Genomic DNA, 55,120 nt, shown 5'->3' with positions numbered 1-55,120 from the left:
AACAGAGGCGAAGGCCGGAAGCTTCGTGTGCCCGCAGGCGCGGCACGTATCGGAAGCGGGCCGCGACCACGTCCCCGGTACGGCAGTGCCGGGGACGCTGCGACTGCTGCAGGGGCGGTACGGTGGACTCAGTACCGGTTGTAGGCGCCGTGGTCGACGATCGGTGTCGAGGTGCCGAGGAAGTCATTGCCCCTGGCGTCGTTGCCATGCGCGTCTTCCTGGAAGTACAGGCCGGTGCCGTCGTCATGGATATCGTTGAAGCGGATCTGGTTCTTGAACACCAGCGGCTTGTCCATCATGCCCATGCCCAGGGTGACGCCGCCCTCGAGCTTGAGGATGTGGTTGGACTCGATCCGGTTGTCGCGGATCCAGGGTGACGTCAGCGGGCCGGTCTTGCATTCACCAGTGAACTGCGGGGTCATGGCGATGCCGAGTCGCCCCTCCTGCAGGACGTTGTCGGTGATGACGTTGGCCCGGCTTCCGCGCAGCACGATGCCGGTGTTCTCGATGCCGCGGATCAGGTTGCCCTTGACCTGGTGGCTGCCGCTGCCGTCGCTTGCGTGGATGCCGTAGGCGGCAATCTTGAGCAACTGGTTGCCGGTGATGACGGCGTTCCCGTTGTCGTAGCCGCAGAGCTTGATGCCCGTGCCCGCGCCGGTGATCCGGTTGTAGGCGATGTAATGGGACCCGGCCGCGCCGTAGCCCGCGCCGAGCGGCACACCGAAGCTGATTGCAGGGCCGGAAATCCCGTGGAAATTATTGTCGATGACCTGCGCACCGTAGCTGTAGTTGAGCGAAATGCCCGTGCCCAGGTCCTCGAGCTTCACGTTCTGCATCTTCAGCTTGTGCGAACGCAGCCCGACCACGCCACCCCAGAAGCCGCGGATGCTGCCGTTGATGATGCGTACCGAACTTGCCTCCTGGAGGTCGATGCCGACCAGGCCCCGGTTTCCGCTGAGGGTGTATCCGTTGAGGTCGATGGTGATGCCGCTGACCGGTACGTACAGCGCGACCCACCCGGCGGTGCAATGCAGGTTGGCGGTCAGGGTGATGTCGTGGGTGATCGTGTCACCGCAGCTCTGGGCCCGTGCAGGGGCAGCGTGGGCGAGGGCGATCGCGGACAGGAGCAGCGTTGCAAGGATGCGAAGCATGGGGCCTCCGTAGGTGGCCGGCGGGGGATGTGGTGACAGTTACGCGACCGGCGGTCGTGAGGGGACAGGCCGGTGGAAGGAAGCGGAGAGGATCGATCGAGTCGGCGATCGCCGGAGCGAAGGTCGGGTTGTCCGATTGCCGCGCACATGCGCGTTGGCTGGGGGACAGGGGCTTGCCGCCGCGCATTCCGACATGTGCGGCGGCCGCGGTGCCGGACCGGTCGTTCGTCCGTGCCGCTTTCAAACCATGGAACAGGAGACCCCCATGCGCATGCTGTTGCCCGTCCTGCTCTCAGCCCTCGCGGCAAATCCGTTGAACGTGGTCGCGGAGGCCGGTCCGCCGCAGTCAACGCCGTCGCAGGAAACCCAGCCGATCGACAGGGTCAAGCTGCGTTGCCACCTGCACCCGCAACTGTGCAAGCAGTACGCCAATCAGGTTTCGTTCCCGGCGCACGCCCTGTCGTGGTCGACCTTCGGCAGCTTTGCGCTGCAGACGCGTGGCGTGGACTGGACGGGGACGTCCGGCGCGATGTCCTTCACCATGCATCGGCCCAAGGGATATGCCACCGGTGACCGGGTCCGCTTGCGCCTGGTCTACGAGATTCCCGGCGATGGCGATGGCGACAGCATCGGGTTCCTGGTGATCCCCACCTCGTTCAACCATGGCAGCGGTTTCGAAACCTATGGCGATGAAGGCACTGGCCTGATTCCGGCCGGCTCCGGCACGATCCACGAGCAGTCGGTGACCTTCACCTTCCCGGGTGCGTACACCCTCGCCGGTGACTGGTGGTATTTCGAGATCAACCGCCTCGGTGAGTACGCGGGCAAGCTGCGCCTGATGTCGGTGGCAGTGGAGTACTGACTGCCCAGACGTGCGGCGGGGTCACCGCTGGTCGAGCGCGTGGTGGATCAGCACCACGCACTGCGACGCGAACAGCATCCTCGATCCCAGCGTGAGCTTCTTCGCGCCCAGCCGTTCGAGGCCGTGGAACGTCTTCTTCGGCATCGGGATGTGGTCGGTCAGCAGGAAGCACGGATTGCCGTCGAACACCTGCTCACGGATCGGCGTGCCTTTCGGATCCATCACGAACAGCTGGTGGTCCCCGGCCAGTTCCTGCACGAGCCGCTCGAAAGCCACCGTGCGCACGGTGACGCCTGGTTCCACGGGCCGCGTTTCGTCCTTGCCCATTCCGGTGGACGCGTCCAGCGCCCTGGCGATCTTGTCCAGCAGCGCGCGTTCGTCGAAACCGCCGATATCGTGCATGGCGTTGGCCTCGAACCGGATCGTGCGCGAAAAGTCGCGGGTGCTTTCCAGTACCAGGTAGACGGTGACGTCGGGGCGATGCGATTGGGCCACGAAGATCGCGTTCATCAGCGTGTGCGCGAGGATCTCCGGATGCGCCTCCTGGCCGATGGATGCCAGCAGCTTCCGGCTTTCGGTGGGGGCTGCCCGTGCCCGGAGTACGAAGGTTCTCATGTGTCCGGACTGTACAGTCAGGGCTCGCCGGCGCCGATGTTCCGCGCAAGGAATGCTTCCAGGCGCCTGTAGAACGCGACGTTGTTCCCATCCTTGTAGAACCCGTGCGCCTCGCCCGGCACCGGCATCCACTCCGGCGCGTTCCCGGCGGCTTCGAGTGCCTTCTTCATCGCCACCGCCTGCCTGTAGGGCGTGCGTTCGTCGATCTCGCCGTGGGCGAGGAACACGGGCGCCTTGATCCTGGCGGCCAGGTGGATGGGCGAGTTCGCAAGCCACTGCGCCTTGTCGTCGCCGAGGACGCGGCTGATGTAGCTGCGGCCGTAGGACGTCGAGGCGGCGTCGCTGTCGGTGGCGAATGCTTCCAGGTCGTAGAGGCCCGACAGGCCGGCGGCACAGTGGATCAGGTCGGGTGCGCGGGCGGCGACCATCATCGCCGAGTAGGCGCCGAAGCTGGCACCGTAGCTGCAGATGCGCGCCGGGTCCGCGTAGCCCTGCGCGACCGCCCAGCGCACGCCGTCGATGAGGTCGTCCTGCACGCGGGTGCCCCATTGGCGGTAGCCGGCGCGTTCGAAGGCATAACCGCGGCCTTCGCTGCCGCGGAAGTTAACCTGCAACACCAGGTAGCCGCGGCTGGCGAGGAACTGCGCGTCGTTGTCGAACGCCCAGCGATCGCCTTCCACGTGCGGCCCGCCGTGCGGCAGCAGCACCATCGGCAGCTTGGCCGGCGCCTGCACGCCGGCGGGCAGGGTGAGGTAGCCGTCCAGCTCCATGCCGTCGCTGGCCTTGAAACGGACGTAGCGGCGTTCGCCCATGCGTGCCGGGTCGATGCCGGCGCGCGCGGCGAGCAGGAGCTTGATCGTCGCCTGCGTGCGGTCGAACAGGTACCACGCGCCGGGGTCGCGGTCGCTGTGGACGTACAGCAGCGTCACGTTGCCGTCGGCGGTGTGGTTGACGTAGGTGACGTACTGGCCCGGGAACTTGGCGCTGAGCTGGCGATGCTCCTGCGCGGCGACCGAGGACTCGTCGAAATAGACCATGCGCGGCCGGCCGTTCTCGATCGTGGCCGCGAACGGCTGCCGTGCGGCGTTCCACTCCACATCGCCGATGCTGCCGAAGTCGTCGCTGGCCAGCGTGGTGCGCGAGGTGCCCGCGGGGTCGGACCGGACCAGCGAGACGGGGCCGTCGTTGACGCTGTAGGCGGCGAAGACCTCGCTGCCGTCGGCGCTGAACGCGAACGGCACGAACCTGCCTTCGACGGCGTTCGCGGCGGCCGGCTGCCAATCCTTGCCCTCGGCGTTGGCCTGGTACAGGACGTAGGTGTCGTAGTCGGTGGATCCCAGGGCGAAGCGCGGGATTCCGCTTGGATCGAGCACGAACGCCATGTCCTCCACGCCGATGTCGGCGACCAGGCGATGCGTGCCGCGCTGGGCATCCATGTCGTAGAGCATCGAGCGGCGGCTGTTCGCCGTCCGGTGGCGCATGTAGAAGTGGCCGTTGCGCACGGGCGGCAGGCCCTCGATGACGCCGAATCCCCGGTCGATGCCGGTCTTGCGGACCTGGTAGCCGAAGACGTACAGCTGGTTGCGGCCGTCGAAGTCGGTGGCGATGATCTCGCCGGTCGCCAGCGGCTTTTCGCGCGAGCCGACCAGGCGGCCCTTGGCGACCAGCAGGCGCGTATCGCTGGCCCAGTACATGCTCACCGGCTGTTCGTAGCGCGGCAGCTTCAGCAGCGCGGTCTGCTGCATGTCGTCGACCTGGTACACCACGATCGCATGGTTGCCCTCGCCGAGGTTGGCCGAGACGGCGACGTGCTTGCCATCGGGCGAAAGGCGCGGCGAAGTGATCCGGTCCGCCTCGGCGAAGGCCTCGACCGGCACGGGTTCGGCGGCCTGGGCCCAGGCGCAGGCCAGCCCGAATGCCGCGGCGGCCACGGCGATGCTCCACTGCTTCATGTGATTCCCCAAGCCTGCTCCCCGGCAGTCAGCCAAGCATACGGCCGGCGGCCGCCCGTTGGCGAGGTGGGCGATGCCACCGACAGCTGCAGGTGGCGCAGTCGATCGCCGTGTCATGTTCCCGGCCACTTTCTGGATAATCGACGCGCACCCGTCTCCGGAGGACCGCCATGGATCGTCGCAGTTTCCTGCAGGGCTCACTCGGCGCCGCCGCCGCTTCCATCGCGTTGCAGGGCGTCGCCCAGGCGCAGGCTTCGCCGTCGCCGCAGGAACCGCTCGCCGATGCCGATGGCGTCTGGTTCACGGGCGACACCGCTCCGGCCGACAGCGCGGCGATGGCCGCGCGGCTGGCTGCACTGGCGCAGCACAGTGACCCGAACGCCATCGACCGCTACCTCGTCGCGGGTGAAGTCAAGGCGCTGGAGCGTGCGTTCGCCGGGCTGCTGGGCAAGGAAGACTGCGCATTCATCGCCACCGGCACGCTGGCCAACAACATCGCGGTGCGCGTGCTGTGCGGCAAGCACCCGCGTGCGCTGGTGCAGCGCGAGAGCCACCTGTACCGCGACGAGGTCGATTCGGCGCAGCGGCTGTCGGGCATCAACCTGTTGACGCTGGCGCCCGACCGCGCGGTTCCGACGCTGGAGGAGGTGCGGGCGGCGATCGAGGCTTCGGAGGGCGCGCGGTACCCGATGCAGATCGGCGCGGTATCGCTGGAATCCCCGGTGCGGCGCGCCAACGGCGAGATGGTGCCGCTGGACCGGGTGCGCGAGATCGCCGGCCTGGCCCGTGCGCACGGGGCGCGCCTGCACCTGGATGGCGCGCGGCTGCTGCTGGCGCCACCGGCGCTCGACGTGCGCGCGTATGCGGCCGAGTTCGACACGGTGTATGTCTCGCTCTACAAGTACCTGGGGGCCCCTTTCGGCGCGGTGCTGGCCGGTTCGGAGGCCGACATCGCCGAGGCGCGCGAACTGCGGCGGCTGTACGGCGGCACGCTCTGGCAGGGCTGGATGCCGGCCATGCTGGCGCGCGACTCGCTGCCGGATTTCCGCGGGCGCATCGTGCAGGCGCACGGACATGCGGCGCGGCTGATCGCGGCGCTGGTCGCCAGCGGCAAGGTGGTCGACCGGACCTCGCCACATGCCTCCAACATCCACCTGCTGGAGATGCCGGAAGCGATGGCGAAGGCCGCCCATGAACGCGGCCGCCAGGCCGGCGTGCGCATCCGGCACTGGCAGCAGGGCGTGCTGCCGCTGTTCGTCAACACCACGATCTTGCGCCGGCCGGTGGACGAATACGTTGCGCTCTTCCTGGGGTGACCCGGTGGCGTCCACATGCCCCGAATGTGGTCACCCGTGACTGTCTGCAGGCCGCGCACGCCCCGGGAGCGCTCACCCGCCGGCAGGTAGCGCCAAGTTCCGGCCGACATGTCGATGCGGATGCGCCGGATCGCCACCACATGTGCGTGGCATGGCCAGGACCGGAACGGTCTGCACCACGGACTCGTCTCCTTTCACAGGCACATCACCGTCTGCTAGCGTGACGACGACTGGTTGGGATTGCCTCGCCGTAGTTCAGGAGAATCATGGATGTCCAGAGTGCCAAGAGAAGCGACCGCATCGCGAAACCTCGATATGCCCCGGGGCATACCCGGCAGCCCTTCCTGGCGATGCCTGGGCTTCTTGCTGGCATGCACCCTGGGCATGGCCGCGTGCCAACGGGATGAGCCCGCGGACCCGGTCGCTCAAACACCGGTTGCCGTCAGTCCGGCAGTGGAGGAGGCGCCCGCCGCTCCGGTGGCTGCGGCTGAAGATATCGAAGACGGCGACGAGGGGGAGTTCGATCCTGAAAGCATCCCCGTTTCCACGGCCCCGCTCGGTGATTTTCCCTATCTGAAGCTGCCGACCGGCTACAGCATGCTGGACAGGAAGACGAAGTCCTTCGACTTCGCCGAGTTCCCGTTCTGGACGGACGATGGTTATCAATGGGTCGAGGGAAAGCTGCAAACCGGCACGTTCCGGGCCGACAAGGGCAAGCAGTTCAGCGAACTGGAGGTCGTCCGGAACATCGAGGCACTTGTCACCTCCATCGGCGGGGTGAAAGTCGGCGGAGGCAAGGTCTCCGGCGTCGGTGATGAAGAGGAAAAACGGGTCAGCAAGCTCATGTCGATGTACCAGGGCGCCCTGTGCTATCCGTCCATCGACCAGTTCCAGTCGTTCGTGATCCGCCGCAGCGACCGCCTGGTCTGGGTGCACCTGTGCGTGAGGAACAACCGGGGCGGCCTGGCGATCGCCGAAACCACGCCGCTGGAAATCACCGCATCGCTGCTGCCTGCCGCCGAGATGAAGCAGCAACTCGATGACGAGGGCAAGGTCTCCGTGCAGGTGAACTTCGCCGTCGACAAGGCGGAGATCCTTCCCGGTTCCGAGCCGCAGATCGCACAGATCGTGGCCTTGTTGAAGCAGGACCCGGCACTGGAACTGTCGGTCAATGGCCACACCGACAACACCGGCGATGCCGGTCACAACCTTGCCCTGTCGAAAGCCCGCGCCAGGGCGGTGGTCGACGCGATCGTCGGGCAGGGCATCGATGGCAGCCGCCTGCTGTCGGAGGGATTCGGCCAGGCCCGGCCGATAGCGGACAACGACACCGAAGCCGGACGGGCGAGCAATCGTCGCGTCGAACTGGTGAAGCGCAACTGATTGGAGATTGCCGGACGTGCTCAAGGAAGTCGGTGGAGTCGCCATACAGCCCAGGCATCGAGCTTCGTGCCATTGCGGCGCGGTGGAGCTTGAGCTTGACCTGCCGGACGGGATCGTCGATCCACGGCGCTGCGACTGTTCAATCTGCCGTCGCAAGGGTGCAGTGGTCGCTTCCGTGCCACTGGGTGGCCTTCGCATCGTCAAGGGAGCCGATTGCCTCAAGCTCTACCAGTTCAACACGAACACGGCCAAGCACTATTTCTGCTCCAACTGCGGCATTTACACCCATCACCAGCGGCGTTCGGATCCCGGGCAGTACGGCTACAACGTCGGGTGCCTCGAGGGAGTCAACCCGTTCGATATCCGTGGGGTGCCTACCGAGGACGGCGTCAACCATCCCTCGGATCGGTGAGGCTCGACGGTTCATTGAAGCCGAAGCCGCTTTGCGGATCGATCTGATCCATTCGCCCGACCATTGGATGTGCACATGTCGCAAGCATTGATCCTTCCCATGGCCGCGCACGTCGCGCTTGCGGCGCTTCTGTATGTGCTGCTTACGGTTGCGCGCGCCCCGGCCGTGTGGGGCATTGGCCGTCGTCCGGACGGGAGCAATCCGTGGGCGTCCGTCGAGCCCCGCATCAGCGCCAACCTGTCGAACCAGTTCGAGTGGCCGCTGTTCTTCCATGCCGCGTGCTTCATTCTCCTGCAGCTCCAGCCTGGCCCCGTAGCGGTCGCGCTGGCCTGGGTATTCGTAGCGGGCAGGGTGGTACACAGTGCTGTCCAGATCCTCGCCCGCAATGTCCGGCTCAGGGGCATCGTGTTCACGATCAATTTCCTGGCGGTGCTCGGCCTCTGGGCGCTGGTCGTCATGGCCGTCGGCAAGTTGCCATCGGCCTGATTCCGGGCCAGCGCGGTGCCGGGCTCCATCCCCTGAACCCCATGCGGCATGCCGGGTCAGGATGCAAATCCCATGGCCGAGGAGGCTCCCATGGCACAGTTGTCCCCGGCCTCCGCCCACGACGTGGCGACCGCTTCCCGGGTACGGACGGCGCGCATCACCGGCCTCTGGTACCTCGGACTGGCGGTCTGCGGACTGTGCGGCTTTCTGCTGATCCGGTCGCAGCTCTACGCGCCCGGTGACCCGCAGCAAACCCTGGCCCGGCTGGGCGCCCAGGCGTGGCTCGCCCGTGCCGGGATTGCGTTCGAACTGGGCATAGTGATCACGCAGGCGCTGACGGCGGTGTGGTTCTTCCGGCTGTTCCGGAGCGTGGACGCGGTTGCCGCGGGAGCGCTTGCGGCGTTCGGACTCATCAATGCGACGGCGATCCTCATGAGTGCCGTCATGATCGGCGCTGCCTTCGAAGTGGCCACCGATACGGGGCTTGTTGCCGGCGTGGACCCGGCCGGCGCCGTGCAGTTGCTCTATCTCGTCAGCGGCCAGCTGTGGACCATCGGCGCGGTGTTCTTCGGGCTCTGGCTGATCCCGATGGGCTCGCTGGTGCTGCGTTCGGGCTGGATGCCGAGGCCGCTCGGCTGGACCCTGGTCGTCGGCGGCGTCGGCTACGTGGTCAGCGCGTTCGCCGGGCTGGTCCCCGGGCTGTCGACAGTCGCCATGGCGGCTACCTTGCCTGCGTCCATCGGCGAGTTCTGGATGATCGGCTACCTGCTGGTGCGGGGGGCGAGAACGGAGCGGGTGTCGTCCGGACAGGAAAAGCCGTCGGGGGCGTAACCCCGACCTACGGGCCTCGTCGCGCCGCCTCGATCGTGGCGATGTCGATCTTGCGCATGTCCATCATCGCGTCGAACACGCGCTTGGCCGCGGCACGATCGGGGCCGGTGAAGGCCTCGGTCAGGACGCGTGGCGTGATCTGCCACGACAGGCCCCACTTGTCCTTGCACCAGCCGCAGGCGCTTTCCTGGCCGCCGTTGCCGACGATGGCGTTCCACAGGCGATCGGTTTCGGCCTGGTCCTCGGTGGCGATCTGGAACGAGAACGCCTCGCTGTGCTTGAACGCGGGGCCCCCGTTCAGGCCGATGCAGGGGATGCCCGCGACGGTGAACTCGACGGTCAGCACGTCGCCCTGTTTGCCGGAAGGAAAATCCCCCGGCGCGCGATGCACTGCCCCCACGGTGCTGTCCGGGAAGGATTCGGCATAGAAGGTCGCGGCTTCGAGTGCGGTGCCGTCGAACCAGAGGCAGATCGTGTTCCTGGGGATCATCTTCATTCTCCGAAGTGGGGCGATCGCAATGGGGCGGGGCGGCCCCGGGGGCGCGGGGAAGCAGGTGGGGGAGGAGTGCCTACTGTCATTTCGACGAAAGGCGGACTGGGAAATCGACACGCGGCTGCCTCACTGCAGCGACGGCTTGGTATTGCGATGCAATATCGTGGTGGCTGCGCGTCTCTGCGATGAAAGAACCGTGAATCGTCCAGTAATTCCCGCGATCAGGACGTCATTTCACCGGGCCGGGGTTGGGTTGGGTGGGGCATTCTGTTAATCTGAACAGGTTCGGTTTGGTCTGCCCCCCACGTTTCCGTTCGCCGCGGCAGCCACCGACCCACAAATCAGGCGCGCGATCGAGCTCGCTCTCGCGCCGCGCTGCGCTTCTGATCCTCCCCGGTCGTTCGCGTATTCAGGATCGTCCCCGGTCCGCATCCGCGCGCTTTCGCACGCCCGGTTGCTGGGATGGTGCGCAGCACAAATCACCTTCGCATCCGAGGATGGAGCATCGATGTCCGAGTCCGCAAATTCACCACATCCGTTTCCCGAGCAGCCGCTGCCGGCCTGGCGGCGCGCCGTGATCAAGGTGGGTAGCAGTCTGCTCACCGATGGTCGCGGCAATCTGGGCATGCGCAACGCTTCGGCGCTGGCGTCGCTGATCGAAGGTTTTCGCAGCCAGGGCCGCGAGGTGTTGCTGGTGTCTTCGGGCGCGGTCGCGGCCGGGCGTGGATTGATGGCGCGCCGGCGCGGCAGCCTGGTGCAGCGCCAGGCGCTTGCCTCGCTGGGGCAGACGCCGATGCTGGCGTTGTGGCAGGGGCTGATCGAACATCCGGTGGCGCAGGTGCTGCTCAGCCATGACGACCTGCGCAACCGGCGCCGCTACCTCAACGCGCAGGCCACGCTGCAGGAGCTGTTGCGCATCGGCGCGGTGCCGATCGTCAACGAGAACGACACAGTGTCGGTCGATGAGCTCAAGCTCGGCGACAACGACAACCTGGCCGCCGCGGTGGCGGCCCTGGTCGATGCCGACATGCTGTTCATCGCCACCGACACTGACGGGCTGTATACCGGCCATCCGACGCGCGACCCCGCCGCGCGGCCGCTACCGCGGGTCGAGGCGATCACGCCGGAAGTGATGGCCATGGCCGCCGGCGGCGCCGGCGCGCTGGGCACCGGCGGCATGGCGACCAAGCTGGAGGCAGCAAGCAAGGCTGCCGCGGCCGGGATCGATACCGCGCTGCTGTGCGGCCATGACGAGCGATCGCTCGCGGCGCTGGCCAATGATCGCCTGCACGGCACTTTGATCCCTGCACACGGCCCGCGCCTGATGGCGCGCAAGCTGTGGCTGCGACACCAGCCGGCGTGCAGCGGCCGGGTACGGATCGACGACGGAGCCTGCCGGGCCCTGGCCGAGCGCGGCGCTTCGCTGCTGCCGGGCGGCGTGCTCGGCGTCGAAGGCGATTTCAGCAACCAGGCGCTGGTGGACCTGGTCAGCAGGCAGGGCCGCCGCATCGGCCGCGGGCTGGTGGAGTACCACGCCAGCGACCTGCAGCGCATCGCCGGCCGCCACAGCCAGGAGATCGAGGACGTCCTCGGCTTCCACAACGGCAGCGCAGTCGTGCGCCGCGACAACCTGGTGCTGCTCGACCAGGTCGCGGCGACCATGCATTGAACTAGGAGGACACCATGTCCAGTTACATCCGCTCCCTTGCCGAGCGCGCCCGTGCGGCTTCGCACGCGATTGCCGCGCTAGACCCGTCCCGCCGTGCGGCGCTGCTGTCGAAGATGGCCGACGCCGTCGACGCCGGCCGCACCGATATTCTGGCCGCCAACGCGCTCGACATGCAGCGCGCGAACGAGGCAGGCACCACCGGCGCCATGCTCGACCGCCTGAAGCTGGACGACGGCCGCATCGGCGGCATCGTGCAGGCGATCCGCGAGATCGCCGCGCTGCCCGACCCGGTCGGCCAGGTCACCCGCAGCGAAACGCATCCCAACGGCATGACCGTGGAGAAGGTGCGCATCCCGCTGGGCCTGATCGCGATGATCTACGAGGCGCGTCCCAACGTGACCGCCGACGCGGCCGCGCTGTGCCTGCGCGCCGGCAACGCGGTGCTGCTGCGCGGCGGCTCGGAGGCGCGCGAGAGCAACATCGCCATCGCCCGCTGCCTGCATTCCGCGCTGCGCGAATTCGACCTGCCGATCGAAGCGGTGGCGCTGGTGGAAGACACCGCGCGCGAGCACGTGCTGGAACTGCTGCAGCTGACCGACCTGGTGGATCTTGCGATCCCGCGCGGCGGCGAGCGCCTGATCCGCTTCGTGGCCGAGAACGCGCGGGTGCCGGTGATCAAGCACTACAAGGGCGTCTGCCACCTGTACGTGGACGCGGCCGCCGATCCGGTCGCCGCGACCCGCCTGGCGGTGGACGGCAAGCTCTCGCGCCCCGGTGTATGCAATGCGCTGGAGACACTGTTGGTGCATGCCGACATCGCCGGCAAGTGGCTACCGGCAGCGATGGGCACGCTGGTGCGTGGCGGCGCGGAGATCCGCGGCTGCGAGCGGACCCGGGAATTGTTTCCGGATGCCAAACCGGCGACGAACGAGGACTACGACACCGAATACCTTGCGCCAATCATCTCGGTGCGCGTGGTGGATTCCATCGACGACGCCATCGCCCACATCCAGCGCCACACTTCCGACCACACCGAGGTGATCTCCACCACCGACCAGGCCGCGGCGGACCGCTTCGTGCGTGCGATCCGCAGCTCGGCGGTGATGGTCAACGCTTCATCGCGCTTCAACGACGGCGGCCAGCTGGGCCTGGGCGCGGAGATCGGCATCTCCACCACGCGCCTGCACGCCTACGGGCCGATGGGCCTGGAATCGCTGACCATCGAGCGCTGGGTGGTGCGTGGTGACGGCCAGGTGCGGCATCCGGAGTCCGCGCAGGCCTGAGTGGGGGGCGCCAGGTGCCCGCGAAAGCGGCAAGCCAGTGGCTGCAGGCCCGTTACGTCCCAGGGCACCGGGTCCCTGTTTCCGCGGGGGGTGACGATAGAAGGCCCAAGTGGGCTGCGCCGGTTCGTTGGCACGGAGTCGGCTGGCGGGCGTGGCCGGAGTGCGGGTGCCTGCGGTGGAGCAGGGTGGGCCGTGCCGCGCGATGAGTGACGCGCTTTCAGGGTTTTCCCCATCTGTCCGGGCGGTGGGCTGGACGCTAGATTCAAAGCCAATCCAGTCTCCGTCGGGAGTTCCAGCATGCCCGGTCCCATCGATTCGCTGCGCCAGTTCTACGACCAGACCGTCCGGCCTCTCCAGGACAACCTGACCGACATCGCCAGCGACGTGGCCGAGGCCGCCACCGACGTGGGCGGCGCGGTGGTCGACGGCGCGCGTGATGTCGCCGAATCCGTGGCCGAGGAGGGCGTCGTCAACGTCGGCGTGGACATCGTCAGGCACAACGTGGCGCAGGGTGCGGAGATCCTGGCGGAGCTGGGCAAGGTGGGGCTGGGCCAGAGTTCGCCCCAGGACTTCGTCGACTGGCTCGCCGGCCCCGAGGGGCCGAGCTTCGCGGACCAGACTGCACTGGTGCCCGGCCTGCAGGAAGCCATCGGCGATGTCATCGACACGTCGATGGAGAACCCGATGATCGCCGGCGCGATCGGCCAGGCGTTCGGCTTCGAGTACGTTCCCGAGGGGGACTTCTACACCACCAACGAGAGTTCGATGCAGAGCTACTTCGGCTTCCACGACGCCTACGACAAGGTCGGCAAGCTGCTGGGCATGGACCTGGACGACGAGGTGGTCGAGTTCGAGGTCGATGGCACCGAATACCGGCTCGAGCTGTGGAAGGGCAGCTACGGGAACGGCGGCGCTTTCGGCGGCGAGATCGGTTTCTACACCAGGGGCACCGGCGAGCGTGGGCCGCTGGGCGACCTGCTGGAGCGGATTCCCGGCTACTACTCGTCCGCCGCGGGCGACGACCAGATCCGCATGACGCAGACGATCTATGACACGGAGACCGGCGAGGTGTACTTCACCAACGACGCCGAAGGCGCGGATGGCACGGACGGCGAACACTTCTGGAACCTGGCGATCCGCACGGATCCTGGCGTCAACCACGAAGACATCGGCCAGCGCGGTACGCTGGTGCTGGACGATCCCGACGTTGCCGAGGCGATGTGCGCGGCGATGAACCGCGAGGAGGGCATCACCGCGGAACTTGGCGATGACGGCCTGACGATCAGCTACGTGTGGGAGTGATCGGCCCTGCCCGCGCCTCTTTACGAGTGAGTCCTGGATAACTGCCGCCATCCCCGCGAAAGCGGGGCTCCCAGCGGCTTCGCGATCGGCAACCTTGCCGGCACCGGTGCAGTCCCGCACAGCCGGGGTCGCGCTTGAAGCATGCGAGCAGGGCGCTTCGTTACCTGGCCGGCCCCGGTTGCGCCGGATCCACGTCACCTGCCAGCGTCCATACGACATCGTGGCCTTGCGGGTCGCGGCTGAGGTGGAAGTACGCGGGCATGTCGGGCGCGAGCGTCCTGCGTTCTCCATCGGCACGAGCGCCTGGCGGATCGAACGGCACGATGTACAGGCCGGTGGCGTCGATTGTCCGGCGCGCGCGACGGTCGCCCAGGTCGCCGATATCGGCGATGGTGCCGCCGCGCTCGAGCAGCGAGCGTTCGAAGTCGATCATCAGGTCCACCCTGGCCTGCGGCTGCCCGGGCAGCGCGAGCGTGCCGCCGCTGATGCGCAGGTCCGGCCAGACCCTGCCGTTCTCGGGCAACTCGTCGTAGCGGTCGTGCGGCAGGCCCGCGTACGAACCGGTGGCGATGGCGTCCAGCGCGCCGGCCAGGGCGAGGAAGTTGAGCTTTCGCAGGCGCTGCTTCTGCAGGTCGCCCTCGATGCCGCCCGATTCGATCAGCACCGTGGACACGCCTGATTCTTGTGTGAGGTCACCGAACGCACGCGGGTTGAAGGTGTCGTCCCACTTGGCGATGCGGCCGCCGATGTAGGGTTCGAGTACGGCGCGGATCGCCACTGACAGTTCGATGGCGCGGGCGCGGCTGGCGTTGACGTCGCGGGCCTCGTTGAACGCCGGTGCGAGCAGTGCGATGGCGGTGCCGCGGTCGGAGTCACCGGCGCGGTAGCCCACCTGCTGGTCGTGCAGGTTGAAGCCGAACGCCGGCTTCACGCGTTCGCGCAGGTCGTGCAGCGCGCGCGCTTCGGGCGAGGCCAGTGCGCGGGCGTCGCGGTTGATGTCGATGCCCTGCGCGTTGCGCCGCTGGAAGCGCGCGGCGCCGTCGGGGTTCATGACCGGCAGGAAGTGCAGGGCGGTGCCTTCGCGCAGGCGCCGGACCAGCGGGTGGTCGGGGTGCTCGCCGAGGAATCGGAAAAGGTCGGCGATCGCCATCGAAGCCGTGCTCTCGTCGCCGTGCATCTGCGACCACAGCAGCACGCGCGTATCGCCGTCGCCCCATGACACGTGGCGCAGCGGACGGCCTTCCGCGCTGCTGCCGACCTCCTCGACATGGAAGCCGCGCGCCTGCGTCGCCAGCGGCCCGGCGACGTCCCACCAGTGCTCCGGCGTGAACGTGCGGTCTTCCAGGCCAGGTACGCGGATGCTTGCGTCGTACAGCGCGTCGAGGTCTTCCAGCCAGGTCGGGGGTGGTGGCATCGTGTCCGCCGCGGCGGGCCTTGGAGTTGTTTCGGTTTCCCGGGCTTTGGACATGTTCGGCAGCAGCAGTGGCAACAGCAGAAGGGACAGCGCAAGAACGTGACGCATGGCAGCGAAGCTCCGTGGCGGGCACGCCGCATGCTCCGAGGCGTCGCGCGTGTTGTCAAACGGAGGCCGCGTCGGTCGCCACGTGATCGAACCCGCTGCGGTAATCTGGGTTGCATCCGGATCGGCAGGACGAACGCATGAACAGACGGAATTTCATCGGAAGCGCGGCGCTGGCGGCCCTGCTTCCCCTCGTCGGAGGCGGCGAAGCAGTCGCGGCGTCGCGCCGACGCCTGCTGCCGGCACCGCTCAACCCGGGCGACACGGTCGGGCTGGTCAGCCCGTCATCGGCCACGGCCGGGCGACTGAGCCTGCAGCTCGCCGGGGAAGTCATGCAGGCGCTGGGCTTCAAGGTGAAGACCGGCGCGCACTACGCGTCGCGCTACGGAGGCCTGGCGGGCACGGATGCAGAGCGCGCGGGCGACATCAATGCGATGTTCGCCGATGACGAAGTCAGGGCCGTCATCTGCCTGCGTGGCGGGTCCGGCGCGGCCCGCCTGTTGCCGCTGCTCGACTACGACGCCATCCGTGCCGATCCCAAGGTGCTGCTCGGCTATTCCGACATCACCGCGCTCCACTGCGGCATCCATGCGCAGACCGGGTTGGTCACCTTCCACGGACCGATGGGCAGCAGCAGCTGGAACGACTTCAATGCCGACCAGTTCCGGCGCATGTTCTTCGAACGCGAACTGATGCAGTACCGCAACGTGGTCGATGCCGGCGACGAACTGGTGCCGCGCAAGAACCGCGCGCTCACCATCACCGGCGGCAAGGCGCGCGGTGAACTGGTCGGCGGCAACCTGTCGGTGCTTGTGGCGCTGGCGGGCTCGCCGTACATGCCGGATTTCAGCGGCAGGATCCTGTTCCTGGAGGACGTGTCGGAGGCGCCATACCGGGTCGACCGCATGCTCACCACGCTGAAGCTGATGGGCGCGCTGGACCAGATCGCAGGCTTCATCTTCGGCGAGTGCAGCGACTGCGACCCCGGCGATGGCTACGGCTCGCTGACCCTGGACCAGATCTTCGACGACCACATCAAGCCGTTGGGCATCCCCGCCTACCGCGGCGCGATGATCGGGCACATCCGCGAGCAGTTCATCGTGCCGGTTGGCGGAATGGTGGAGCTGGATGCCGACGCCGGCAGCTTCCGCATGCTGGAGCCGGTGTTCCGGTCCGCATGATGCGCGCGGGCCCGATGGCGTCGCCAATCGTGCCGATACGCTGATGCTCGGCGCCGAAGTCCGGTTCTGGCCTGCGGGTCCTAGATGTTGCTGTCTTCCGGCGGCGCGTCGCTTCCCAGCGGCGCAGTGCCGGACAGGCTGCCGGCCTCGCCAGTGTCGGCGCAACCGACTGTGTAGCAGGCCATCGACAGCGAGCCGAAGGCGTAGCCGTCCACCGGTATCCCGGGCACTTGGCCGGCCGCCGCCGCGAACCCTGCCACGTACAGCAGCGGCAGGAAGTGTTCCGGCGTCGGCGCGGACATCGCGTAGTCGCGGTGCGTCACCAGCGAGGCCGCGTCGCCGGGGCGTTCGGTCATGACCTGGCGCGCGTGCTCGTCGAAGCGTCGCGCCCAGTCCGTGCCGGCGTCGGGGCTGTGCCAGTCGATCGCGCGCAGGTTGTGGACCACGTTGCCGCTGCCCAGCACCAGTACGCCGCGTTCGCGCAGCTTTGCCAGCCGCGCGCCGAGTTCGAGGTGGTAGTCCGGCGGCTTCTGCGCGTTGATCGACAGTTGTACCACCGGGATGTCCGCATCGGGGAACGCGTGCACCAGCACCGACCAGGTGCCGTGGTCCAGGCCCCAGCTGTCGTGGTCGGCGCCGACGTACTCGGGATGCACCACGTCGGCCACTTCCTCGGCCAGCCCTGGCAGGCCCGGCGCGGGGTACTGCATGTCGAACAGCGCCTGGGGGAAACCGAAGAAGTCGTGGATGGTCTTCGGCCGTGGCATCGCGGTCACTGCGGTGGCGTTGACGTACCAGTGCGCGGACACCGACAGGATCGCCCGCGGCCGCGGCATCGATGCACCGATCCGTCGCCAGGCTTCGGTGTAGCGATTGCGCTCCAGGGCGTTCATCGGCGTGCCGTGTCCAAGGAACACGGCGGGCATGCGGGTCGTGTCGTCCATGCGTGGATCCTACGCCGGACGGTCGTGAAGTTCCGCAGGGCGATTCGGTGGATGCCTTCCGGGGCAGTGCCGGTGAGTCCCCCTGGTCTTCCCGTTGGCCGATCGCTGAACGAGTCGGTGCCCTCCTGTGCGAATGAACCGGGTCGGGTACCCGGCCGGAACGGGACCGTTGGCGGGACGCGTTCATCCAGCGGGTCCTGGCACGTTCCGTTCAGGGATCCATCCGGCAATCTTGCAGGCGCGCCGGTAGCCGCGGGACGAAACATTCGTATGCTAATGTCCGTGTGTCTTTCGCACGGGGCAGGGGTTCGGCTGTCCGCCGGGGCGATTGTCCAGCGAACATGGCGTCGCCGACCGCAGGCGCGGTGGCCGATGCGTGATGGATCCACAGGGGAAACCAAGATGTCGAAACTGCTTGATCTGATGAAGAAGCTCGGCAGCGATGCCGCGCTGGCTGCTGAATACGACAAGGACGCGGAGCGGGTGATGCAGCGCGCCGGCCTCTCCGACGCGGAGCGCAGGGCGATGACCGAGAAGGATTACACGGCGATCAAGAAGCTGACCGGGCTGGAAGACGGGCAGTTCGCCACCAACCACACCATCAAGGCCTACGACGAGTAGCCGTAGACGCCGCTTTCGGATCCCGCACATGCTCCGGCCGGCTGCGATCGCGTTGCTGTGGCTGGCGTTCGCGTGGGCGCCAGCGGCGGTGGCCCAGTCGCCCGCCACCGCCGCGTCGTCCGCAGACGACGCGGCGCTTGAGGCGAAGGTCCAGGAGATCGAGCGGCTTGCGGTCACCGCGCACTGGCACGAATCGGACGCGAAGATCGATGCGCTGGCGCCCGTGCGCGACGCTCTCACGTCGCAGCAGCGGCACCGCATCGACTATGTCTACCTGCGCAACCGTGCGCTCGCCGGTGACCAGGCCGCAGCGCTGAAAGGGCTGGCCGAACTGCTGAAGCAGGACCTGCCGGTGGCGTTCCGCATGCGCGTCTACACCACGGCAACCGGTGTCGCCGCCAACCTCGAGGATTGGCAGCTGGCGTTCGCCTGGCTCAACGATGGCCTGTCGTACCTGGATGAGGCGCCCGAGGAATCGGCCAAGCTGCTCGGTGCCGCCAGCTACCTGCATACGCTGGTCGGCGAGACCGGCCGCGCCCGCGAGCTGGCGTTGCAGGCGCTGCGCCTGGTCGAGTCCAAGGACAATCCCAGGGCGCTGTGCCTGGCCCTGAGCGACGTGGCGCTGGCCGAGGACCATGCCAACCACTTCAGCGAGGCGGAGGCCTGGCGGCATCGCCAGATCGACGCCTGCACCCGTGCGGGCGATCCGGTCTTCATTGCCAACGGCAAGTATGGCGTCGGCAAGATGGCGGCGGCTCAGGGGCACCACGTCGAGGCATTGAAGTGGGGGCGCGAAGCGCTTGCCGAGTTCGAGGCCGTGGGCTACACGGTCGGCGCGTACAGTGCCAGGCTCGTCATTGCCGAAAGCCTGATCGCCACGGATCGGCAGCTCGACCAGGCCCAGGCGATGCTGGCCGACACCCTGGCGTACTACCGGAAACAGAAGTCCGACCTCGCCATTGCCGAGACCGAGGCCCTGCTCGCCAAGCTGGCCGAGAAGCGCGGCGACCTGGCAGCGGCGCTCGCCCATACCCAGCAGGTGATCCAGGTTTCCCAGGCGGCGGAGGTGGTTTCCCGCGAGCGTCGGCTGGCCTACCTGCAGGTCCAGTTCGACACCCGCTTGAAGGAACAGCAGATCGCCCTGCTGGAAGCGGAAAAACAGGTGGCCGCGCTGCAGGTCGCCGCGACCAAGCGCCGGCAGCTGCTGCTCGCGGTGGGAATCGTGGCGCTGCTGGCCACCGCCATCCTGCTGGCCGTCCTGCTGCGCCACTCGTTCCGCGAGCGTCGCCGCTACCGCTGGCAGTCCGAGCACGACGGGCTGACGCGCCTGTACAACTACCAGAAGGTGCGCAAGCTTGGCGGAGCTGCGTTCGCGCGCGCCCGCGCCACCGGGAAGCCGTTCACCGCGATCGTGGTCGACATCGACCTGTTCAAGCAGGTCAACGACCGTTACGGCCATGCTGCCGGCGACGAGGCCCTGCGATCGCTCGGCGCGTGGATCCGCGAAACCGTTGACGGGCGCGGCATCGTCGGACGCAGCGGCGGAGACGAGTTCACGATCCTGCTCGATGCCGATGCGACCGAAGCCGGGGCGATGCTGCAACGCCTGCGCGACCGGATCGAACCGATCACCGTGTTCGGGCAGACGTTCGGCTTCAACATCAGCTCCGGCGTGTGCCAGGCGGGCGACGGTGCCTCCACGCTCGAGCAGCTGATCCACGATGCGGACCAGGCCTTGTACCGGGCCAAGCACGAAGGCCGCGACCGCGTCGTCAGCGCCGATGACGCGGTCGCAGCGCCAGCGCCGGAGGCGGGGCTGGTGGTGGTCGGCAGCGGCATCCAGTTCGGTCGCCACGCCACCGAGCGCTGCCTGTCGGAAATCCGCGAGGCGCAGGTGGTGTTCTGCCTGGCCGACCCCTTCGCACTGGCGATGATCCAGGGCCTGCGTCCCGATGCGATCAACCTCGGCAGGCATTACGCGCCCGGCAAGGACCGGCGCCAGACCTATCGCGAGATGGACGAGGCGATCATGGCCGAGGTCCGCGCCGGCAAGCAGGTGTGCGCGGTGTTCTACGGCCATCCGGGCGTGTTTGCCGACGTACCGCACCGGGTGGTGCGCAGGGCCCGCGAGGAGGGCATCCCTGCGCGCATGGAACCGGGGATTTCGGCCGAGGCCTGCCTGTACGCCGACCTCAACCTGGATCCCGGCCAGCGCGGCGTGCAGTCGATGGAGGCGACCCATTTCCTCGTCCACGACCGCACGCCCGATGTCGCCGGCCTGGTGCTGCTGTGGCAGGTGGCCTTGTCCGGCGACCTGTCGTGCACGCGCCTGCACGCCGAGCGCGATGGCTTGCAGGCGCTGGTCGACAAGCTGCTGCGCTGGTACCCGCCGGACCACCAGGTGATCCTGTACGAGGCGGCGCGGCTGCCGATCGAAAGCCCACGCATCGATCGCGTACTGCTGCGCGACCTGCCCGCGGCGCATTACGAGGAGTACACCACGCTGGTGATTCCGCCGCTGGGCCGATTGAGCGACGACCCGGGGAGCGCGCTCCGCGCCAGCGAGCCGCCAGCCACGATGCAGTAGGGCGGGTTCGGCGGTTGGGTGAAGCAGGCTGGCGAGCCGCACTGCGAAGGAGCAGTCAACCGCGCGGCGCATTTTTCCGCCATGTTGTGGCGCGGCGACGCAGTCGGCTAACGTTGCGGCATTCACTGCGGGAGTGCGGCGATGCGCGAGTCAGGCTGGTCGAGGCGTGGGTTCCTGGCGGCGATGGCCGCGGGCGCGGGTTGTGCGTTGGCGCCGCCGCTGCTGTTCGCAGGTTCGGGATCCGGCGCGCGGGTGCCCGGCTGGGTGCTGCGCGACGTGCGGCTGGTCGACGGCAGCGGCGCGCCTGCGAGAGGTGCCGACGTGCTGGTGCGCGGCGACCGCATCGAACGCATCGGCCGCATCTCCGGCCGCGAGGCGAAAGGACTGCGCGTGGTCGATGGCGGCGGCCGGGTGCTGGCGCCCGGTTTCATCGACCTGCACACGCACGGCGACCCGCTGGACGAGGCATACACGCAGTTCCTGGCGATGGGCGTGACCACGGTGCTGCTGGGACAGGACGGCGGCAGCCCGTCGCTGGGCGATACCGGGCGTGATGCGGACAGCCTGCCGGACTACCTGGGCGCGGTCGCAGCTGCGACGCCCGACATCAACGTCGCCACGCTGTCCGGCCATGGCGCGCTGCGCCGCCGCGCCGGCATCGACGACGGCACGCGCAAGCCTTCGGACGCACAGCTGGCGCGGATGCAGGCGATCCTCGAACAGGACCTGCGTGCCGGTGCGTTCGGCCTGTCCACCGGGCTGGAGTACGTGCCAGGGCGCTACGCCGAACCGCGTGAGCTCGGCAGCCTCGGCCCGGTGATCGCGCGCCACGGCGGCGTGGCGATGAGCCACATGCGCAACGAGGATGCCGACCAGGTGCGCGCTTCCATCCGCGAGTTGGTCGCCAACAGCGGCCCGGCGCGAGCGCACGTGTCGCACCTGAAGATGGTCTACGGCAAGGGGGAGGACGCGGCGGAAGAATTGCTGGCCTTCATGCAGTCGCTGCGCACGCCGACCCAGCCGCTGACCGCCGACGCCTATCCGTACGAGGCGAGCTACACCGGGGTCGGCATCCTGTTCCCGGAGTGGGCGCTGCCGCCGACCGACTATGCCGGCGTGGTGGCCTCGCGCCGCGACGAGCTGCGCGACTATCTGGAGCAGCGGATGACGAAACGCGGCGGTCCGGAGGCGCTGCTGTTCGGCACCGGCCCGCATGCCGGCAACACGCTGGCGCAGGTGGCGTCGGAAGCCGGGCAGCCGTTCGCCGACGCGCTGGTCGACATCGGCCCCGGCGGCGGCCAGGCCGCGCACTTCGTCATGGACCGCGCGCTGCAGGATCGCCTGCTGCTGGATCCGCACGTGGCGCTGGGCAGCGACGGTTCGCCCGGGGGCAGCCATCCGCGTTCGGCCGGCACTTTCGCCAAGTGGATCGAGGAGTTCGTGGTGCGCCAGCCGCGGGTGTCGATCGAGGAAGCGGTGCGTAAGGCGACGTCGTACCCGGCGTCGATCCTCGGCCTCACCGACCGCGGCACGATCCGCGAGGGTGCGAAGGCCGACCTGCTGCTGTTCGACCCGGCGAAGGTACACGCGAACGCCGACTACGTGAACCCGACCGCGCAGGCCGAGGGTTTCGACCTGGTGCTGGTGAACGGCCAGCCGGCGCTGGAGGCCGGCGAGCCGGCGGCGCGCGCGGGGCGGCTGCTGCGCCACCCTACCGGGCCAGCGCTTCCTCCGCCGCGCTGAACGCCGAGCGCCCGCCCAGGCGCTCGCCCGGCATGCCGGTGACGAACCACGCCACGCCACTGCCGCTTTCAAGGTCGAGCCACAGCCCCGACTGCAGGCCGTACGCCGAGCCGGAATGGCCCACGCGCGCGACGCCGTCGCCGAAGGGGTCGTCGCGGCAGCCATCGACTGGCGTTGCCAGCGTCTGCATCGCCATGCCGTAGCGGCAGAAGAAACCGTCGCCCAGGTCGCTGGTGTCTTCCTCGTATGTCAGGCCTTGGCCGGGCGCGTACTGCCACAGCGGCGTGGCGAGCGCCTGTATCGATTCGGGCGAGAGCACGCGCACGCCTTCGAGTTCGCCGCCGCCCAGCAGCATCCGCCCGATCCGCGCCAGACCGTTGGCGGAGATGCGCAGTCCGCCCTGCGGGGAGAACAGCGCGCCGTTCTCGCCGGCGCGCCAGCGCGCAAGGTCGCAGCTGCCGTCTTCGGCCGCCACGACCGGGCAGTCGGGCCGGGCGCCGTGCAGGTCGTCGTTCGCCGGTTCGCCGGTGTCGCGGTAGAGCACCACCGCGCGCGCCACGGTCGCGTCGCTGCAGCTGGCCCAGTTGAAGCAGCCTTCGATGCCCAGCGGCTGCAGCACCAGGCGATCCATCAGGCGGTCGAAGCGTTCGCCGGTGGCGCGCTCCATCGCCTGCGCCACCAGCGGGAAATTGAGGTTGGTGTAGCGGAAGTAGGTGCCCGGTGCGTGCTCGTTGTCCCAGGCGCGTGGGTCGTCGAGCAGGTCGCGCACCCGCCCGCCCAGCGGCGTCTGCCAGTAGCCGGCCGCATCGGTGAGGCTGGAGCGGTGCGACATCAGCAGGCGCAGCGTGATCGGCGTGTCCGGGAACGCGGGATTGCGCAGCGGGAAGCCGAGCAGTTCGCCCGCGTCGGCGTCGAGGTCGAGCTTGCCGGCCTCCACCAGCCGCATCACGCCGATCGCGGTGACGAGCTTGGAGATCGATGCGACCCGGACCGGATCGCCGGCGCTGACGCGGCGCCCGGTGGCCTTGTCGGCGAATCCGTGGGCTTCGGTGGCGGTGACGCCGTGGCGGTCGAACGCGACGCGCACGGTGGCAACGGGCTCCGCAGCCTGTGCCAGCGACGATGCGAGGAAAAGCAGGGCGATGAAGGCGAATCGATACATGCGCCGCATCGTAACCGCAGGCGCCGCCGCGTGCAGGTGTGGCTGAAGCCGCTCCCACAAGGCCGGCAGTCCCGGGCTTGCTCAGCACACCGGCGAGCCGGGCGGGGCGGGGGCGTCGGCGTCGAGCGCCATGCGGGCGGCGATGCTGCGGAAGCGCGGTTCGCTGCGCAGCGCGTCCCAGGTGTGCCGCAGGCGGATGAAGGCCAGGCCCACGTCGCGTTGCGCGTGGGCGAGTTCGAGTGAATCCAGTGCGGCGTCGTGTTCGCCAAGGCCGATCTGGATGGTGGCGACCGCGGTCGCCGGGACGTACTGCGTTGCGCCCCTGGTCCGTAGTTCGCCCAGCAGCGCCCGCGCTTTGTCGCGCCGGCCGTGTCGCCCGTGGATGTGGCCAAGCGCGGACAGCGCGTGCAGGCTGCCGCCAGACAGGTTGCGCGCGCTTGTGAAGGCTTCGATGGCGGCCTCGTGGTCGCCGCGATGCAGCAACACGCCGCCGCGACTCAAATGGGCGACCCAGAAGTCGGGCGCCATCGCCAGGGTTTCGTCCAGTCGCCGCTGGCCCAGTTCGCCCTGGCCGCTCGCGAACAGGAATGCCGCCTCCAGCGTGCCCAGGATCGGCGAAAGCGGGTCGAGTTCGCGCGCGCGCCGCCCGTGTTCCAGCGCCTCGGTGGGACGCCCGATGCAGTACAGCAGGTGCGCGAGCGCATAGTGCGCGTCGGCGTCGTTGGGATTGATCGCGATCGCGGCGCGGGCTTCGCGCTCGGCGCCGGGCCAGTCCCACTCGTGCCAGAACTTCACCCACGCCAGCCCGGTGCGCGCCTCGGCCACGTGTTCGTCGATCTCCAGCGCGCGCAGCGCGGCGCCGCGCGCCAGGGGGAAGGCGAAGTGCGGCGCGACGTCGCCGTTGATCGGCAGTACCCGGTAGGCCTCGGCCAGGCCCGCGTAGGCGAGCGCGTAGGCTGGGTCGAGGTCGATCGCCTGCTTGAACAGCGCGATCGCGTTCCAGTTGTCGCTGATCGTCTGCTTGCGCACGTAGTAGCGGCCTGACAGGTAGAGGCGGTACGCGGTGATGTTGGCAGTCTGGCGTCGCGACAGACCGGCGCCGGTGTCCTGCGCCAACGTGGCGGCGATGGCGCGGGCGATCGCGTCCTGGATATCGGGCAGGCGCTCCAAAGGTTCGTCATGGCGGCCGCTCCAGAGCACGGCGCCATCGTCGACGCGCAACAGGCGCGCGGTCACGTGCAGGCGATCGCCGTGCCGCTGCAGGCTGCCTTCGAGCACCGCATCGGCCGCCAGCTCGCGGCCCGCGGCCAGCGGATCCTGGCCCGGTCCGGCAAACCGGCGCCCCGACGCCAGCGGCCGCACCGCAAGCCGATGGCTGCCGAGCTGGGTGATGAGCGTGTCGGCCAGGCCCCACTCGAGCACTTCGTCACGCTGGTCCGGCAGCGTTGGCTGGAACGGCAGCACGGCGATGGCGCGGATTGCCGCCGGCGGCGTGCCAGCCGCAGTCCCGGCGTCATCGTCCTCGCGTACATCCGCCACGAAGCGATAGCCGCGCCCGGGAATCGTGACCACCGCGCGGTGCTCGCCCGCGCGGAGGCCCAGCGCCCGCCGCAGCGCGGCGATCGCCTGGGCCAGGTTGTTCTCTTCCACCACGCGCCCGGGCCATACCGCAGCGAGCAGCTCGTCCTTGCCCACGATGCGGTCGCGGTGCTCGATCAGGTGGCACAGCGCATCGAACGCGCGCCCGGTCAGCGGCAACCGCTTGCCGTCGGCGTCGCGCAGCACTCGCGCGTGCGTATCCACGCGGTAGCCGCCGAAGCGGTAGTGGCGCGTGCCGGTGATGTCCGCGCCGGCCTCGGTGGCAGCGGGCGCCTTCATGCGATTTCAGACTTGCGCAAAGACATTTCAGGCCGCGCGCCGCGAAGCTGGCAACGTCCGGGGCGTGATCCCGGGCGTCCCGGCAATCCAAGGAGAATGCACATGAATCGCATGAACGCTTCGAAGCCCCTGGTCGCTGCCTTCGCGCTGGCACTGGCCGCCGCGCCCTCGGGCGCCATTGCGGCAGGCGGCCACGGGCATGGTCGTGGCCCCATGCACGGGCCGAACCCGAGGGTCGATCGCATCGTTGGCACGTGGCAAACCGAGGTCAAGCTGTTCCCCTGCGAAGGCGGGCCGGATATCGCATCGTTCCTGGCGCTGGGCTCGTTCCATGCCGGCGGCACGCTCGACAACACCGACGAAACCCCGGTGACGTCCCGCGGCCCGGGCACCGGCATCTGGAAAAACGAAGGCCACGGCCAATACCGGGCACGCATGCAGTTCATGCGTTACAACGCCGACGGCAGCTATGACGGCATCCAGGACATCACCCGCACGCTGCGGATGCGCCACGGCGGCCAGCAGATGGACGAAACCGTCGTCGCCCGCGTGCTCAATCCCGACGGCAGCCTGCGCGTCACCGTGTGCGGTGAGGGAACGAACTGGCGCGTCGGCCTCGATTGACGGCGGGAACGCGCGGTTGAAGCGCGCCTTCGCGCAACTCGCTCATGCGGCGATGGAGGCATCGCCGCATGAGCAACGACAACGGTCCGTGCGCCCGGCCTGTGCGCATGCGCAGGAGCGGCGGAAGCCGCGAACTCCCTGGTGGAAGCTTCCAGATGCAAAAGCTCGCGGCGGCCGCTCCTATGAAGGCCGGGCCGGCCACGCCAGGCTTCCTTGCCTCAGCAGCGCCGCCGCTTCATGCCGCTGTCGGTGTCGGTCAGCGTCTGGCCGTCGGTGGACAGGTTGAAATAGTAGGTGGCCCGGCGGGTTTCGCCTTCACCGGAGAGTTCGGCGGTGATGGCGATGTCGCCTTCATCGTTGCTGTCCACCGCGGTGATCGTGCCGGAGCTTTCGTGGAACTTGATGCGCCGTGCGCCGATGGTGAGCCGGCTTTCGTGCGCGGGCGTGCTGCAGGCGGGCGTGTCGGCCGCGTAGTCGCCCTGGAAGCGCGGGGGCACGATGTTGGTGCCCTCGTCGCCGGTGGCGGCCGTGGATTCGGGCGTCGTCGCCGGGGCATCGGCGATGGGCGGAGCATTGGCTTCGTCGTCGGGTGCGTTGCAGCCGGCAGCCAACAGCAGGCAAAGGGCGATCGCGTGGATACGCATGCGGCTCTCCATGTAAGGGGCGGCCACCGTTGCCCATCGGGCGTGAGGGCGGGGTCGACGCGGCGCGCAGATCGCTCATGGACGTGGCGATCCGCCGGCGCCGGTACACTCGGTGAACCGTCATCCGCAAGGTCAAGTCCCCATGCACGATCCGCGTCGCAAACTGCCGCGTCCGACAGCCTGCCTGCTTACGCTGCTGCTGGCGGCGGCGCCCCTCGCCCACGCCGCCGGTGCGCTGGGCGACGGTGAACGCGTGCGCGCCCGCGAGCTGGGTGTGGCGCCGGGCATCTTCGCGCCGGGACGGCTGAATGCAATCACCGATGTCGAAGGTGTGCGCGTGGGGCAGGTGACCTTGAAGCGCGGCGACAACGTGCGCACCGGCATCACCGCGATCTTCCCGCACGCCGGCAACGCCTACCTGTCGCGGGTGCCGGCTGCGGTGCACGTGGGCAACGGTTTCGGCAAGTTCGTGGGCACCACCCAGGTTGCGGAACTGGGCGAACTGGAAACGCCCGTGTTGCTGACCTGCACGCTGTGCGTGTGGAAGGCGGCCGACGCGATGGCCGACTGGATGCTGCGGCAACCGGGCATGGAAAACGTGCGCTCGATCAACCCCGTCGTGGGCGAGACCAACGACGGTGGACTCAACGACATCCGCGCACGGCCGATCGCCGCCGAAGACGTGTGGCGCGCGCTGGACGACGCACACGCAGGACCGGTCGCGGAGGGCAGCGTGGGCGCGGGTACCGGCACGCAGGCGTTCGGCTGGAAGGGCGGCATCGGCACGTCCTCGCGCGTGCTGCCGGCTGCGCTCGGCGGCTGGACGGTGGGCGTGCTGGTACAGACCAACTATGGCGGCGTGCTGCAGGTGCTCGGCGCGCCGGTGGGGCGCGAACTGGGGCGCTACGCGTTCCAGGACGTGGTCGGCGCCACGCCCGCGGTCGACGACGGGACGCCTGCGAATGGGCCGGCCGACGACCGCGGCGACGGCTCGGTGATCGTCGTCATCGCCACCGATGCGCCGGTGGGCGAGCGCAACCTCGGCCGGATCGCCTCGCGCGCGATGATGGGCCTGGGGCGCACGGGCAGTTCGGCCTCCAACGGCAGCGGTGATTACGCGCTGGCGTTCTCCACGTCGCCCGCGGTGCGGCGCGCCTTCGGCGCCGCGTCGCACCCGGCGTCGGAGCTCGCCAACGACCATGCGAGCGCGCTGTTCCAGGCCACGGTGGAAGCGGTGGAGGAGGCGGTCTACAACTCGCTGTTCATGGCCACCACCGTGCACGGCAACGGCAAGACGGTGGAGGCGATCCCGCTGGACCGCGTGCGCGCCATCCTGTCGCGCCACGGCGTGGAAGCGTCGCCGTAGCGGAGCCATCTTCATTCACGCCGGCCGGTTACGCCCTGGCAGGCTGGTCGTCCCTGTTGCACACCGGTACGCCATCTCCGTCGACCACCAGCCGTACGCGACGGCCGTCGTGGTAGAAGCTGGCGCGGTACAGTCCGGCGTGTTCGCCGGTGCCGCGTTCGCACAGCACCGTGACCTGCCGTCGCTCCATCAGTCGCCGGAACTCGGACACCTCCAATCCCAGCCGGCGCGCGACCAGCGTGCCGTCGATCTCGACGGCATGCGACGGGTTTACGTCGATGTGGATGCTCTTGCCCAAGTCGACTCCGATGTCGCCGACGACAGGGTGGCATGCAGCGACTGGGGCTTCGATGATCTGGATCAACCGCCGATGATGGCCCCGTCCGTGGCGCGGACCGTGATCGGGGCGGTCCCGCCGCGTTCGCGCAGCGACGGTGCGGCGGGGATTCCCTACGCCTTGCGCATGCGCCGGTTTGCGTGCGCGTGGGGGAGTCGTTATCGTGGACAGCACTTCATCATCTTCAGCACCGTGGGTTTGCCGGTGCCTGCCTGAAGTCTTCCCCATTCATTTTCTTCCAAGGAGATCGCCCATGGAGATCGCCGCATCGCGTGTTGCCAGCATCCATTACACCCTGACCGACGACGCCGGACAGGTGATCGACAAGTCGCCAGAATCGCAGCCGCTGAGCTACCTGCACGGCGCGGGCAACATCGTCCCGGGCCTGGAGAACGCGCTGGCGGGCAGGAAAGCCGGCGACTCGCTGAAGGTCGACGTCAAGCCGGAGGAAGCCTACGGCGTGCGCAACGAAAGCCTCGTGCAGGACGTGCCGCGTGAGGCGTTCAAGAACGTCGATGCGGTCGAGCCGGGCATGCAGTTCAAGGCCCAGACCGCGCATGGCCCGCTGCTGGTGACGGTGGTGGAAGTCGGCGACGAGCAGGTGAAGATCGACGGCAACCATCCGCTCGCCGGCCGCAACCTGCATTTCGCGGTGGAAGTGGCCGACGTGCGCGAGGCGTCCGAGGAAGAGAAGAACCTCGGCCAGGTGAGTGCCGCGCCGCAGTCCGAATAGGCCATCGGCCGGATCGGGTCAGGAGCGTGCGTGCACTGACGCGGCGCCTGGGCAGCACGGAACAAGCCGGCCCGATCGGCCGGCTTGTTCCGGTTGAATGCAGGACGTTCGCCGGTCGCTACAGTTGCCCGGCTGCTTCCAGCAGGGCGTTCCTGGCGGGTTTGCCCTTCTGGTTGCATACGGCGTCCGAAACGGACGCACCACCGGCCATGAATCCGATGAATCCGGACGTCGACGTGACGTAGCAACTGTACTTCTCGCCGTCGTTGGTGGTGACCCGATATCTCGTGGCCACGCCGTCTTTTTCCAGGTCGGAGACGGTGAAGTCCTCGGTCTCCAGGCCCAGCGCATCGGCTGTCCGGGACTGGACCTTGTCGAGCGGTGCGAGATCGCCTGCAAGAGCGCCGGACGAGGCGAAGAGGGTGAGAGAGAAAACTGCCGTAGTGACAATGATCCTTGTTGCCATGTGCTTCTTCCTTGGTTGATGAGGCGACAAGAATCCTACGGCAATGCGTTGGCGGCGAACTGCCGAGCAGTTTGCATTTCGAGTGCTTCGTTGTCGCGCCGCTTGGAACACGGCGGGCGTGGAGTGTCCGGCAGGTCGACCGGGCAGGGACATTGTCCGGGAAGGCCTGGACAACTCGCGTTTGCTCGTCATTCCCGCGGAGGCGCGGATGACGACTGTTGTTCAGGCCCTCCCTGGGCAGAGTTGTTGGCGGCCTGTTGAGCGACCAGCAGCGCCGTGAACTCCCCGGCCGTCATCGGCCGGGCGATGCCGAATCCCTGGCCCACGTCGCAGCCGGCGTCAGCCAGCCAGCGCTGGGTGGCTTCGTCCTCGATGCCTTCTGCGGCGACGGTGGCGCCCAGTTCGTGGGCCAGGCCGACGATCGCGGTGACGATGGCCTGGTCGGAGCGCGAGTTGAGCAGCGAGGCCACGAACGACTTGTCGATCTTCAGTTCGTCGGGCGCGAGGCGGCGCAGGTTGACCAGTGACGAATGCCCGGCGCCGAAGTCGTCCACGGCGATCCGGATGCCGTGTTCGCGCAGGCGCGGCAGCGCCTCGGCGACGCGTTCGGGCTCGCGCATCACGTCCGTTTCGGTGACCTCCAGCATCAGCCCGGTACCGGCTTGGCCGCAGGCGTCGATGATGTCGTCGACCAGCTGCGCATCGGCCAGGTCGTTGGCCGAGACGTTGACCGACAGATGCAGCGGCGGCTCGGCCTGCGGCCACTGCCGGCGCTGCTGCAGGCCGCAGCGCAGCAGGTGCAGGTTCATCGTGCCGATCACGCGCGCCTGCTCGGCCATCGGCACGAATTCGTCCGGTGCCAGCGGCCCGCGCTGCGGATGGTTCCAGCGCACCAGCAGTTCGGCGCCCACCCAGCGCCCGCTGCGCAGGTCGAGCTTGGGCTGGAGCATGAAATCGAGGCGGCCACCGGCGATGGCGTCACGCAGGTCGGCGATCAGCGCCGGATCGTCGTCGCCGGGCGCGGCGGGGCGTGACCTGCGCCACCACAGGTGGCCGAAGAAGCCGATCACCAGCAGCGCCGCCAGCCCCGCGGCGACCATCCGCCACGGCCGGCTCGTGTGCGGGTTGAGGTTGCCGATCCATTCGACGTACAGGTCGTTGAGCACGCCGTCGGCGCGCAGGCGTTCGAGCGATGCGTCGATCCGTGGCACCAGGTCGGCGCGCGCGCGCGGCATTGCGAACACGTACTTGCGTTCGAGCAGCGGCGGGCTCAGCGCGATCACGTCGTGGAGCGCGTTCCGGTTGATCGTGTAGTAGCCGATGCCGGTGGGTGCGAGGGCATAGTCGGCCTCGCCGCGATCCACCGCGACCAGGGTGCCCGATTCGGTGTCCAGTTCCAGCAATGTCACGCCGCTGCCGGCCTGCTTGCGCAGCGCCTCGGCGGCAAGTCCGGCACGCTGCACCGCGACGCGGACGTTCGCCAGTTCGTCGAGCGATTCCAGTTCCGGCTGCCCGCGTCGCCCGAACAGCGCGTGGTGGCGGATCAGGAAGGGCTGGGTGAACAGGTAGTGCTGTTCGCGCTCGGCCGACCAGAACATCGGAACGAGGTCGAGCTCACCGCGCGTCAGCCGGTCCAGCGTGTCGTCCCATTCGCCGAGTTCGATCCGCGGCTCGAGGCCGAGGTCGTCGGCCACCGCGCGTGCCAGCGCGATGTCGAAACCGTCGGCGCGGCCGTCCTCGTCGATGAACTGGTAGGGCGGGTAGTTCGCGTCGCCGCCGACGCGCAGCGTGCCGGATGCACCATCGCTGGCGGCCGCGGGCCAGGCCAGTGCCAGCATCAGCAGCGCGATCGCGTGCAATCCGGCCAGGCACCACGAACGCCGCATGCCTGCGCCTTGGCGACCGCAAAACACCCTCCCCAAGGGTTTCATCGCCTGCCATCCGGTGAACCGAAGCGCCATCTTTAGCACGTTGGCGCGATGGATGGCGTATCGGGCGAATCCGCGCGTTTGCCCGGACCGCAATTCCTGGCGCGTTTCTTGTCCGCGGGGTTGCTTCGTTACGCGCCCGCGAGGGGCATGCGGCGATAATGCGCGTTCCCTCGAACGCCGGAGAACAACGCGATGACGACTGCCCAGGATCCGATCGGAACGCCGGGAACGCCGTGGGGCGATGCCGAGAGGGCGCTGTGGCGGTCCCGGCAGTCGCGCAGGCGCAGTTACGCGGACGACGTGCTGGCTGCGATCGACCGCCTGCGCGGGCGTTTCGACGTGTTCGAGTACGGCCAGCTGGAGTACGCACCCGACGGCTATCCGCTGCTGGCGATCCGCAGCCGCGACTGGGACGACGCGCTGCCGTGCGTACTGGTGACCGGCGGCGTGCACGGCTACGAGACCAGCGGCGTGCACGGCGCGCTGCTGTTCGCCGATCGCCACGGCGCGGACTATGCAGGCAAGGCGAACCTGCTGGTGGCGCCATGCGTGAGCCCCTGGGCCTATGAGCGCATCCATCGCTGGAATCCCGACGCGATCGATCCGAACCGTTCGTTCCACGCCGACAGCCCGGCGCGCGAATCGGCGGCGCTCATGCAGCTGGTGGAGCCGCTGCGCGGTCGTTTCCTGGTGCACGTCGACCTGCACGAAACCACCGACAGCGACGAGTCGGAGTTCCGTCCGGCGCTGGCCGCGCGCGACGGCCAGCCGTACGAGCCGGGCGAGATCCCGGACGGCTTCTACCTGGTCGACGACAGCGCCAACCCGCAGCGTGCGTTCCAGCAGGCGGTCATCGATGCGGTGGCGAAGGTAACCCACATCGCCCCGGCCGACGCCGATGGCCGGATCATCGGCTCGCCCGTGGTGGCGCCGGGCGTCATCGAATACGACGTCGGCCGGCTCGGCCTGTGCGCGGGCATCACCGGCGCCCGCTACACCACGACCACCGAGGTCTATCCCGACAGCCCCCGCGCCACGCCCGAGCAGTGCAACGCGGCGCAGATCGCGGCGGTGTGCGCGGCGATCGATTTCGCGCTGGCGCACGGCGGGGACGCCGGCAAGGGCTGAGCCGGGAGCTAGCAGGCCGCTGGTCCGTCAAAACCAGGGCCGTTGGGCAGTCGGTCGTGGTCGCGCTGCGCGGGCCGCGTGGATCAATCCAGCACGAACGGATGCGGCCGCGCACGGTAGCGCCGCCACGCCTGTGCCAGGCCGGTGCCGCAGGCGAGGCAGAGCCCGAGCCAGCCACCGGCCAGCCAGTCGGCGGCTGCTGCGGACCAGTCCGGCCGCGTCGCCACCAGCGTGGTCGCGACCAGCATCGCCATCGCGATCGCGATCAGGGCGAACATCCACAGCGGCAGCATCGCCTGGCCGGACAGCGGGCGCAGGCAGGCGAGCATGGCCAGCAGGCACAGTCCGACGACGGCCACCAGCAGCCAGGCCATGCCTGCGACCCCGACGCCGATTGCCACGCACAGCGCCGCCAGGATGACCGTCGCCCATGTCGCGGCAAGCGCCATCGGGCGGGCAATCGCGAGCAGCAGGGTGCGGCGAGCCTGTGCGGCGTCGCCCCAGCCGGGCAGCAGGGCGAACTCGGCCATCTCGCCGGCCGGACGCTGGCGCAGTTGTTCCAGGCGCCAGCCGTACATGCCGACCAGCACCATGCCGCCGCCGCCCAGGCCTCCGGCGAGCCCGCCGTTGACCACGCTGCGCAGCTTTTCGTGGTCCATGTCGGTGCTGGCCATCAGGGCGAGCGCGGCCATGGCGAGCACGCCGAACCCAAGCTGCGTGGCCGCCTGCCCACGGGTGAGCGGCGCGAACGGCGTGCCGAGGATCGTCCGCATCGCGCGCAGTGGCCGCTCGGGGCCGGCGTGACTGGCCTGGCCGGCTGGCCACAACCAGTCGAGCATCCAGGCTTGCCACTGGCCGGCATCCGGTGCACCGGCGGCGCCCGGCCAGACGCTGGCGTACGACGCAAGCACCGCCGGCTGGCGCCAGGGCGAGCGGGGCGTGCCGGCACCGCGGACGATCGCGCGCCACCGCCAGGCGGCCGCCAGCGTCGCAATCACGGCGAGCCAGGGCAATTGCCAGGGTGCGAACAGCGTCGAGACGTCCACCTTCAGCGCGTCCAGTCCCCAGATGCGGATGGCAAGCGAACTCAGGACCAGCCAGGCAAACGGGGCGAAGCACATGGCGAGGTAGAACCAGCGCGGCAGCATCGCCGCGAACAGGGCGGCCATGGCGGCCAGCATCAGGCAGGACGCCGTAAACACCGGCTCCGCGCCGGCCATCAGCACCAGCAGTACGGCAGGGGCCGCCACCGTGGCGAGCAACACGTGCAACAGCGCAACCGGAATCGCCGCGGGCAGCGCCGGCATGCGCCAGGCCTGCGCTTCCATCCGCAGCAGCAACAGGCGCGAGCACCACACCGCCCAGGGCGCGGTGATGGCGAACGAAACCAGGGTCACCGCTCCGATCACGCCGCGCTCGGGACGGGGCGCGTACACCGCGATCAGGATGGCGCCTGTCACCAGCAGCGCCACTGCGACCAGGCACAGCACGCGTACCGCCGGCCGCGGGGCGCAGGCGCGGAGCATTGCCAGGCTGCGTTGCAGGGACAGTGGCCAGGCGTGGCTGGATGCCGTCGCGTTCGACGCTGCGGCGTTCATCCGGCCACCTCCACGAACAGGTCCTCCAGCGACAGCACTTCGCGCTGCACGCCCGGTGCGTGCGCCAGCATCGGCCATGCCGCGCCTTCCTCGCGCACGATCACCACGCTGTGGCCGCCATAGGGATGCGGGCGGCGGGCGACTTCGCCCGGCACCGGGCCGACCAGCTGGTCGGCGGCGGCCGGCGGCACGTGCAGGCGCAGGTGGCGCTCCTTCAGGCTGTCGAGTTCGCTGTGCAGCAGCAGCCGGCCCTGGTGCATGAAGGCCACGTGCGAGGCGACGCGTTCGAGGTCGGACACGATGTGGGTGGAGAACAGCACCGTGGTGCCGGATTCACCGGCGCGAAGGGCGATCTCGCGCAGCAGCTCGCGGCGCGCGACCGGGTCGAGCGCGGCGGCGGGCTCGTCGAGCACCAGCAGCTCCGGCTGCGGCGCCAGCGCGCGGATGATGGCCACGCGCTGGCGTTCGCCGGGCGACAGCTTGGCCAGCATCCGGTTGCGCGGCAGCTCCCAGCGGTCGAGCGTGGCGTCGACGAAGGCGGCGTCCCAGCGCGGATAGAAGCGGCCGATGAAATCGAGCATGTCGTCCACCTTCAGCCAGGCCAGGGCCTCGGGTTGCTGCGGCACGTACGACAGCCGTGCCTTGCACTCGTCGCCCATCTGCAGGGCCGGGTGGCCCCAGATGCTGGCACTGCCGGCGTCTGTTTCGATCAGGCCCAGCAGTGCGCGGATCAGGGTGGTCTTGCCGGCGCCGTTGCGGCCGATCAGGCCGAGCACCGTGCCCGGTTCGAGCCGCAGCGACACCTGGTCGAGCGCGGGCTGGCCGTCGTACCGCTTGTCCAGGCCGCTGGCGGCCATTGGCGCGGCCGTCGTGTCGATGCCGGCATGCGGCGGGGCGCGGTCGGCGGCGGTGGGGTGCTGCATGGCCAGTGTGTCGATGCTTGCGTTCATCAGGTTCTCCGGGTCATTTCTGTCGCATGCGTTGGCCGAGGCGGGCGAGCACCTCGTCCGGCGCGAGCTCGAGTTCGCGTGCCTGCCGGGCCACGGCGTCCAGGCTCGGGTCGAGCAGGGTCCAGCGCTGCACGGCGGCGTCGCCGGGCACGGCCCGCGCGGCCACGGCCATGCCCTTGCCGCGCTGGCGTTCGAGTACGCCTTCGGCCTCCAGCTGGCTGTAGGCCTTGGAGACGGTCATCGGGTTGATGGCGTGCACGGCCGCGACTTCGCGCACCGAGGGCAGGGCCGCGCCCGCCACCAGCTGGCCGCCGGCCACCAGGCGGCGGATCTGCTCGGCGATCTGCCGATAGATGGGCTGCGGCGCGGCGGGCTGGATGTGCAGCAGGGTTGCGTCCATGTGTATTACTACAACAATACACTTGGGGGATGTCAAGTGCCGGGTGAGCTGGCGGGGCAAGGGGCCCGCACCGGGCTGGTGTCGGGGGTCGGAAGACTCCTGCCATTTTCCAGAAGCAGGAAATCAAGAGCCGTCGGGGGCGTAACCCCGACCTACGGCCGCCCCAGGACATGGCTTCGCCTTGGCGCAGACATCTACGGTTCTGTTGAAGTCGCGCAGGTCGGGGTTACGCCCCCGACGGCTCTTGATCTTCGTTCGCCGACGAAGAAGCCGCGGCTTCCGATGCCTGCGTACGGACCGTGCGCCTGGTTCTCGACTCTCCTCGACTTGGAGGGAGCCCCAAAAAAAGAACGCCGCAGCTGCGGCGTTCGGGTACTTCAAGCTGCCGGAGCGGTCAGCGCTGTGTCGCGGCCTTGCGTGCCGGCTTGGCGGCAGGGGCGGCCGCTGCCGGCGTCGTGGTCGTCTTGCGCTGCGCGTCGGTCTTGGACCGGAACGCGGTGACGTTCGTCGCGCTGAGCGGGGTGTTCCCCAGGACTTCGATGCGGCCGCCCTGCTTGCGGAAGGCGGAGAGGTCGGCGGCGATGGTTTCGCTGGTCAGGTTGCGGCCGACGTCCTTGGCCTTGCTCGGGCGTGCAGACAGGTGCGAGGTGCTGTTGGACTTGCGGGGCATGGAATCTCCTTGCAGGCGGTTCGCCGTTGCAGCGCTGGCGCTGGCAACGGGATGAGGCAACGTCCTGGGCGGGTGGGCTGCCGGGTGGAGTTCCTCGTCCGGCTGGCGCGGGACGCGCGCATACGCCCCGCACGTGCGCGGCGTAATGTGTGGACGGGAAGTGCAGGAATACTACCCGAAAACCCATTAACAGGAGGTTATTTCCGCAGAAAATCAGCGAACGTGCGGCATCCTGCAGGGTTCTGGCGGCACTGTGGCCGGCCCGGCCGTCAGTTGGCGAGGGCATCCAGGGCCGCGAGCGTCTCGGCCACGTGGTGGTTGGGGTTCGATTCGGTATAGGCATGCACGATCTCACCCGCCGGCGAGATCACGTAGGAGGTGCGGTTGGACCACCCGGGCCTGCCTTCCAGCACCGCGTCGTACTGCGCGGCGATTTTCGCGCCTTCGTCGGCGGCGACAGGAAACTTGCCGCCGCAGTGCTCGGTTTCCTTCGAGAAGTCGGCCAGCTCGTCGGTGTTGCCGGCGGTCACGCCGATCACGGTGGCGTGGCGGGCCTTGAACTTGTCGATCGCCTGCGAGAACAACGCGGCCTCCAGGTTGCAGCCGGGCGTGTGCGCGGCGGGGAAGAAGTAGACCACCACCGGGCCCTTCTCCAGCGCTTCGGCCAGCTTGAAGGTGAACGGCTCGCCGGCCAGGTAGGCCGGGGCGCTGAAGTCGGGTGCGGGCGTGCCGGGCTTGAGCGCGGCGAACGCGGGCGCGGCCAGTGCGAGCGTGGCGGCGATGGTCGCGAGGAGGGCTTTCGACGGTGACTTCATGGCGGGGCTCCGGTGGATGGGCTGGTTATACACCCCCTCCGCGGCGGTCCGGTCACGCCTTGCACTGCCTGCAGGCATGCATCGCCGCGTCGGGGCGGCAGGCTGGATTCAGTCGGCGTCCGGCTGTTCCGCAGGCTCGACGGACGCGGGTTCGTCGGACTTCGCGGCCTTGGCGGCCTCGCGCGCTTCGCGTTTGCGCGCGTCCTTCTCATCCTGCTTCTTCTTTTTGGCAATCTCGCGCTGCCGCTTCTCGAACGAATAGTTGGGCTTGGCCAATGAGCTGCCTCGGTACGGGATGGCCCCCCATTGTACGGGGTCGCGGAGAACGCCCGGCGCCGTCAGCCGCTTGCGGGTCGCGCCACCAGCCAGCGGTCGAGCTGGCTGGCGAAGGCCTGCCGGTCGCGCGCGTGCAGTGTCGCGGGGCCGCCGGTCTGGACGCCGGCGCCGCGCAGTTCCTCCATGAAATCGCGCATCGACAGCCGCTCGGCCATGTTGTCGGGGGTGTAACGTTCGCCGCGCGGGTTGAGCGCCGCCGCGCCGCGCTCGATCACGCGCGCGGCCAGCGGGATGTCCTGGGTGACGACCAGGTCGCCGGCGCGGACGCGTTCGACGATCGCGCTGTCGGCCACGTCGAAGCCGCCCGGTACCTGGATGGCGTCGATGAAGCGCGAGGGCGGCGTGCGCAGCCACTGGTTGGCGACCAGGGTCACCCGCACCCGCGTGCGTTCGGCGGCGCGGAACAGGATGTCCTTGATCACGCCGGGACAGGCGTCGGCATCGACCCAGATGCGGGAGGCGTCGGTGGCATCGGTCACGCGCAGGCAGATCCGTTGGAAGGTGGGTCATTGTGACCGGATCGCACGGACGCGACGACCGCGTGACGTTCCCGCGTCGCCGAAGGGTCTAGAGTCGGGCGCTGGATTCCCTGCGAGGAGAGCCGGAATGGCCGTTCACCTTTTCCGGGCGTGGATCGGCGGCGCGCCGCCCGTCGCGATGGTGGCCACGTGAAAGAAGCGTGCCGCTTCGACGCGATCATCATCGGCGCAGGGCAAGCGGGCCCGCCGCTGGCCGGACGGCTGACGCAGGCAGGCAAGTCGGTCGCGCTGGTCGAACGCAAGCTGTTCGGCGGCACCTGCGTCAACACCGGCTGCATGCCGACCAAGACCCTGGTCGCCAGCGCGCGGGCCGCGCATGTGGCGCGCCGTGCGGCCGAGTTTGGCGTGCTGCTCGAAGGCGAGGTCCGCATCGACATGGCGAAGGTGAAGTCGCGCGCCGACACCGTCATCGCCAACGCGCGCCGTGGCGTGCGCGAGTGGCTGGACGGCATGGACGGCTGCACGGTGGTCGAGGGCCACGCCCGGTTCGAGGATCCCGGCACGCTGCGCGTCGGCGACGAGCGGATGTCCGCGCCGCAGGTCTTCCTCAATGTCGGCGGGCGCGCATCCACGCCGGACATTCCCGGGCTGGACACGATCCCCTGGCTGAGCAACACCTCGATCCTCGAACTGGACCGGGTGCCGGAACACCTGTTGATCGTCGGCGGCAGCTACATCGGCCTGGAATACGCACAGATGCACCGGCGTTTCGGCGCGGAAGTGACCGTGGTGGAAAAGGGGCCGCGCGTGATCGGTCGTGAGGACGAGGATGTGTCGGCGGCGGTGCGCGACATCCTCGAAGGAGAGGGCGTCGACATCCGCACCGGTGTCGGCGAGATCGCGTTCGCGCGCGATGGGGACTTGATCACGGCAACGCTCGACGGCGACACGATCGCGTGCAGCCACGTGCTGGTGGCGGTGGGCCGCGTGCCCAACACCGCCGACCTCGGGCTGGACAAGGCCGGCGTGGACGTGGACGAACGCGGTTACATCGTCGTCGATGACGAACTGCGCACCAGCGCGCCGGGCATCTGGGCGCTGGGCGACTGCAACGGCCGCGGCGCGTTCACGCATACCGCATACAACGACTTCGAGATCGTCGCCGCCAATCTGCTCGACGGCGGGCATCGCAAGCTCAGCGAGCGCATCAGTGGCTACGCGCTCTACATCGATCCGCCGCTGGGCCGTGTCGGCATCGGTGAAACAGAAGCGCGCAAGCGCGGCCGGCCGTACCTGGTCGGCAAGCGACCGATGCCGCGGGTCGGGCGCGCGGTGGAAAGGGACGAGACGCAGGGATTCATGAAGATCGTCATCGATGCCGAATCGAAGGAGATCCTCGGCGCCGCCATCCTCGGCATCGAGGGCGACGAGGCGATCCACGGCATCATCGACATGATGACCGTGGGCGCCACCGCCACGCAGCTGCAGCGCACGGTGCCGATCCATCCGACGGTGTCGGAGCTGATCCCGACGCTGATCTCCGAAGCGAAGGCGCCGGGCGGCTGACGTCAGTCGCGGTCCGGCGCGCCGAGCGGGAAGAATCTGCGGTAGGGACGCGCCTCGTCGACCGCGCGCGCGAACGACGGGCGTGCCAGCAGCCGCTTGCGATAGGCGACCACGTTGCCGAACGCCGGGTCGATGCGGTGCGTCCAGTCGGCGTAGAACAGGAATGGCGCGGCGCCGCAGTCGGCGAGGCTGAAACCGTCGCCGGCCGCCCATTCGCGCCCGGCCATGTGCCGGTCGAGCCAGGCATAGGCAGTGTCGAGCATCGCGCGCGCATCGGCGACGCCGCGCGCGTCGCGCTCGGCCTCCGGTCGCAGGCTGTCGAACACCACCTTTTGCTGCGGGGTGGAGACGTAGTTGTCGAAGAACCGGTCCATGCCGCGTACCTCGAGCGCGGCGCGCGGGTCGGCGGGCAGCAGCGGCACCGGCCCGGGATGGTGCAGGGACAGGTGCTCGATGATGATGCTGGCCTCGGGAATGGCGCGGCCGGCGTCGACCAGCACCGGGAAGCGTTTGAGCGGCCACAGCGCGGCGAAGTCGGCCAGCACCTGCGGGTGCTCCTCCGACAGCAGGCGCCATTCGAACGGCGTGCCGTTCTCGTACAGCGCCACCAGCACTTTCTGGCAGTACGAGGAGAACGGGTGGGCGTAGAGGAGCAGGTCGCGGGACTCGGGGGCGGACAGGGCAGGTGGCATGCGGGCTCCGGATTCTTGGGGAGTGATGGGCTGGAATCGCGTCGATCGAGAACGTTTTGCAGTGGCGACGAACGAGCGGGGTCGGGATCGACATGGGCCGGCAATTGCATCGATTCGCGTAATTCACTGGCGCGGGCAGACAGGCCCGGTCTGCGGTGCATGCCGCGACAGTGCATCATGATTGTTCAATCAGGGAGGATCAGCATGATTTATCGGCTTTATTACTGGCCCGGGATCCAGGGGCGCGGGGAGTTCGTGCGCCTGGCGCTCGAGGAGGCGGGCGCTGCATACGTCGATGTCGGCAGGGACGAGGCGGAAGGCGGGCTGGAAGCGGTGCAGGCGCTGCTGGACGCGCCCGGCGCGGTGCATCCGCCGTTCGCGCCGCCGGTGCTGGTCAACGGCAAGCTCGTCGTCGCGCAGGTGGCGGCGATCCTGCAGTACCTCGGTCCCCGGCTCGGGCTGGTGGCCTGCGACGCGAACGCGGCGCTGTGGACGCACCAGTTGCAGCTGACGATCGCCGACGTGGTCGCCGAGGCGCACGACACGCACCATCCGCTGGATGTCGGTGACTGGTACTGCAACCAGAAGGAGGAAGCGGTGCGACGCGCGCGCGTATTCCGTGAAAAGCGGATGCCCAGGTACCTCGGCTGGTTCGAGTCGGTGCTGGAACGCAACCCCACCGGGGCGGCGCATCTGGTCGGCGCGCGCCTGTCGTATGCGGACCTGTCGCTGTTCCAACTGGTGGAGGGGCTGCGCTATGCCTTTCCCAATGCGATGGATGCGCTCGGCCGCGACATTCCCAAAGTGCTCGAACTGGCCGGCCGCATCGGCGAACGGCGCAACATGGCCGCCTACCTCGCATCGCCGCGGCGGCAGCCGTTCAACGAGGACGGCATCTTCCGCCATTACCCGGAGCTCGATGCCTGAGCCGCGCCTCAGCGCGCCGCGGCGCGGGCCCTGTCGGTCGCCGCGGCGTGCGGATTGCGGCCCGGCGTAGCCACGCGGTCACGGCCCTGGTCCTTGGCGTCGTACAGTGCCGAATCGGCGGCGGCCATCCAGCGGCGCAGCGACATCCCCGGGCTGGCGCTGGCGACGCCCAGGCTCACCGTGCAGCGCAGGGCCGGCGCGGCGACGAACGACAGTTCGCCCACCCGCCTGCGAATGGATTCGGCGATCTCCAGCGCCTGCGGCTCGTCGACCTCCAGCGCTGCCGCAAACTCGTCGCCGCCGTAGCGCACGGCGCGGCCGCGGTCGCCGATGCACTCGCGCAGTACCGCCGCGACGCTGCGCAGGACATCGTCGCCGGCCGCGTGTCCGCGCTCGTCGTTGACGGCCTTGAAGCTGTCGAGGTCGACCATGACCAGCGTCGCCGGACCCCGTCCCGTGCGTTGCCGCTCCAGCACGTGCTGCGCGTGCTCTTCCCACTGGCGGCGATTGTCCAGGCCGGTCAGCGGATCGGTGCGGCTGAGCTCGTCCAGGCGTCGGTTCTGGTAGTGCACGCGGCGCACGAGGCGATAGCCGTTGAGGCTGACGGCCACGGTGTGGATCAGCAGGATCGGCATGCACGCGATGATCACCGGCATGCTGGTCTCCGGCGCGAACGCGAATCCGGTGAGCAGGCCTCCCAGCACGATTGCACCCGCCATCCCCGGCAGCGACCGCTGCCACAGGCCGCGGATGCCGGTGTTGATCTTGTCGACCGTGGCCAGGGTGAGGATCAGTGCGCTGGGCAGCAGGTTGAAGTGCATCAGCGGCACCCACAGTGCGGCGATGGCCGAATCGACCAGCAGGTTCGCCCGCTCGGTGCGCTCGGGGTTGCGGCTGCGGCGCGAGCGCCAAAGCGCCAGGTGCGGCCACAGGAGCCCGCTGAACAGCAGTAGTGCCCACGCCATGGCACCGGCTTGCTGCTGCGCCAGCACCACGCCCACCGGCAGCGAGGACAGCCCCATGCCCAGGATGCGGAACGGATACACCGTGCGATACAGCGGACGGTGGGGTCGGCTGACGCTGCGCGGTGCCCCGCTGTCGTCGTGTGGTGGATTGCCGTTGGCCCGCGCCATTGCAGGTCACGCCCCCTGGTTGCAACCAGGCCATCATAGCCGCGCGGGTGCGACATTGACGGGCGGCGGACCGGGAATTGTTCGCGGGTGCCCGGGGCAACCGTCATCCGATCACGGCGGGGAATCCGGGATGCCGAATCGATTCGAGCGGCGCGCTGCTGCGCTGGGGGCGCTCCGGGACTTGCAGGTCGGGGCCACGTCCCCGACGGCTTTCTACCGGGGCAGGTCGGAGAGGTGGTCGAGGTCAAGGCCGCCGCTTTCGCGATGCAATCGACGCAGCCGCGCGCCGAGCAGGGCAATATTCGCCTCGATCGCCGCCAGCGCCTCGCGCTGCCGCCGTGGCAGCATTGCGCGCGCGTCGCGATGCAGGCGCTGGCCCTGCTCGCGCAGTCGCTGCGCCTGCTGCGTGCCCTGCGCCGCCAAGGCTTCGCGCTCGGCGCGCTCGGGAAGACCGTAGCCCGAGGACAGCAGCTCGGCCGGCCGGCTGAGCTGTCCTTCCAGCGCCAGCACGGCATCCAGGCGCTCGCGCATGTCCGCGCTGTTGGCGTCGTCTTTCGCGTGGCGGCCGAGCAGCAATCGCTTGAGTTCGTCGCGCGCGAGCAGTTCCTCGCGTCGCAGCGCGGCTTCTTCCAGCAGCAGCAGCGCGGCACTGGCGCGCAGGTCGCCGCGTTCGAGCCAGGGCAAACGTTCGGCGGGCGCGAGTTCGAGCCAGTCATGCACGTCTTCGGACGGCAGCTGCAGGGTATCGCCAGCCACCTCGAACATCGCCTGGTAATGCGCGCTGGCCGGCGCGAAATAGTAGCCCTGGCGCCGCGCGTTGGCCGGGTCGTCGAGCACGGCGGAGTCGGCGACGCCGGCGCGCCCGAGCCGGCGCAGCAGCCCGGTCGGCGTGATGCTGGAAAGGCCCGCTTCGGCCAGTCGCGGCACGCCGTCGTGCAGCAGCTTCCAGGTTTCCACCGCGCAGTTGTTGGTGATGAAGCGGTAGCGGCCGTCATAGCTCCAGTGCACGCGCGCAGCGCGTTCCAGCAGGCCGGCGATCTCCGCATCGTCCAGCCGCAGCGGGATCGACTGCAGGCCGCGCAATTCGACCTTGGTGTACTCGTCCACGACCTGCTGCAGCGGCAGCAGGTACAGGCGCGATGGGTACGAGCCGGTCAGTCCGCGCCAACTCGAGACCTGCACGTCGTCGACGAAGGCGCGGAACGACAGGACGAGGTGGTACTGCAGGTCGAGGCGGCAGTCCGGGCCGCGCGGGCGTCCGGGCGCGCAGACCACCAGCCGCAGCATGCTGTGGCCCCAGCGGCTCATGGCCTGGTCGTTGCCCTCGGCCAGCAGGTAGTCGACGGACTGGACGCGCGCCGGATCGAGTTCGAGCAGCAACGCCTGGCCGTCGCCGGCGTCCGGGAGCAGGTAGGGCAGGCCGGGCGCGCACTCCGGGTGTGGCGGGGCGGCGCCGAAATGCGCGGCGAAATAGCGATGCAGCGCCGGCCGGCGGCAGGCATACGCCGGATCAAGGACGAAGTACTCCAGGTTCACCGCGACGAACTCGGCCGGGCTGTCGAGTTCGTATGGATCCGGGCTGCGGTCGGTGAAAGCGTTGTTCGACAACCGCAGGCCGAACCGAAGCGGGCCGACCTGCCAGCCGGCCAGGTCGAGCAGGCGCGGATCGCGCGACAGCCCCCCGCGCGGCGAACGGTCGTGGACGTGGGCGAGTTCGTGGACGACGGCCGCCAGCGTCGCGCGCGTGGCGGGGTCGTCGTCGGCGGCGCCTGCCGGGCGAGCGATCCAGTCGTCGAGCAGGGCGCGGCGCAGGTGCAGCGTGTCGCCGCGCGCGCGGCCGTGGACGGTGTCCGGCAGGTCGTTGGTCCACTGTACGGTGATCGGGCCGTCGATCGACTCGATCCAGGCCGCCGGCAGGCGCCGCGTCGCGTCATCGAGGATTTGCCGCGCGGCCTCGGCCTGCGCCGGCGTCAGGGCGTCCTCCGCCAGTTGCAGCTGCAGCGCCGCCTGTGAAGGCAGCGCGCAGGCAAGCAGGCACGCGGCCAGCCATCGTGGGCGGCGCGATCGCAACGGTGGTCGAACAGGCGCCGAGGGCGCCACGACTTACTGCGCCAGGATGGCGCGCGCGAGTTCCATGTCGCTGGCCTGGCGTGCGGCCAGGCTGCCCTCGCGCAGGTGGCGCAGCGCGGCTTCCAGCATCGCGCCGCGGATGCGGCCGTCGCTGGCGACGAACCCGGCCGCGTCGTCGCGCGCCTGCAGCACCACCTTGTCGTCGCCGGACGTGCTGCCAGACGACGCCGAAGAGCCCGCTGACGAGGCGCCGGCCGAACTGCCGGCAAAACTCCCGGCCATGGCCGGTGCGATGGAAAACGCCGCCAGGGCGCAGAGCAGGAGCAGTCGGGTCATCGATCGAATCCGGGCTGTGGGGTGTCGACGGAGTTGCCGTCGGCGGTGATCGTAGCGTAATGCGTGCGTCTGGCGCATCGTCCGTGCGCTGCGATGCCGCGGCCGGCAAGGTGTGACCGGCGTCGCACAGGCTCCGATAGCCCGGCAGCGCAGTTGTCTTTCGCGATCGCTATTTCGCCGGTGCCGGAAAAACGGCAGCGGCCGGTGCGCCCGACTGGCCGGCTCCACGCGCCGGGAAAATGCGACCTTCGCTTTCCAGCGCATGGTACTGGCGCGCGCGGGCGACTTCATGTTCATAGCGCGCTGCCATCGCGGTGGGGATCTTGCCCGGCGCGTAGACGTGGCCGTCGTGGATCGCATACACCGACGGCCCGAGCGGTGCGATGCGCAGGCCGGGATCGCCCCTGTCGTACGGCCGGAAGATCGACTGCCCGATGAAGCTGTTGCGCGCGCGGTCGATCCCCAGCAGGCTCAGCACGGTCGGCGCCAGGCCCAGTGAAGTGCGGTCGTGCGCGTCGAAGCGCGGTGGCATTTCCAGCCAGGGCGCGCGCACGAACATCGGGATGCGGTCGACGAAGTAGGGGTCGTACTCGTCGTCACCGGCGTGCTCGTCGCGGGCGGCCTGCACGTAGGTCGGTTCGGGGTAGTGCGCGTGGTCGCTGGTGAAGACCAGCAGCGTGTTGTCAGCGTAGCGTGACCGGGCGAACCAGCGGTAGAAGCGCCCGAACTGTGCATCCAGGTTGTGGATCGTGTTGAGCGAGTGATTGCTGCCGTCGCCGTACTTCTCGCCGTGCCCGTCGACGTCCATGAAGGCGTGCGTGCCGATGTTGTACAGGCCGATGAATAGCGGCTGCTTGCCATTGTTCCTTTCCAGGTAACGGCGCAGGGCGAGGAAAAGGTCGTGGTCGGTCAGCGCGTTGCGGATGAACGGCTGCACCGGGTCATTGCCCAGTAGCGCTTTCACGCTGCGCTCGCGGTTGTAGAGTTCGTCGAAGCCGAGCATGGCGATCAGGTCGTTGAGCGCGCTCACCGACGGGTGCGGAGCGAAGAAGACGGTGTGGTAACCGGCCTTGCCGAGGACGCCTGACAGGCTCGAGTACGAGCGCTTGGCATAGCTGTCGGCGTTGCGGCCCTCCAGCCAGCCCTGGCCGCCCTCCGAACCGCCGTAGCGCGGAAAACCCGAGGTCATCTGCCCCTGCAGTCCTCGGTACGTCGCGGCGGTGTGGTTGTAGTAGTTGTCGACCACCATCGTGTCCCGGGCCAGCGCCTGCAGGTTGGGCGTCAGGCCAGGATAGGTACTGCCGTAGGGTTCCAGCGTGCGGGCGGACATGCCCTCGATGAACAGCACGATGACGTTTGGCTGTGCGACGGGTGGCTTGCCGGCGAACGGCAGCGGTTCGCGGTTCACCCAGTCTTTGAGGTAGGGGTAGGGCGCATCGTCGTCCACGCTCCCCCCGGACATGGCGTCGTAGTGGTACAGCTGCCACTTCTGCCAGCTGGTCAGCAGCAGCGCCGTGACCGGCGACTGCCCCGGCTGCAGGCCGCCAGCGCCGTCGGCAACGGGCGAGGCCCGGTTGGCGGTGAATGCGGTCATCGCGCATACGACGGCGAACGACGCCGTCGCGTATCGCCGCCAGGGCCGGGAGGGGCGATCGCGTGGTGTTCCAAACCGGCACAGGACCACCAGCACAACCGACGCCACGATCGCGGCCGCGATCAGCAGCGGCTGCCGGATGTCGGCCGAGAGGTGCGCCGATGCCACGTTCTCCAGCGCCAGGACGCTGATGAACGAGTTGGAGTACAGCAGCGCGTAGCACTGCGCCGGCATCAGTACGCTGAACACGAGCGTGGTGGCTGCGAACAATGTCGTGCGCAGCGGATGCCTGCGCAGGCCGCGTCTGCCGATGAGCAGCGACCCGATGCACCAGAACAGCAGTGCCTCCGCGGCCGACGGCGCCAGCAGGCCGAAGACGCTGGCGATGTCCTCCGGCCAGCCGTTGCGACGCCACGACAGCGCGTAGCTGGCGACCATGCCCGCCAGCAGCAGGAGGGCGTAGATGCCGAGCAGGACCCGAGAGTTGCCGAGGAAGCCGGAAACACGGCCGAAGGATCGCAATCGAATCTCCTGTTGCGGTATCCGCTGCCCATCGCGATCGCGGCCTTTCGGGCTGCCAGGGCGATCGGTCGATATCCGCGGATGCGCCGTCAGGCGCGGGCACGACGGGCCAGCATTGTAATCATTCTGTCATTTGCGCCGAGACCGGTGCCCGCGGGCGTCGTCGCCGGATGGGGCCGGCCGGCTTGACATCGTTCATCGTAGCCTCGATATCGTGTGTTCCATCACACGATCGACGACTCAGGAGTCGGACATGGCAACCGGTTGGGCAGGCGACGGCGCCGTCCAGGACCAGATCGACGCGACCGTCAAGGACGCGATCAAGCGAGTGCGCAGCCAGCTCCCGCAGGGGCCGGGCCTGAGCCACTGCGAGGAGTGCGATACGGAAATCCCCGAGGCGCGGCGCAAGGCCGTGCCCGGCGTGCGCCTGTGCGTGGACTGCCAGCAGGCGCGCGACGCGGAGAACGAAGCGTCGGCCAGCGGCTACAACCGCCGTGGCAGCAAGGACAGCCAGCTGCGCTGAGGCGTGCGTGACTGTCCCGCCGTCCCATGGGGCTGACGCAGCCAGCTTCATCGCTTCACGGCCCTAGACTGCACCCAACCGCTGAATGCCTGCCGCCATGCTCCCCGATGTCCCGCCGGTCCCGCCGGAAAAGCCGCTCGCGTTCGATTGCTGCGAGAGCGGCTGCGATCGCTGCGTGTTCGACATCTACGCCGAGGAACTGGCGTTCTACGAGGCGGAGCTGGCAGCCTGGCGCGAGCGCAATCCGGGCCTTGACCCGGACGAGGCAAGGCGGCGGCGCAGCGAGCGGGGCGCGTAAACCTATAATTGCCGGCCACCCGCCGCCCGAGCGACGTCGATGAGCGACATTCCCGCCTGCCCGCAGTGCGCCGGCGAAAACACCTATCCCGATGGCGACGACTTCGTCTGCGCGGATTGCGCCTTTGAATGGCCGGCCGCGGCCGATGTGCAGGCGGGCGGGGCGGGCCCGCAGGCGCGCGACTGCAACGGCAACGTCCTTGCCGATGGCGACAACGTGGTGGTGATCAAGGACCTGAAGGTCAAGGGTTCATCGATCCCGCTGAAGCAGGGCACCGTGATCCGCGGCATCCGCCTGGTCGAGGACGATGCGGAGCATATCGAAGGCAACTCCGACCGGATCAAGGGGCTGGTGTTGAAAACCTGCTTCCTGCGCAAGGCCTGAAGCCCGCCGAAAAGCGCGCCCGTCAGCTTGCCGGCTGGTCCGTTTCTTCGTCGGCGCTTTCGGCGGCGCTCTCGCCCAGCTTCTTCAGTACCCGGGTCACACCGAGGACCTCGACCTGCCCGCCTGCCTTCTGGAAATCCGCCAGATCCGCGGAGATCCGGTCGCTGGTCAGGCGTCCTTGCGCACCGCCGTCCGCACCGTCCCGCGTGCTCCTGCGGATGCGCGTCCTGGCGTCGGGTTTCGGATTGACCATTCTGGTTGCCTGCTCTTGGATGCCGTGGGCTGGTTGCGGAAACATGCCGGCCGGGCGGGGGGCAGGCCGGTTCACTGTGCGCGCTGCATCGTTACTGCGGCGTTATTCGTCGCGAAGCGTCAGCGGAATGCCGCGCTGCATCTGTTCGCGGTAAATCCTGCGTTCGTCGCGGCAGTACTCGCTGCCCATCGCGAACTTGCGGCACACCGCGGGGCGCTGTTCGTAGATCGAGCAGCACATGCGGTTCTGGTCGACGGCGACGCACCAGCCTTCCTCGTCACGCGCCATGACTTCCAGCCCGTGGCCGGTGCGGGTGGTCAGGTGCCGAGGGACGCGGTCTTCCGGCATCAACACCACGGTCAGGCGGCAGCACACCGCGTCGCAGTTCCCGCAAGACACCGTGGGGTCGATGCCTTTCGTGCACTTCCCGGCCTGGGCCGCGGCCAGCGTCACGGCATCACTCCGGCAGCGACTTCGGTGCGCGCGTAGCTGAGCAGGCGGCCGCGGAACGGCGGCGTGTCGCCTTCGTCCATGCGGCAGCGCCGTTCGACGAGTACGAAATCCTGCGCGGCAAGCGCACGGGTGAACGGCGCGCTGTTGCCGCGGCCGGGGTCGGTGATCAGCACTTCGCAGGTGCGCTGCGCGTGCCGGGGCAGCAGTGCGGACAGGCGTTCGGCGTGGTCGCGTTCGTAGAGGATGTCGCTGCCGATGATCAGGTCGAAGCGGCCGAGGCTGTCGTTCGGCGTGTCCCAGCGCAGCGTGCGGTAGGGCACGGCCGGGAGTTCGTTGAGCGCAGCGTTGTAGGCGAGGAAGGTTTCCGCCAGCGGGTGGTAATCGCTGGCGACCACGTCCGCGCCCCGGCGCCGCAGCACCAGGCTCGCAAGCCCCAGCCCGCAACCGAGTTCGAGGATGCGCTTGCCGGCGATGTCGTGCGTGGCCATGGCCTCGGCCAGCAGGCGCCCGGCAGGCCAGATGTGGCCGAACAGGCTCCACTGCGCCGACGAGATGCCCAGCAGCTGTGCGTGGTTGTCGGGGTCGGCGAACTGCTGCAGGTCGGCGAGCGAGCGGATCCGGTAGTCGAGGCCACCGAGGCGCAGCGTGCGGGTATGGGTGTCGTAGCCCGGCATGGGCGCTCCCGGAAGGGCTCGCACCCCGGAAGCGGGGATGCAGACGCGGAGGAGGGGAGCGAGACGGCGACGCGATTGTCGGACGAGGCGCGCGAAACAGCGGATAACGCCGGCCATGCTACGCCATCGGGCTGAAGGGCGGCTTCATTCGAGCGCCGCAGGCGGATTCGCCCCCGATTGCCGCGGGAGCCCCCTGCCATCGATGGCCGCCGTAAGATGGCCGCCACGAACGACCAGCACCGCCCATCCGCCGCCATGCCCCCGGTCCCGCCAGTCAAGCTTCCCGAAGAGCAGTTCGCAGCGCTGGAGGCCGCCTACGCCCAACCGCCGCGGGCGTACCACGACTTCAACCACGTGCGTGAAGTGCTGCGCCACCACGCCGACGTGGCCGCCGGGCCGGGCTGGACGCAGCCGGCGGAAACTTTCCTCGCGGTGCTTTACCACGACGCCATCTACGAGGCTGGTCGCAGCGACAACGAAACGCGCTCGGCGGAACTTGCCGTTTCCGAGATCGCGAAGTGGCTGCCTGCGAACTCCGTCGATGCGTCGCGCGTCGCCGGACTGATCGAACTCACCGCGCGCCACGGGCAGTTCTCGCCCGACGACTTCGGCGACGATGCCATTGCCGACGACACCCGCCATTTCCTCGATTGCGACATGGCGATCCTCGGCGCGGAGCCGGCCGTGTTCGACGCCTACGACCGCGGCATCGCCACCGAGTACCGCGGTGCCGTCCCGGCCTGGCTGTTCCGGCTCAATCGCCGCCGCTTCCTCAAGGCGCTGCTGGGCAGGCCGCGGATCTACCTCAGCGACTTTTTTCACGAGCGTTACGACGCGCGCGCTAGAGCGAACCTGCGGCGCGCGATCAACGAAAAGCGCTGAAGTGGCGGGCGACCTGTACACGCCACGCCTGCACCTGCGGCCGCTGGAGCCTTCCGACGAAGACCTGTATTGCCGGCTGTACACCGACCATCGCGTGATGCGCCATGTCGCCCCGCCGTTGTCGCGCGAGGCTGCGTTGCGCGCATTCGGCTTGGTGCTCCGGCGACAGGTCATCGAGCCGCCGCGGTCACGCTGCTGGATCCTCGTGTCGCGTGAGGGCGGCGATGCGCTCGGGCTGATGGCCTGGCTGCCGGATCCGGACGAACCCGGTTCGGCCGAAGTCGGCGTGTTGCTGGCCGCCCGCGCGCAAGGCCGTGGCCATGCCACCGAAGCCATCGCAGCGCTGGCCGACGTCGTCTTCGCCGCGACCGCGCAGCGCCGGCTCTGGACCCGTCACGCCCCCGATAATGGTCTCGCAGCGGGCCTGATGCGCAAGCTGGGCTTCGAGCCCGTGCCGGAAGCAGTTGACGGCCCGGCTCCCTTGCGCTGGCAACTGGAACGCGAGCATTGGTCGGCCCGGCGCGGCACCGTTTTTGCGGCACCTCCGGCGACCTGCTAGATTCGGCAGTGCTGTATCGGGGAAATCGGCATGGCGGCAGGGAAGGGAAGCTTGTCCTGTGTGGGCGTGGGCATGATGCTCGGCGCCCATATCGGCCCGCGCGCGCGAGCCACCATCGAGCAGGCAGACGTCGTGTTCGGCGCCGTCTCCGACCCGATCGTCGAATTGTGGCTGCAGCAGATGCACCCCGACGTGCGCAGCCTCCAACCCTGTTACGCCGAAGGCAAGTCCCGCCACGACACCTATCGCGAGATGATCGCGGCGATGCTCGCCGAGGTCCGCGCCGGCCGCCGCGTCTGCGGCGCCTTCTACGGCCATCCGGGCGTGTTCGCCCGCGTTCCGCACAAGGCCATCGCACAGGCGCGTGCCGAAGGCTTCGATGCGCACATGGAGCCCGGCGTCTCGGCGGAAGATTGCCTGTACGCCGATCTCGGCATCGACCCGGGCGAGGTCGGTTGCCAGCACTACGAAGCCAGCCAGTTCATGTTCTACCACCGCCGCATCGATCCGTCGGCCTACCTGGTGCTGTGGCAGGTAGGCGTGGCCGGAGATCGCTCGGTGAGACGTTTCAGTACTGGGCCGGCCCATCGCCGCCTGCTGGTCGAACGACTGGCCGAGGATTATCCGATGGAGCACGTCGTGGCCTTGTACGAAGCTGCCACGCTTCCGGTTGCGACACCGCGCATGGAATGGATTCCGCTGTCGCAGCTGGCCGATGCCGGGCAGGGCATGCAGACGACGCTGCTGATACCGCCAGCGATGAAGATGCAACGCAACGATGAAATGCTTGAGAAGGTTTCCCGTTTGAACGACGTGTACTGCAAGCAGCCCGCAGTTGATTGCCAACTCCAAGACAGGGGGATATGTGTCGGATTCGATTCGGTTCCTGGAAATGCTCGGCGGCAAGCCGGCGATTGCGTGCCGGGACATGCAGGCTGACGAAATTGCCCGGCTGGAAGTCGACGAAGCCCAGCGAAGCGCGTTGCTGGCTGGAGATGGCCCGGCGCTGGGCCGATTGTTGGATGGGCGATCTGCGATTTACTGCATGATCTCGACGCCTGACGAACAGGAGCCACTCAGGGAACCGGACAAGCGGGATGATGACGGGGATCATGATCGCGAGCCGGAAGAACAGCCGGACAAGGACGGCTAGCAGGTCGGTCGGGGAATCGGCCGGGGAGGCGTCATGAATAAATGTATTCACGGCTTGCTCGCAGGCGCCATTCTTGCATGGTCGTTCTGGGCGCCTGCGTCCGCGTCGGTCGCGTTCGACTCGAAGCTTCGCGAAGCTGATGCCATACGGACTTCAGACCCTGCGAAGTTCCAGCAGATACTCACCGATCTTGATGGCCTGGCCGACTCCGCAACCAAGCAGCAGCGTGATGAGCTGGAGTTCATGCATGCGTACCAGATGGTGCGCATGGGGGACATGCGAGGGGCCATCGGCAAGTTCAAGGAACTCCATGCCGGGGCGGCAAGCGATGATATTCGCTACCGGTCGGGCGCCATGCTGGCGAACGCATACGCCATCACCCGGGAATTCCGCGAAGGGCTCATGGCGGCGGAAGAGACGATAGCGTCATCTGCAGGCATCAAGGATCGTGATACCAGGCACCATGGATTGGTGGCTTCCGGGATTCTCTACAACCAGGTGGGCGAGTACGAACTCGGTCGTCGCTACGCGCGGCAAGTCCTTGATGACGGCGCCAATGACCGGAACAGGTGCATCGCCAGGAACCTGCTGGTCGAGTCGTCCCTGCATCTGGGCGGGCCCTTCCCCGATGAGGAGGCCGTCGGTGCGTTGCGGCAGTGCGAGCAGATCGGCGATGAAACCCTGGCGGGGTTCTCGCGCATCTACCTGGCTCGGAAATGGCGCAACGAGGGACGCACGCAGGAAGCGGCAAGGCTGCTCGAAGACCATTTGGGCGAAATCGAATCCACCGGGTACCAGCGGCTGATCGGCGAGGTCCACTCGCTGCTGGCCGAGATGAAACTGATGCTTGGGGACACTTCGGCAGCCAGGAAGCACGCGGAAGCCGCGATTGCCCTCAATGGCGGCCTGGTCGATTCGCTCCCGCTGGTGGTCGCCTACAAGACATTGTTCGACATTACCGAGCAGGAGGGCGACCCGGCAGCCGCGCTGGATTTGTACAAGAAGTATGCGTCAGCCGAGCGGGGTTACAGGGAAGATGTTGCCGCGCGCGAAATGGCCTACCAGATCGTCAGGGCCCAGTCGTTCCAGCAAGGGAAGGAGATCGAACTTCTCAACAAGAAGAACGAGGTCCTGCAGCTGCAGCACCGCGTCAGCGAACAGAAGGCGCAGTCTTCGCGCCTGTTGATCCTGCTGCTGGTCGTGCTGGTCGGTTCGGTCGGCTACTGGGCCTTCAAGACCAAGCGCGTGCAGGTGTCGCTGCGGCGCATGGCCGAGACCGACGCGCTGACCGGCCTGTGCAACCGCCATCATTTCACGCAGCAGTCGCTGCAGACGCTCGGGCAGGCGGCCAGGGCCGGCGAGGACGTGGCGCTGGTGATGTTCGACCTGGACCACTTCAAGTCGATCAACGATCGTTTCGGCCACGACACCGGCGACTGGGCCCTGAAGAAAGTGGCCGAACACTGCCGCACGTTCTGCCGGCGCGTGGACCACCTGGGCCGCCTGGGCGGCGAGGAGTTCGCGATCCTGCTGTCGGGTTGCGACCTGCGCGGGGCAAAGCGCGTGGCCGAGGACTGCCGCGTGCGCATCGCCAGCATCGACGCCCAACCCAGCGGCCACAGGTTCCTGGTCACTGCGAGCTTCGGCGTGACGTCGTCCTCGCTGTCGGGTTATGACCTGGCCAAGCTGCTCTCGCACGCCGACAAGGCGCTGTATCGCTCCAAGCGCGAAGGACGCAACCGGGTAACGGTCTTCGACCGCGACGCGCAGGCCTGGAAGCAGCTCCAGGTCGTGGCCGGCGGCGGCGACCCGGGGATGGCGCCTGGTGGCCAGCCGGAAAAGGTGGTGCCCGATGCCGGTCCCGAGCGGTTGACTTCCTGATCCCGGCTGCCAGTTGGCGATGCGCCGGGGCTGGCAGTGGCCATCCCGGAAGGCACGTGCGCGGCGTCCGGCCCATGCGGCGCTATAGAATGGCGCATGGCCAAACTGCTCTTGAACCTGCGCCACGTGTCCGACGACGAGGCCGACGACGTGCGTGCCTTCCTGGAGACGGGCGGGATCGCGTTCTATGAAACCCGGCCCAGCCGCTGGGGCATCTCCCATGGTGGCATCTGGGTGGAGGACAACGCCAAGGTCGCCGAGGCCAAGCGGCTGATGGCCGACTACCAGAAGCAGCGCCAGGCCCGTGTCCGCGCCGAGCGCGAACAGGCGCTGCGTGACGGCACCGCCGAAACCTTCGCCGACATCGTCCGCCAGCAGCCGCTGCGCGTGCTGCTGACGCTGGTGGCGATCGTGTTCCTGCTCGGACTGGTCGCGCTGCCGGTATGGCTGCTGCACCATTGAGCGCCCCGCGGCAAGCCCGGGTTGGCCCCGGTGTGGGCTGCGCCGGCGTTCTGGCACAGTCGGCGGCTTCATCCGCTGGCGCGCCGTCTCCGATCCGGGGCGCCCGCCTGCGCGTCGCAATCGCCGCCGGGCTAACGCCAGGTGAACATTCCAAGTTTAAGATGACGGGTTGTTGACCGTCGTGTTCCGGGGATCGAGATCCATGCATTTTTCCAGTTCCTGCCGTCGCGTTGCGTTGTCGATGCTCGCCATGCCCGTCCTGCTTGCCGCCGGCTGCTCACGGGACCGGCCCGCGACGCCCCCCGCCCAGCCCGCGGCAAACACCGCGCCGGCGCCACCGGCCATCCCGCAGCACGATCCGGCCAGCGCGCCGGTCGAGCGCGCCGCGCCGCCAACGCTGCAGGCGGTGGTACTCGGCGATTTCGACGCCAGCAACCCGGTCGCCGAATCGGCCACCGGCGCATTGACCATCGCCGATGGCGAGGTCGTCGGTGCGAACGGCGCGACGTTCACCACCGAACGGGTGGCGCTGGTCAACGGGGACGACCAGTACACCGCCGGCGCGCGATTCGCCGACGCGATGATGATCGAACCGCGCAAGCAGGTGGAACTGCGCCACGTGGTCGAGGAAACGCCGCCCACCGAAGCGCCGGGCAACGCCTTCTGCGGCACGCTCAAGACCGGTTACCTGGCCATCGCGAAAGTCATGGAAGGCGACGCGGAAGTGGTGAAGGTGCTCGCGCTGAGCGGGCAGGGGCTTCCGGCGGCTTCTGCGACCGACGTCGCCCTGTGCGCGATGGCTGAATACCGCGCCGCACCGAAGAAGTGAACCACGGGCCGGCATGCGCCGGGCGCAGCTGACCAGGGTTGGGTCGACGATGGACGACGGGC

The 55,120-nt window shown here is 68.7% G+C and carries 56 protein-coding genes; 29 read left to right on the top strand and 27 right to left on the bottom strand.

The window, feature by feature from the left end; genetic code table 11:
• Nucleotides 1-128: 128 nt before the first annotated feature.
• Entirely contained in the window at nt 129-1,151 is a 1,023-nt protein-coding gene (locus tag ACFONC_RS06670; RefSeq protein WP_386742927.1) for a right-handed parallel beta-helix repeat-containing protein, read from the bottom strand.
• Between the two features lie 265 nt (nt 1,152-1,416).
• Between ACFONC_RS06670 and ACFONC_RS06665 the strand changes: the two genes are divergently transcribed.
• Entirely contained in the window at nt 1,417-2,013 is a 597-nt protein-coding gene (locus ACFONC_RS06665; protein WP_386742926.1) for a hypothetical protein, read from the top strand.
• A 21-nt stretch (nt 2,014-2,034) separates the two neighbouring features.
• Here the strand turns inward: ACFONC_RS06665 and trmY are convergent, their stop codons facing one another.
• Both trmY and ACFONC_RS06655 read right to left on the bottom strand, forming a co-directional pair.
• On the bottom strand, nt 2,035-2,628 hold the full coding sequence (gene trmY / locus ACFONC_RS06660; protein ID WP_386742925.1) for a tRNA (pseudouridine(54)-N(1))-methyltransferase TrmY: 594 nt from the start codon (nt 2,626-2,628) through the stop codon (nt 2,035-2,037).
• 17 nt (nt 2,629-2,645) lie between these two features.
• Nucleotides 2,646-4,580, bottom strand: a complete 1,935-nt coding sequence (locus ACFONC_RS06655) for a S9 family peptidase (protein ID WP_386742924.1) — start codon at nt 4,578-4,580, stop codon at nt 2,646-2,648.
• 170 nt (nt 4,581-4,750) lie between these two features.
• On the opposite strand from ACFONC_RS06655, the gene ACFONC_RS06650 reads away from it, so the two are divergent.
• The 5 genes from ACFONC_RS06650 (at nt 4,751) to ACFONC_RS06630 (ending at nt 9,008) form a co-directional block, all read left to right on the top strand.
• Nucleotides 4,751-5,896, top strand: coding sequence for a threonine aldolase family protein (locus ACFONC_RS06650; protein WP_386742923.1), 1,146 nt, complete (start codon nt 4,751-4,753; stop codon nt 5,894-5,896).
• 270 nt (nt 5,897-6,166) lie between these two features.
• Nucleotides 6,167-7,279, top strand: a complete 1,113-nt coding sequence (locus tag ACFONC_RS06645) for an OmpA family protein (protein WP_386742922.1) — start codon at nt 6,167-6,169, stop codon at nt 7,277-7,279.
• Between the two features lie 16 nt (nt 7,280-7,295).
• Entirely contained in the window at nt 7,296-7,691 is a 396-nt protein-coding gene (locus ACFONC_RS06640) for a GFA family protein (protein ID WP_386742921.1), read from the top strand.
• 75 nt (nt 7,692-7,766) lie between these two features.
• Nucleotides 7,767-8,177, top strand: a complete 411-nt coding sequence (locus ACFONC_RS06635) for an MAPEG family protein (protein WP_386742920.1) — start codon at nt 7,767-7,769, stop codon at nt 8,175-8,177.
• Between the two features lie 90 nt (nt 8,178-8,267).
• Complete coding sequence (locus tag ACFONC_RS06630) at nt 8,268-9,008, top strand: DUF4386 domain-containing protein (RefSeq protein WP_386742919.1); 741 nt, start codon at nt 8,268-8,270, stop codon at nt 9,006-9,008.
• Nucleotides 9,009-9,015: 7 nt separating this feature from the next.
• Here the strand turns inward: ACFONC_RS06630 and ACFONC_RS06625 are convergent, their stop codons facing one another.
• Nucleotides 9,016-9,498: a VOC family protein gene (locus ACFONC_RS06625; protein WP_386742918.1), complete on the bottom strand. Its 483-nt coding sequence runs from the start codon at nt 9,496-9,498 to the stop codon at nt 9,016-9,018.
• A 511-nt stretch (nt 9,499-10,009) separates the two neighbouring features.
• Between ACFONC_RS06625 and proB the strand changes: the two genes are divergently transcribed.
• The 3 genes from proB to ACFONC_RS06610 all read left to right on the top strand — a co-directional run bounded on the left by proB (nt 10,010) and on the right by ACFONC_RS06610 (nt 13,755).
• Nucleotides 10,010-11,170: a glutamate 5-kinase gene (gene proB, locus ACFONC_RS06620; protein ID WP_386742917.1), complete on the top strand. Its 1,161-nt coding sequence runs from the start codon at nt 10,010-10,012 to the stop codon at nt 11,168-11,170.
• A 14-nt stretch (nt 11,171-11,184) separates the two neighbouring features.
• Complete coding sequence (locus ACFONC_RS06615) at nt 11,185-12,453, top strand: glutamate-5-semialdehyde dehydrogenase (RefSeq protein WP_386742916.1); 1,269 nt, start codon at nt 11,185-11,187, stop codon at nt 12,451-12,453.
• Nucleotides 12,454-12,750: 297 nt separating this feature from the next.
• Entirely contained in the window at nt 12,751-13,755 is a 1,005-nt protein-coding gene (locus ACFONC_RS06610; RefSeq protein WP_386742915.1) for a DUF4474 domain-containing protein, read from the top strand.
• A 160-nt stretch (nt 13,756-13,915) separates the two neighbouring features.
• On the opposite strand, the gene ACFONC_RS06605 is transcribed toward ACFONC_RS06610, so the two are convergent.
• Entirely contained in the window at nt 13,916-15,169 is a 1,254-nt protein-coding gene (locus ACFONC_RS06605; protein WP_386742914.1) for a M14 family zinc carboxypeptidase, read from the bottom strand.
• A 245-nt stretch (nt 15,170-15,414) separates the two neighbouring features.
• Here ACFONC_RS06605 and ACFONC_RS06600 point away from each other — a divergent pair, with 245 nt between their 5' ends.
• A complete protein-coding gene (locus tag ACFONC_RS06600; protein ID WP_386742913.1) occupies nt 15,415-16,455 on the top strand; it encodes a S66 peptidase family protein in 1,041 nt (346 codons plus the stop codon).
• An 80-nt stretch (nt 16,456-16,535) separates the two neighbouring features.
• On the opposite strand, the gene ygiD is transcribed toward ACFONC_RS06600, so the two are convergent.
• A complete protein-coding gene (gene ygiD, locus ACFONC_RS06595) occupies nt 16,536-17,399 on the bottom strand; it encodes a 4,5-DOPA-extradiol-dioxygenase (protein ID WP_386742912.1) in 864 nt (287 codons plus the stop codon).
• 402 nt (nt 17,400-17,801) lie between these two features.
• On the opposite strand from ygiD, the gene ACFONC_RS06590 reads away from it, so the two are divergent.
• The 3 genes from ACFONC_RS06590 (at nt 17,802) to ACFONC_RS06580 (ending at nt 22,350) form a co-directional block, all read left to right on the top strand.
• Entirely contained in the window at nt 17,802-18,020 is a 219-nt protein-coding gene (locus ACFONC_RS06590; protein ID WP_386742911.1) for a hypothetical protein, read from the top strand.
• A gap of 28 nt (nt 18,021-18,048) precedes the next feature.
• Complete coding sequence (locus ACFONC_RS06585; protein ID WP_386742910.1) at nt 18,049-20,607, top strand: diguanylate cyclase; 2,559 nt, start codon at nt 18,049-18,051, stop codon at nt 20,605-20,607.
• 141 nt (nt 20,608-20,748) lie between these two features.
• Entirely contained in the window at nt 20,749-22,350 is a 1,602-nt protein-coding gene (locus tag ACFONC_RS06580; RefSeq protein ID WP_386742909.1) for an N-acyl-D-amino-acid deacylase family protein, read from the top strand.
• On the opposite strand, the gene ACFONC_RS06575 is transcribed toward ACFONC_RS06580, so the two are convergent.
• Together ACFONC_RS06575 and ACFONC_RS06570 are read right to left on the bottom strand one after the other, a co-directional pair.
• Complete coding sequence (locus tag ACFONC_RS06575) at nt 22,319-23,512, bottom strand: serine hydrolase domain-containing protein (RefSeq protein ID WP_386742908.1); 1,194 nt, start codon at nt 23,510-23,512, stop codon at nt 22,319-22,321. The genes ACFONC_RS06580 and ACFONC_RS06575 overlap by 32 nt on opposite strands.
• Nucleotides 23,513-23,593: 81 nt before the next feature.
• Nucleotides 23,594-25,390, bottom strand: coding sequence for a tetratricopeptide repeat protein (locus ACFONC_RS06570; RefSeq protein WP_386742907.1), 1,797 nt, complete (start codon nt 25,388-25,390; stop codon nt 23,594-23,596).
• Nucleotides 25,391-25,492: 102 nt separating this feature from the next.
• Between ACFONC_RS06570 and ACFONC_RS06565 the strand changes: the two genes are divergently transcribed.
• Complete coding sequence (locus ACFONC_RS06565; protein WP_386742906.1) at nt 25,493-26,014, top strand: hypothetical protein; 522 nt, start codon at nt 25,493-25,495, stop codon at nt 26,012-26,014.
• 218 nt (nt 26,015-26,232) lie between these two features.
• On the opposite strand, the gene ACFONC_RS06560 is transcribed toward ACFONC_RS06565, so the two are convergent.
• Nucleotides 26,233-26,658, bottom strand: a complete 426-nt coding sequence (locus ACFONC_RS06560) for a hypothetical protein (protein ID WP_386742905.1) — start codon at nt 26,656-26,658, stop codon at nt 26,233-26,235.
• A gap of 142 nt (nt 26,659-26,800) precedes the next feature.
• Here ACFONC_RS06560 and ACFONC_RS06555 point away from each other — a divergent pair, with 142 nt between their 5' ends.
• On the top strand, nt 26,801-28,024 hold the full coding sequence (locus ACFONC_RS06555) for a DmpA family aminopeptidase (protein ID WP_386742904.1): 1,224 nt from the start codon (nt 26,801-26,803) through the stop codon (nt 28,022-28,024).
• 28 nt (nt 28,025-28,052) lie between these two features.
• On the opposite strand, the gene ACFONC_RS06550 is transcribed toward ACFONC_RS06555, so the two are convergent.
• Nucleotides 28,053-28,322, bottom strand: a complete 270-nt coding sequence (locus ACFONC_RS06550) for a DUF6522 family protein (protein WP_386742903.1) — start codon at nt 28,320-28,322, stop codon at nt 28,053-28,055.
• A 292-nt stretch (nt 28,323-28,614) separates the two neighbouring features.
• Between ACFONC_RS06550 and ACFONC_RS06545 the strand changes: the two genes are divergently transcribed.
• Nucleotides 28,615-29,094 (top strand): FKBP-type peptidyl-prolyl cis-trans isomerase, encoded by a 480-nt coding sequence (locus tag ACFONC_RS06545; RefSeq protein WP_386742902.1) that lies wholly within the window; start codon nt 28,615-28,617, stop codon nt 29,092-29,094.
• Nucleotides 29,095-29,212: 118 nt separating this feature from the next.
• Here ACFONC_RS06545 and ACFONC_RS06540 read toward each other — a convergent pair whose 3' ends face one another.
• Entirely contained in the window at nt 29,213-29,560 is a 348-nt protein-coding gene (locus ACFONC_RS06540; protein WP_386742901.1) for a hypothetical protein, read from the bottom strand.
• A 188-nt stretch (nt 29,561-29,748) separates the two neighbouring features.
• On the bottom strand, nt 29,749-31,446 hold the full coding sequence (locus ACFONC_RS06535; RefSeq protein ID WP_386742900.1) for an EAL domain-containing protein: 1,698 nt from the start codon (nt 31,444-31,446) through the stop codon (nt 29,749-29,751).
• Between the two features lie 237 nt (nt 31,447-31,683).
• Here ACFONC_RS06535 and ACFONC_RS06530 point away from each other — a divergent pair, with 237 nt between their 5' ends.
• The gene (locus ACFONC_RS06530) at nt 31,684-32,619 is read left to right on the top strand and encodes a M14 family metallopeptidase (protein ID WP_386742899.1); all 936 of its coding nucleotides are present in this window, start codon (nt 31,684-31,686) and stop codon (nt 32,617-32,619) included.
• An 83-nt stretch (nt 32,620-32,702) separates the two neighbouring features.
• On the opposite strand, the gene ACFONC_RS06525 is transcribed toward ACFONC_RS06530, so the two are convergent.
• From ACFONC_RS06525 to ACFONC_RS06495, 7 genes are all read right to left on the bottom strand, one after another.
• A complete protein-coding gene (locus ACFONC_RS06525) occupies nt 32,703-34,217 on the bottom strand; it encodes a hypothetical protein (RefSeq protein WP_386742898.1) in 1,515 nt (504 codons plus the stop codon).
• Complete coding sequence (locus ACFONC_RS06520) at nt 34,214-35,074, bottom strand: ABC transporter ATP-binding protein (protein WP_386743078.1); 861 nt, start codon at nt 35,072-35,074, stop codon at nt 34,214-34,216. The genes ACFONC_RS06525 and ACFONC_RS06520 overlap by 4 nt, the downstream gene beginning before the upstream one ends.
• Before the next feature lie 106 nt (nt 35,075-35,180).
• Nucleotides 35,181-35,567, bottom strand: coding sequence for a GntR family transcriptional regulator (locus ACFONC_RS06515; RefSeq protein ID WP_386742897.1), 387 nt, complete (start codon nt 35,565-35,567; stop codon nt 35,181-35,183).
• Between the two features lie 394 nt (nt 35,568-35,961).
• Nucleotides 35,962-36,237, bottom strand: coding sequence for a hypothetical protein (locus ACFONC_RS06510; RefSeq protein ID WP_386742896.1), 276 nt, complete (start codon nt 36,235-36,237; stop codon nt 35,962-35,964).
• Between the two features lie 269 nt (nt 36,238-36,506).
• The gene (locus ACFONC_RS06505; protein ID WP_386742895.1) at nt 36,507-37,052 is read right to left on the bottom strand and encodes a peroxiredoxin; all 546 of its coding nucleotides are present in this window, start codon (nt 37,050-37,052) and stop codon (nt 36,507-36,509) included.
• Between the two features lie 108 nt (nt 37,053-37,160).
• Nucleotides 37,161-37,328 (bottom strand): hypothetical protein, encoded by a 168-nt coding sequence (locus ACFONC_RS06500; RefSeq protein ID WP_386742894.1) that lies wholly within the window; start codon nt 37,326-37,328, stop codon nt 37,161-37,163.
• Nucleotides 37,329-37,390: 62 nt separating this feature from the next.
• The gene (locus ACFONC_RS06495) at nt 37,391-37,867 is read right to left on the bottom strand and encodes a YaiI/YqxD family protein (protein WP_386742893.1); all 477 of its coding nucleotides are present in this window, start codon (nt 37,865-37,867) and stop codon (nt 37,391-37,393) included.
• Nucleotides 37,868-38,056: 189 nt separating this feature from the next.
• On the opposite strand from ACFONC_RS06495, the gene ACFONC_RS06490 reads away from it, so the two are divergent.
• Nucleotides 38,057-39,433, top strand: a complete 1,377-nt coding sequence (locus tag ACFONC_RS06490; RefSeq protein ID WP_386742892.1) for an FAD-containing oxidoreductase — start codon at nt 38,057-38,059, stop codon at nt 39,431-39,433.
• Between the two features lie 2 nt (nt 39,434-39,435).
• Here the strand turns inward: ACFONC_RS06490 and ACFONC_RS06485 are convergent, their stop codons facing one another.
• Complete coding sequence (locus tag ACFONC_RS06485) at nt 39,436-40,125, bottom strand: glutathione S-transferase family protein (protein WP_386742891.1); 690 nt, start codon at nt 40,123-40,125, stop codon at nt 39,436-39,438.
• Nucleotides 40,126-40,329: 204 nt separating this feature from the next.
• Here ACFONC_RS06485 and ACFONC_RS06480 point away from each other — a divergent pair, with 204 nt between their 5' ends.
• A complete protein-coding gene (locus ACFONC_RS06480) occupies nt 40,330-41,052 on the top strand; it encodes a glutathione S-transferase (RefSeq protein WP_386742890.1) in 723 nt (240 codons plus the stop codon).
• Between the two features lie 8 nt (nt 41,053-41,060).
• Here ACFONC_RS06480 and ACFONC_RS06475 read toward each other — a convergent pair whose 3' ends face one another.
• The 4 genes from ACFONC_RS06475 to ACFONC_RS06460 all read right to left on the bottom strand — a co-directional run bounded on the left by ACFONC_RS06475 (nt 41,061) and on the right by ACFONC_RS06460 (nt 46,707).
• Entirely contained in the window at nt 41,061-42,185 is a 1,125-nt protein-coding gene (locus ACFONC_RS06475; RefSeq protein WP_386742889.1) for a sensor domain-containing diguanylate cyclase, read from the bottom strand.
• 213 nt (nt 42,186-42,398) lie between these two features.
• Complete coding sequence (locus ACFONC_RS06470) at nt 42,399-44,255, bottom strand: DUF7844 domain-containing protein (RefSeq protein WP_386742888.1); 1,857 nt, start codon at nt 44,253-44,255, stop codon at nt 42,399-42,401.
• A 33-nt stretch (nt 44,256-44,288) separates the two neighbouring features.
• The gene (locus ACFONC_RS06465) at nt 44,289-44,591 is read right to left on the bottom strand and encodes a DUF2388 domain-containing protein (RefSeq protein ID WP_386742887.1); all 303 of its coding nucleotides are present in this window, start codon (nt 44,589-44,591) and stop codon (nt 44,289-44,291) included.
• A 169-nt stretch (nt 44,592-44,760) separates the two neighbouring features.
• The gene (locus tag ACFONC_RS06460) at nt 44,761-46,707 is read right to left on the bottom strand and encodes an LTA synthase family protein (protein ID WP_386742886.1); all 1,947 of its coding nucleotides are present in this window, start codon (nt 46,705-46,707) and stop codon (nt 44,761-44,763) included.
• 253 nt (nt 46,708-46,960) lie between these two features.
• On the opposite strand from ACFONC_RS06460, the gene ACFONC_RS06455 reads away from it, so the two are divergent.
• From ACFONC_RS06455 to ACFONC_RS06445, 3 genes are all read left to right on the top strand, one after another.
• A complete protein-coding gene (locus ACFONC_RS06455; protein WP_386742885.1) occupies nt 46,961-47,230 on the top strand; it encodes a DksA/TraR family C4-type zinc finger protein in 270 nt (89 codons plus the stop codon).
• Between the two features lie 85 nt (nt 47,231-47,315).
• A complete protein-coding gene (locus tag ACFONC_RS06450; RefSeq protein WP_386742884.1) occupies nt 47,316-47,528 on the top strand; it encodes an oxidoreductase-like domain-containing protein in 213 nt (70 codons plus the stop codon).
• Between the two features lie 39 nt (nt 47,529-47,567).
• A complete protein-coding gene (locus tag ACFONC_RS06445; protein WP_386742883.1) occupies nt 47,568-47,912 on the top strand; it encodes a zinc ribbon domain-containing protein YjdM in 345 nt (114 codons plus the stop codon).
• A gap of 22 nt (nt 47,913-47,934) precedes the next feature.
• On the opposite strand, the gene ACFONC_RS06440 is transcribed toward ACFONC_RS06445, so the two are convergent.
• From ACFONC_RS06440 to ACFONC_RS06430, 3 genes are read right to left on the bottom strand one after another with little or no spacing between them, the layout of a single operon-like run.
• Complete coding sequence (locus tag ACFONC_RS06440; RefSeq protein ID WP_386742882.1) at nt 47,935-48,210, bottom strand: hypothetical protein; 276 nt, start codon at nt 48,208-48,210, stop codon at nt 47,935-47,937.
• 57 nt (nt 48,211-48,267) lie between these two features.
• Complete coding sequence (locus tag ACFONC_RS06435) at nt 48,268-48,618, bottom strand: YkgJ family cysteine cluster protein (RefSeq protein WP_386742881.1); 351 nt, start codon at nt 48,616-48,618, stop codon at nt 48,268-48,270.
• Nucleotides 48,615-49,292, bottom strand: a complete 678-nt coding sequence (locus tag ACFONC_RS06430; protein ID WP_386742880.1) for a class I SAM-dependent methyltransferase — start codon at nt 49,290-49,292, stop codon at nt 48,615-48,617. The genes ACFONC_RS06435 and ACFONC_RS06430 overlap by 4 nt, the downstream gene beginning before the upstream one ends.
• 255 nt (nt 49,293-49,547) lie before the next feature.
• On the opposite strand from ACFONC_RS06430, the gene ACFONC_RS06425 reads away from it, so the two are divergent.
• The 7 genes from ACFONC_RS06425 to ACFONC_RS06395 all read left to right on the top strand — a co-directional run bounded on the left by ACFONC_RS06425 (nt 49,548) and on the right by ACFONC_RS06395 (nt 55,058).
• Entirely contained in the window at nt 49,548-50,174 is a 627-nt protein-coding gene (locus ACFONC_RS06425) for an HD domain-containing protein (RefSeq protein WP_386742879.1), read from the top strand.
• 1 nt (nt 50,175) lies between these two features.
• Nucleotides 50,176-50,733, top strand: a complete 558-nt coding sequence (locus ACFONC_RS06420) for a GNAT family N-acetyltransferase (RefSeq protein ID WP_386742878.1) — start codon at nt 50,176-50,178, stop codon at nt 50,731-50,733.
• Nucleotides 50,734-50,763: 30 nt separating this feature from the next.
• Nucleotides 50,764-51,672, top strand: coding sequence for an SAM-dependent methyltransferase (locus ACFONC_RS06415; protein WP_386742877.1), 909 nt, complete (start codon nt 50,764-50,766; stop codon nt 51,670-51,672).
• Nucleotides 51,662-51,886, top strand: coding sequence for a hypothetical protein (locus tag ACFONC_RS06410; protein ID WP_386742876.1), 225 nt, complete (start codon nt 51,662-51,664; stop codon nt 51,884-51,886). Before ACFONC_RS06415 ends, ACFONC_RS06410 begins: the two co-directional genes overlap by 11 nt.
• A 54-nt stretch (nt 51,887-51,940) precedes the next feature.
• Complete coding sequence (locus ACFONC_RS06405; RefSeq protein ID WP_386742875.1) at nt 51,941-53,767, top strand: sensor domain-containing diguanylate cyclase; 1,827 nt, start codon at nt 51,941-51,943, stop codon at nt 53,765-53,767.
• A gap of 96 nt (nt 53,768-53,863) precedes the next feature.
• Entirely contained in the window at nt 53,864-54,229 is a 366-nt protein-coding gene (locus tag ACFONC_RS06400; RefSeq protein ID WP_386742874.1) for a DUF6164 family protein, read from the top strand.
• 250 nt (nt 54,230-54,479) lie between these two features.
• Entirely contained in the window at nt 54,480-55,058 is a 579-nt protein-coding gene (locus tag ACFONC_RS06395) for a hypothetical protein (protein WP_386742873.1), read from the top strand.
• Nucleotides 55,059-55,120 lie beyond the last annotated feature (62 nt).

It is taken from the genome of Luteimonas soli, from assembly GCF_042648865.1.
GTDB lineage: Bacteria > Pseudomonadota > Gammaproteobacteria > Xanthomonadales > Xanthomonadaceae > Luteimonas > Luteimonas soli.
This window is presented reverse-complemented; position numbering and strand designations above follow the sequence as displayed.

Coding starts and splice junctions, on each gene's coding strand:
- ACFONC_RS06555 (WP_386742904.1), top strand. CDS start 26,801: ATGCACGATCCGCGTCGCAAACTGCCGCGTCCGACAGCCTGCCTGCTT.
- ACFONC_RS06575 (WP_386742908.1), bottom strand. CDS start 23,512: ATGTATCGATTCGCCTTCATCGCCCTGCTTTTCCTCGCATCGTCGCTG.
- ACFONC_RS06415 (WP_386742877.1), top strand. CDS start 50,764: ATGGCGGCAGGGAAGGGAAGCTTGTCCTGTGTGGGCGTGGGCATGATG.
- ACFONC_RS06505 (WP_386742895.1), bottom strand. CDS start 37,052: ATGAAGTCACCGTCGAAAGCCCTCCTCGCGACCATCGCCGCCACGCTC.
- ACFONC_RS06440 (WP_386742882.1), bottom strand. CDS start 48,210: ATGTTTCCGCAACCAGCCCACGGCATCCAAGAGCAGGCAACCAGAATG.
- ACFONC_RS06530 (WP_386742899.1), top strand. CDS start 31,684: ATGACGACTGCCCAGGATCCGATCGGAACGCCGGGAACGCCGTGGGGC.
- ACFONC_RS06515 (WP_386742897.1), bottom strand. CDS start 35,567: ATGGACGCAACCCTGCTGCACATCCAGCCCGCCGCGCCGCAGCCCATC.
- trmY (WP_386742925.1), bottom strand. CDS start 2,628: ATGAGAACCTTCGTACTCCGGGCACGGGCAGCCCCCACCGAAAGCCGG.
- ACFONC_RS06465 (WP_386742887.1), bottom strand. CDS start 44,591: ATGACCCGACTGCTCCTGCTCTGCGCCCTGGCGGCGTTTTCCATCGCA.
- ACFONC_RS06655 (WP_386742924.1), bottom strand. CDS start 4,580: ATGAAGCAGTGGAGCATCGCCGTGGCCGCCGCGGCATTCGGGCTGGCC.
- ACFONC_RS06630 (WP_386742919.1), top strand. CDS start 8,268: ATGGCACAGTTGTCCCCGGCCTCCGCCCACGACGTGGCGACCGCTTCC.
- ACFONC_RS06590 (WP_386742911.1), top strand. CDS start 17,802: ATGTCGAAACTGCTTGATCTGATGAAGAAGCTCGGCAGCGATGCCGCG.
- ACFONC_RS06480 (WP_386742890.1), top strand. CDS start 40,330: ATGATTTATCGGCTTTATTACTGGCCCGGGATCCAGGGGCGCGGGGAG.
- ACFONC_RS06650 (WP_386742923.1), top strand. CDS start 4,751: ATGGATCGTCGCAGTTTCCTGCAGGGCTCACTCGGCGCCGCCGCCGCT.
- ACFONC_RS06605 (WP_386742914.1), bottom strand. CDS start 15,169: ATGCCACCACCCCCGACCTGGCTGGAAGACCTCGACGCGCTGTACGAC.
- ACFONC_RS06450 (WP_386742884.1), top strand. CDS start 47,316: ATGCCTGCCGCCATGCTCCCCGATGTCCCGCCGGTCCCGCCGGAAAAG.
- ACFONC_RS06430 (WP_386742880.1), bottom strand. CDS start 49,292: ATGCCGGGCTACGACACCCATACCCGCACGCTGCGCCTCGGTGGCCTC.
- ACFONC_RS06485 (WP_386742891.1), bottom strand. CDS start 40,125: ATGCCACCTGCCCTGTCCGCCCCCGAGTCCCGCGACCTGCTCCTCTAC.
- ACFONC_RS06525 (WP_386742898.1), bottom strand. CDS start 34,217: ATGAACGCCGCAGCGTCGAACGCGACGGCATCCAGCCACGCCTGGCCA.
- ACFONC_RS06520 (WP_386743078.1), bottom strand. CDS start 35,074: ATGGCCGCCAGCGGCCTGGACAAGCGGTACGACGGCCAGCCCGCGCTC.
- ACFONC_RS06560 (WP_386742905.1), bottom strand. CDS start 26,658: ATGCGTATCCACGCGATCGCCCTTTGCCTGCTGTTGGCTGCCGGCTGC.
- ACFONC_RS06395 (WP_386742873.1), top strand. CDS start 54,480: ATGCCCGTCCTGCTTGCCGCCGGCTGCTCACGGGACCGGCCCGCGACG.
- ACFONC_RS06635 (WP_386742920.1), top strand. CDS start 7,767: ATGTCGCAAGCATTGATCCTTCCCATGGCCGCGCACGTCGCGCTTGCG.
- ACFONC_RS06400 (WP_386742874.1), top strand. CDS start 53,864: ATGGCCAAACTGCTCTTGAACCTGCGCCACGTGTCCGACGACGAGGCC.
- ygiD (WP_386742912.1), bottom strand. CDS start 17,399: ATGGACGACACGACCCGCATGCCCGCCGTGTTCCTTGGACACGGCACG.
- proB (WP_386742917.1), top strand. CDS start 10,010: ATGTCCGAGTCCGCAAATTCACCACATCCGTTTCCCGAGCAGCCGCTG.
- ACFONC_RS06600 (WP_386742913.1), top strand. CDS start 15,415: ATGAACAGACGGAATTTCATCGGAAGCGCGGCGCTGGCGGCCCTGCTT.
- ACFONC_RS06565 (WP_386742906.1), top strand. CDS start 25,493: ATGAATCGCATGAACGCTTCGAAGCCCCTGGTCGCTGCCTTCGCGCTG.
- ACFONC_RS06425 (WP_386742879.1), top strand. CDS start 49,548: ATGCCCCCGGTCCCGCCAGTCAAGCTTCCCGAAGAGCAGTTCGCAGCG.
- ACFONC_RS06535 (WP_386742900.1), bottom strand. CDS start 31,446: ATGCGGCGTTCGTGGTGCCTGGCCGGATTGCACGCGATCGCGCTGCTG.
- ACFONC_RS06445 (WP_386742883.1), top strand. CDS start 47,568: ATGAGCGACATTCCCGCCTGCCCGCAGTGCGCCGGCGAAAACACCTAT.
- ACFONC_RS06585 (WP_386742910.1), top strand. CDS start 18,049: ATGCTCCGGCCGGCTGCGATCGCGTTGCTGTGGCTGGCGTTCGCGTGG.
- ACFONC_RS06670 (WP_386742927.1), bottom strand. CDS start 1,151: ATGCTTCGCATCCTTGCAACGCTGCTCCTGTCCGCGATCGCCCTCGCC.
- ACFONC_RS06645 (WP_386742922.1), top strand. CDS start 6,167: ATGTCCAGAGTGCCAAGAGAAGCGACCGCATCGCGAAACCTCGATATG.
- ACFONC_RS06580 (WP_386742909.1), top strand. CDS start 20,749: ATGCGCGAGTCAGGCTGGTCGAGGCGTGGGTTCCTGGCGGCGATGGCC.
- ACFONC_RS06610 (WP_386742915.1), top strand. CDS start 12,751: ATGCCCGGTCCCATCGATTCGCTGCGCCAGTTCTACGACCAGACCGTC.
- ACFONC_RS06510 (WP_386742896.1), bottom strand. CDS start 36,237: ATGCCCCGCAAGTCCAACAGCACCTCGCACCTGTCTGCACGCCCGAGC.
- ACFONC_RS06570 (WP_386742907.1), bottom strand. CDS start 25,390: ATGAAGGCGCCCGCTGCCACCGAGGCCGGCGCGGACATCACCGGCACG.
- ACFONC_RS06665 (WP_386742926.1), top strand. CDS start 1,417: ATGCGCATGCTGTTGCCCGTCCTGCTCTCAGCCCTCGCGGCAAATCCG.
- ACFONC_RS06410 (WP_386742876.1), top strand. CDS start 51,662: ATGCAGGCTGACGAAATTGCCCGGCTGGAAGTCGACGAAGCCCAGCGA.
- ACFONC_RS06475 (WP_386742889.1), bottom strand. CDS start 42,185: ATGGCGCGGGCCAACGGCAATCCACCACACGACGACAGCGGGGCACCG.
- ACFONC_RS06540 (WP_386742901.1), bottom strand. CDS start 29,560: ATGGCAACAAGGATCATTGTCACTACGGCAGTTTTCTCTCTCACCCTC.
- ACFONC_RS06545 (WP_386742902.1), top strand. CDS start 28,615: ATGGAGATCGCCGCATCGCGTGTTGCCAGCATCCATTACACCCTGACC.
- ACFONC_RS06455 (WP_386742885.1), top strand. CDS start 46,961: ATGGCAACCGGTTGGGCAGGCGACGGCGCCGTCCAGGACCAGATCGAC.
- ACFONC_RS06625 (WP_386742918.1), bottom strand. CDS start 9,498: ATGATCCCCAGGAACACGATCTGCCTCTGGTTCGACGGCACCGCACTC.
- ACFONC_RS06615 (WP_386742916.1), top strand. CDS start 11,185: ATGTCCAGTTACATCCGCTCCCTTGCCGAGCGCGCCCGTGCGGCTTCG.